Annotated in this window: 52 protein-coding genes, 1 tRNA gene and 5 pseudogenes (1 of these 58 only partly in view); 32 read left to right on the forward strand and 26 right to left on the reverse strand. The window is 60.9% G+C overall.

Annotation, left to right across the window (positions count from 1 at the left end):
- Positions 1-312 precede the first annotated feature (312 nt).
- Together ACIPSK_RS12090 and ACIPSK_RS12095 are read left to right on the forward strand one after the other, a co-directional pair.
- Entirely contained in the window at positions 313-786 is a 474-nt protein-coding gene (locus ACIPSK_RS12090; RefSeq protein WP_446532931.1) for a cytochrome c-type biogenesis protein, read from the forward strand.
- Between the two features lie 74 nt (positions 787-860).
- Positions 861-1,541: a CBS domain-containing protein gene (locus ACIPSK_RS12095; RefSeq protein ID WP_162116415.1), complete on the forward strand. Its 681-nt coding sequence runs from the start codon at positions 861-863 to the stop codon at positions 1,539-1,541.
- Positions 1,542-1,972: 431 nt separating this feature from the next.
- Here the strand turns inward: ACIPSK_RS12095 and ACIPSK_RS12100 are convergent, their stop codons facing one another.
- On the reverse strand, positions 1,973-2,242 hold the full coding sequence (locus ACIPSK_RS12100; protein ID WP_162116416.1) for a hypothetical protein: 270 nt from the start codon (positions 2,240-2,242) through the stop codon (positions 1,973-1,975).
- 71 nt (positions 2,243-2,313) lie between these two features.
- Between ACIPSK_RS12100 and hemA the strand changes: the two genes are divergently transcribed.
- The 3 genes from hemA to hemC all read left to right on the forward strand — a co-directional run bounded on the left by hemA (position 2,314) and on the right by hemC (position 6,525).
- The gene (hemA, locus tag ACIPSK_RS12105; RefSeq protein WP_162116417.1) at positions 2,314-3,528 is read left to right on the forward strand and encodes a 5-aminolevulinate synthase; all 1,215 of its coding nucleotides are present in this window, start codon (positions 2,314-2,316) and stop codon (positions 3,526-3,528) included.
- A gap of 316 nt (positions 3,529-3,844) precedes the next feature.
- Entirely contained in the window at positions 3,845-5,587 is a 1,743-nt protein-coding gene (locus ACIPSK_RS12110) for an ABC transporter transmembrane domain-containing protein (protein ID WP_246709697.1), read from the forward strand.
- Positions 5,587-6,525, forward strand: a complete 939-nt coding sequence (hemC, locus tag ACIPSK_RS12115) for a hydroxymethylbilane synthase (RefSeq protein ID WP_162116418.1) — start codon at positions 5,587-5,589, stop codon at positions 6,523-6,525. The genes ACIPSK_RS12110 and hemC overlap by 1 nt, the downstream gene beginning before the upstream one ends.
- A 435-nt stretch (positions 6,526-6,960) precedes the next feature.
- Here hemC and ACIPSK_RS12120 read toward each other — a convergent pair whose 3' ends face one another.
- Complete coding sequence (locus ACIPSK_RS12120; protein WP_162116419.1) at positions 6,961-7,794, reverse strand: universal stress protein; 834 nt, start codon at positions 7,792-7,794, stop codon at positions 6,961-6,963.
- Positions 7,795-7,887: 93 nt separating this feature from the next.
- Positions 7,888-8,757 (reverse strand): annotated as a pseudogene (locus tag ACIPSK_RS12125) (HAD-IC family P-type ATPase); the annotation flags it as partial.
- A gap of 237 nt (positions 8,758-8,994) precedes the next feature.
- Between ACIPSK_RS12125 and ACIPSK_RS12130 the strand changes: the two are divergent.
- The gene (locus ACIPSK_RS12130; protein ID WP_017965688.1) at positions 8,995-9,318 is read left to right on the forward strand and encodes a TraR/DksA family transcriptional regulator; all 324 of its coding nucleotides are present in this window, start codon (positions 8,995-8,997) and stop codon (positions 9,316-9,318) included.
- A gap of 28 nt (positions 9,319-9,346) precedes the next feature.
- The gene (locus ACIPSK_RS12135; RefSeq protein WP_162116420.1) at positions 9,347-11,209 is read left to right on the forward strand and encodes a heavy metal translocating P-type ATPase; all 1,863 of its coding nucleotides are present in this window, start codon (positions 9,347-9,349) and stop codon (positions 11,207-11,209) included.
- Here the strand turns inward: ACIPSK_RS12135 and ACIPSK_RS12140 are convergent.
- Positions 11,206-12,027 carry a universal stress protein gene (locus ACIPSK_RS12140; protein WP_162116421.1) on the reverse strand — a complete coding sequence of 274 codons (822 nt, stop codon included), beginning with the start codon at positions 12,025-12,027 and terminating at the stop codon, positions 11,206-11,208. The genes ACIPSK_RS12135 and ACIPSK_RS12140 overlap by 4 nt on opposite strands.
- Positions 12,028-12,156: 129 nt before the next feature.
- Here ACIPSK_RS12140 and ACIPSK_RS12145 point away from each other — a divergent pair, with 129 nt between their 5' ends.
- Both ACIPSK_RS12145 and ACIPSK_RS12150 read left to right on the forward strand, forming a co-directional pair.
- On the forward strand, positions 12,157-12,615 hold the full coding sequence (locus ACIPSK_RS12145) for a pyridoxamine 5'-phosphate oxidase family protein (RefSeq protein ID WP_162116422.1): 459 nt from the start codon (positions 12,157-12,159) through the stop codon (positions 12,613-12,615).
- Positions 12,616-12,660: 45 nt separating this feature from the next.
- Complete coding sequence (locus ACIPSK_RS12150) at positions 12,661-13,026, forward strand: hypothetical protein (protein ID WP_017965684.1); 366 nt, start codon at positions 12,661-12,663, stop codon at positions 13,024-13,026.
- 10 nt (positions 13,027-13,036) lie between these two features.
- Here the strand turns inward: ACIPSK_RS12150 and ACIPSK_RS12155 are convergent, their stop codons facing one another.
- Positions 13,037-13,399: a universal stress protein gene (locus ACIPSK_RS12155; protein WP_246709683.1), complete on the reverse strand. Its 363-nt coding sequence runs from the start codon at positions 13,397-13,399 to the stop codon at positions 13,037-13,039.
- Between the two features lie 49 nt (positions 13,400-13,448).
- Complete coding sequence (locus tag ACIPSK_RS12160; RefSeq protein ID WP_017965682.1) at positions 13,449-13,748, reverse strand: hypothetical protein; 300 nt, start codon at positions 13,746-13,748, stop codon at positions 13,449-13,451.
- A gap of 516 nt (positions 13,749-14,264) precedes the next feature.
- On the opposite strand from ACIPSK_RS12160, the pseudogene ACIPSK_RS12165 reads away from it, so the two are divergent.
- The 4 genes and pseudogenes from ACIPSK_RS12165 to ACIPSK_RS12180 all read left to right on the forward strand — a co-directional run bounded on the left by ACIPSK_RS12165 (position 14,265) and on the right by ACIPSK_RS12180 (position 18,440).
- Positions 14,265-15,901: pseudogene (locus ACIPSK_RS12165) on the forward strand (MBL fold metallo-hydrolase).
- Complete coding sequence (locus tag ACIPSK_RS12170) at positions 15,882-16,235, forward strand: hypothetical protein (RefSeq protein WP_017965680.1); 354 nt, start codon at positions 15,882-15,884, stop codon at positions 16,233-16,235. Before ACIPSK_RS12165 ends, ACIPSK_RS12170 begins: the two are co-directional and overlap by 20 nt.
- A complete protein-coding gene (locus ACIPSK_RS12175; protein WP_162116425.1) occupies positions 16,228-17,400 on the forward strand; it encodes an acetate/propionate family kinase in 1,173 nt (390 codons plus the stop codon). Before ACIPSK_RS12170 ends, ACIPSK_RS12175 begins: the two co-directional genes overlap by 8 nt.
- Positions 17,401-17,774: 374 nt before the next feature.
- Positions 17,775-18,440 carry a CBS domain-containing protein gene (locus ACIPSK_RS12180; protein ID WP_210254170.1) on the forward strand — a complete coding sequence of 222 codons (666 nt, stop codon included), beginning with the start codon at positions 17,775-17,777 and terminating at the stop codon, positions 18,438-18,440.
- Positions 18,441-18,445: 5 nt separating this feature from the next.
- Here the strand turns inward: ACIPSK_RS12180 and ACIPSK_RS12185 are convergent, their stop codons facing one another.
- On the reverse strand, positions 18,446-18,646 hold the full coding sequence (locus ACIPSK_RS12185; RefSeq protein WP_162116412.1) for a hypothetical protein: 201 nt from the start codon (positions 18,644-18,646) through the stop codon (positions 18,446-18,448).
- Positions 18,647-18,710: 64 nt separating this feature from the next.
- Here ACIPSK_RS12185 and ACIPSK_RS12190 point away from each other — a divergent pair, with 64 nt between their 5' ends.
- Positions 18,711-19,640 (forward strand): ABC transporter ATP-binding protein, encoded by a 930-nt coding sequence (locus ACIPSK_RS12190; RefSeq protein ID WP_246709685.1) that lies wholly within the window; start codon positions 18,711-18,713, stop codon positions 19,638-19,640.
- A 26-nt stretch (positions 19,641-19,666) separates the two neighbouring features.
- Here ACIPSK_RS12190 and ACIPSK_RS12195 read toward each other — a convergent pair whose 3' ends face one another.
- From ACIPSK_RS12195 to ACIPSK_RS12205, 3 genes and pseudogenes are all read right to left on the reverse strand, one after another.
- Entirely contained in the window at positions 19,667-21,388 is a 1,722-nt protein-coding gene (locus ACIPSK_RS12195) for an HAD-IC family P-type ATPase (protein WP_446532932.1), read from the reverse strand.
- 29 nt (positions 21,389-21,417) lie between these two features.
- Positions 21,418-22,305: a P-type ATPase gene (locus ACIPSK_RS12200; RefSeq protein WP_246709689.1), complete on the reverse strand. Its 888-nt coding sequence runs from the start codon at positions 22,303-22,305 to the stop codon at positions 21,418-21,420.
- Between the two features lie 180 nt (positions 22,306-22,485).
- Positions 22,486-22,665, reverse strand: a pseudogene (locus ACIPSK_RS12205) (universal stress protein); the annotation flags it as partial.
- A gap of 441 nt (positions 22,666-23,106) precedes the next feature.
- On the opposite strand from ACIPSK_RS12205, the pseudogene ACIPSK_RS12210 reads away from it, so the two are divergent.
- Positions 23,107-23,802, forward strand: a pseudogene (locus ACIPSK_RS12210) (VIT1/CCC1 transporter family protein).
- Positions 23,803-23,938: 136 nt separating this feature from the next.
- Here the strand turns inward: ACIPSK_RS12210 and ACIPSK_RS12215 are convergent.
- Both ACIPSK_RS12215 and ACIPSK_RS12220 read right to left on the reverse strand, forming a co-directional pair.
- Complete coding sequence (locus ACIPSK_RS12215; protein WP_162116427.1) at positions 23,939-24,328, reverse strand: DUF302 domain-containing protein; 390 nt, start codon at positions 24,326-24,328, stop codon at positions 23,939-23,941.
- A gap of 53 nt (positions 24,329-24,381) precedes the next feature.
- Positions 24,382-24,756: an EF-hand domain-containing protein gene (locus ACIPSK_RS12220; protein ID WP_026154294.1), complete on the reverse strand. Its 375-nt coding sequence runs from the start codon at positions 24,754-24,756 to the stop codon at positions 24,382-24,384.
- A gap of 531 nt (positions 24,757-25,287) precedes the next feature.
- Here ACIPSK_RS12220 and ACIPSK_RS12225 point away from each other — a divergent pair.
- Positions 25,288-25,401, forward strand: a complete 114-nt coding sequence (locus ACIPSK_RS12225) for a DUF982 domain-containing protein (protein ID WP_348642892.1) — start codon at positions 25,288-25,290, stop codon at positions 25,399-25,401.
- A gap of 97 nt (positions 25,402-25,498) precedes the next feature.
- Here ACIPSK_RS12225 and ACIPSK_RS12230 read toward each other — a convergent pair whose 3' ends face one another.
- Together ACIPSK_RS12230 and ACIPSK_RS12235 are read right to left on the reverse strand one after the other, a co-directional pair.
- Positions 25,499-26,062 (reverse strand): cytochrome b/b6 domain-containing protein, encoded by a 564-nt coding sequence (locus ACIPSK_RS12230; RefSeq protein WP_017965672.1) that lies wholly within the window; start codon positions 26,060-26,062, stop codon positions 25,499-25,501.
- Entirely contained in the window at positions 26,059-26,334 is a 276-nt protein-coding gene (locus tag ACIPSK_RS12235) for a PepSY domain-containing protein (protein WP_162116428.1), read from the reverse strand. Before ACIPSK_RS12235 ends, ACIPSK_RS12230 begins: the two co-directional genes overlap by 4 nt.
- A 130-nt stretch (positions 26,335-26,464) precedes the next feature.
- Between ACIPSK_RS12235 and ACIPSK_RS12240 the strand changes: the two genes are divergently transcribed.
- From ACIPSK_RS12240 to ACIPSK_RS12260, 5 genes and pseudogenes are all read left to right on the forward strand, one after another.
- Positions 26,465-26,812 carry a PepSY domain-containing protein gene (locus tag ACIPSK_RS12240; protein WP_162116429.1) on the forward strand — a complete coding sequence of 116 codons (348 nt, stop codon included), beginning with the start codon at positions 26,465-26,467 and terminating at the stop codon, positions 26,810-26,812.
- The gene (locus ACIPSK_RS12245; protein ID WP_017965669.1) at positions 26,809-27,480 is read left to right on the forward strand and encodes a response regulator transcription factor; all 672 of its coding nucleotides are present in this window, start codon (positions 26,809-26,811) and stop codon (positions 27,478-27,480) included. The genes ACIPSK_RS12240 and ACIPSK_RS12245 overlap by 4 nt, the downstream gene beginning before the upstream one ends.
- Positions 27,477-28,856 carry a sensor histidine kinase gene (locus ACIPSK_RS12250; protein WP_446532933.1) on the forward strand — a complete coding sequence of 460 codons (1,380 nt, stop codon included), beginning with the start codon at positions 27,477-27,479 and terminating at the stop codon, positions 28,854-28,856. The genes ACIPSK_RS12245 and ACIPSK_RS12250 overlap by 4 nt, the downstream gene beginning before the upstream one ends.
- A gap of 231 nt (positions 28,857-29,087) precedes the next feature.
- Complete coding sequence (locus tag ACIPSK_RS12255) at positions 29,088-29,549, forward strand: hypothetical protein (RefSeq protein WP_162116431.1); 462 nt, start codon at positions 29,088-29,090, stop codon at positions 29,547-29,549.
- An 80-nt stretch (positions 29,550-29,629) separates the two neighbouring features.
- Positions 29,630-29,938, forward strand: a pseudogene (locus ACIPSK_RS12260) (IS481 family transposase); the annotation flags it as partial.
- Between the two features lie 38 nt (positions 29,939-29,976).
- Here ACIPSK_RS12260 and ACIPSK_RS12265 read toward each other — a convergent pair.
- From ACIPSK_RS12265 to xylF, 4 genes are all read right to left on the reverse strand, one after another.
- Positions 29,977-30,053, reverse strand: a tRNA-Arg gene (locus tag ACIPSK_RS12265).
- 207 nt (positions 30,054-30,260) lie between these two features.
- Positions 30,261-31,043, reverse strand: coding sequence for an ATP-binding cassette domain-containing protein (locus ACIPSK_RS12270; RefSeq protein ID WP_131711977.1), 783 nt, complete (start codon positions 31,041-31,043; stop codon positions 30,261-30,263).
- A 14-nt stretch (positions 31,044-31,057) separates the two neighbouring features.
- Positions 31,058-32,371, reverse strand: a complete 1,314-nt coding sequence (locus ACIPSK_RS12275) for a sugar ABC transporter permease (protein ID WP_162116432.1) — start codon at positions 32,369-32,371, stop codon at positions 31,058-31,060.
- 267 nt (positions 32,372-32,638) lie between these two features.
- A complete protein-coding gene (xylF, locus tag ACIPSK_RS12280) occupies positions 32,639-33,679 on the reverse strand; it encodes a D-xylose ABC transporter substrate-binding protein (protein ID WP_162116433.1) in 1,041 nt (346 codons plus the stop codon).
- A gap of 227 nt (positions 33,680-33,906) precedes the next feature.
- Between xylF and ACIPSK_RS12285 the strand changes: the two genes are divergently transcribed.
- Positions 33,907-35,157, forward strand: a complete 1,251-nt coding sequence (locus ACIPSK_RS12285) for an ROK family transcriptional regulator (protein ID WP_162116434.1) — start codon at positions 33,907-33,909, stop codon at positions 35,155-35,157.
- A 362-nt stretch (positions 35,158-35,519) separates the two neighbouring features.
- Here the strand turns inward: ACIPSK_RS12285 and iolG are convergent, their stop codons facing one another.
- Positions 35,520-36,512, reverse strand: a complete 993-nt coding sequence (gene iolG / locus ACIPSK_RS12290; protein ID WP_162116435.1) for an inositol 2-dehydrogenase — start codon at positions 36,510-36,512, stop codon at positions 35,520-35,522.
- A 425-nt stretch (positions 36,513-36,937) separates the two neighbouring features.
- On the opposite strand from iolG, the gene ACIPSK_RS12295 reads away from it, so the two are divergent.
- A complete protein-coding gene (locus ACIPSK_RS12295; RefSeq protein ID WP_017965469.1) occupies positions 36,938-37,219 on the forward strand; it encodes a hypothetical protein in 282 nt (93 codons plus the stop codon).
- Here the strand turns inward: ACIPSK_RS12295 and ACIPSK_RS12300 are convergent, their stop codons facing one another.
- Both ACIPSK_RS12300 and ACIPSK_RS12305 read right to left on the reverse strand, forming a co-directional pair.
- Positions 37,220-37,681 carry a hypothetical protein gene (locus ACIPSK_RS12300; protein WP_162116436.1) on the reverse strand — a complete coding sequence of 154 codons (462 nt, stop codon included), beginning with the start codon at positions 37,679-37,681 and terminating at the stop codon, positions 37,220-37,222.
- Positions 37,682-37,842: 161 nt separating this feature from the next.
- A complete protein-coding gene (locus ACIPSK_RS12305) occupies positions 37,843-38,847 on the reverse strand; it encodes a LysR family transcriptional regulator (protein ID WP_162116437.1) in 1,005 nt (334 codons plus the stop codon).
- Positions 38,848-39,117: 270 nt separating this feature from the next.
- Here ACIPSK_RS12305 and chvE point away from each other — a divergent pair, with 270 nt between their 5' ends.
- From chvE to ACIPSK_RS12345, 8 genes are all read left to right on the forward strand, one after another.
- On the forward strand, positions 39,118-40,182 hold the full coding sequence (chvE, locus tag ACIPSK_RS12310; protein ID WP_162116438.1) for a multiple monosaccharide ABC transporter substrate-binding protein: 1,065 nt from the start codon (positions 39,118-39,120) through the stop codon (positions 40,180-40,182).
- A 92-nt stretch (positions 40,183-40,274) separates the two neighbouring features.
- Positions 40,275-41,813 carry a multiple monosaccharide ABC transporter ATP-binding protein gene (gene mmsA, locus ACIPSK_RS12315; protein ID WP_017965466.1) on the forward strand — a complete coding sequence of 513 codons (1,539 nt, stop codon included), beginning with the start codon at positions 40,275-40,277 and terminating at the stop codon, positions 41,811-41,813.
- Complete coding sequence (mmsB, locus tag ACIPSK_RS12320) at positions 41,810-43,021, forward strand: multiple monosaccharide ABC transporter permease (protein ID WP_017965465.1); 1,212 nt, start codon at positions 41,810-41,812, stop codon at positions 43,019-43,021. The genes mmsA and mmsB overlap by 4 nt, the downstream gene beginning before the upstream one ends.
- A 119-nt stretch (positions 43,022-43,140) precedes the next feature.
- A complete protein-coding gene (gene araD1 / locus ACIPSK_RS12325) occupies positions 43,141-44,136 on the forward strand; it encodes an AraD1 family protein (RefSeq protein ID WP_162116439.1) in 996 nt (331 codons plus the stop codon).
- A 68-nt stretch (positions 44,137-44,204) separates the two neighbouring features.
- Positions 44,205-45,638, forward strand: coding sequence for an aldehyde dehydrogenase family protein (locus ACIPSK_RS12330; RefSeq protein WP_162116440.1), 1,434 nt, complete (start codon positions 44,205-44,207; stop codon positions 45,636-45,638).
- A 61-nt stretch (positions 45,639-45,699) separates the two neighbouring features.
- On the forward strand, positions 45,700-47,439 hold the full coding sequence (gene araD, locus ACIPSK_RS12335) for an L-arabinonate dehydratase (protein WP_162116441.1): 1,740 nt from the start codon (positions 45,700-45,702) through the stop codon (positions 47,437-47,439).
- Positions 47,440-47,552: 113 nt separating this feature from the next.
- Positions 47,553-47,795: a type II toxin-antitoxin system Phd/YefM family antitoxin gene (locus ACIPSK_RS12340; protein ID WP_017965461.1), complete on the forward strand. Its 243-nt coding sequence runs from the start codon at positions 47,553-47,555 to the stop codon at positions 47,793-47,795.
- Complete coding sequence (locus tag ACIPSK_RS12345; RefSeq protein WP_162116442.1) at positions 47,792-48,202, forward strand: type II toxin-antitoxin system VapC family toxin; 411 nt, start codon at positions 47,792-47,794, stop codon at positions 48,200-48,202. The genes ACIPSK_RS12340 and ACIPSK_RS12345 overlap by 4 nt, the downstream gene beginning before the upstream one ends.
- Before the next feature lie 227 nt (positions 48,203-48,429).
- Here the strand turns inward: ACIPSK_RS12345 and ACIPSK_RS12350 are convergent, their stop codons facing one another.
- The 3 genes from ACIPSK_RS12350 to ACIPSK_RS12360 are packed head-to-tail and all read right to left on the reverse strand — an operon-like array spanning position 48,430 to position 51,617.
- Complete coding sequence (locus ACIPSK_RS12350; protein ID WP_162116443.1) at positions 48,430-49,254, reverse strand: transglutaminase family protein; 825 nt, start codon at positions 49,252-49,254, stop codon at positions 48,430-48,432.
- Between the two features lie 12 nt (positions 49,255-49,266).
- Positions 49,267-50,208 carry an alpha-E domain-containing protein gene (locus ACIPSK_RS12355; RefSeq protein ID WP_017965458.1) on the reverse strand — a complete coding sequence of 314 codons (942 nt, stop codon included), beginning with the start codon at positions 50,206-50,208 and terminating at the stop codon, positions 49,267-49,269.
- The gene (locus tag ACIPSK_RS12360) at positions 50,208-51,617 is read right to left on the reverse strand and encodes a circularly permuted type 2 ATP-grasp protein (protein WP_017965457.1); all 1,410 of its coding nucleotides are present in this window, start codon (positions 51,615-51,617) and stop codon (positions 50,208-50,210) included. Before ACIPSK_RS12360 ends, ACIPSK_RS12355 begins: the two co-directional genes overlap by 1 nt.
- Positions 51,618-52,003: 386 nt before the next feature.
- Here ACIPSK_RS12360 and ACIPSK_RS12365 point away from each other — a divergent pair, with 386 nt between their 5' ends.
- Positions 52,004-52,906, forward strand: coding sequence for a DMT family transporter (locus ACIPSK_RS12365; protein WP_162116444.1), 903 nt, complete (start codon positions 52,004-52,006; stop codon positions 52,904-52,906).
- Between the two features lie 54 nt (positions 52,907-52,960).
- Here the strand turns inward: ACIPSK_RS12365 and ACIPSK_RS12370 are convergent, their stop codons facing one another.
- Both ACIPSK_RS12370 and ACIPSK_RS12375 read right to left on the reverse strand, forming a co-directional pair.
- Positions 52,961-54,682: a DEAD/DEAH box helicase gene (locus ACIPSK_RS12370; protein WP_162116572.1), complete on the reverse strand. Its 1,722-nt coding sequence runs from the start codon at positions 54,680-54,682 to the stop codon at positions 52,961-52,963.
- 247 nt (positions 54,683-54,929) lie between these two features.
- Positions 54,930-55,377, reverse strand: partial view of a DNA alkylation repair protein gene (locus ACIPSK_RS12375; protein ID WP_162116445.1) — the final stretch only. 665 nt of this gene lie beyond the right edge of the window; 448 of the gene's 1,113 nt are visible here — the last part of the coding sequence; the start codon falls outside the window, past its right edge — the gene reads right to left on this strand; the stop codon is at positions 54,930-54,932.

Genomic DNA, 55,377 nt, shown 5'->3' on the forward strand with positions numbered 1-55,377 from the left:
GTTCGGACGATACCTTGCCTTGCATACGGGACCTGCTCCCCACTATCTGTTCAGGACAAACGCGAAGGACGGGCGGACCAGGCTCATCCCCGGTTCACGCCAAGGGGGTTACGGTCCCGCCCGTCCGACCCCTGGGGGATGGCCATCCCCCAGGGGTCGCACCCATCATCAACGGATGCAGTTTGAACATGCAAGGGGGCCGAGCGGCGGAGCTGCGAGGAGCTTGAGCGCAAGCGAAAGGTCGCCTGTGCTGCGAAGGGTGGCCCCCTTGTCCGCCCTGTCGGGCACCTTCTCCCCGAGGGGAGAAGGGGAATGCGGCTTCTCTCCCGGCTCCTCATCGTCCTTTTCGTCCTCTTCACGCCCGTCTCCGCCTTCGCCGTCAATCCCGACGAGGTGCTGGCCGATCCAGCTTTGGAAGCCCGCGCTCGCGCTCTCTCGGCCGAGCTGCGCTGCATGGTCTGCCAGAACCAGTCGATCGACGATTCCAACGCCGATCTGGCCAAGGACCTGCGCCTGCTGGTGCGCGAGCGCATCAGCGATGGCGACAGCGACGAGGCGGTGCTGACCTACATCGTCTCGCGCTACGGTGAATTCGTGCTTTTGAAACCGCGTATCAGCATGAAAACCGGGCTGCTCTGGGGCGCACCGCTGCTGCTGGTGCTTGTGGGCGGGCTGTCACTGCTGGTCTTTGCCCGCAACAGGGCCGGCAAACCGACCGGCAGCAAGCTGACGGCCGATGAACAAGCGAAGCTGAGCGAGATGCTTCACAGAAATCGCACTATTTGACGGAGATCAATGGCGGCTCGACGCGGTCGTCCTATCGTCGTCGCAGCAACAATTCCTATAAACGAGGCAGGACAATGCAGGCGAAGGACATAATGACCACGAAGGTGGTGTCGATCGGTCCAGCAGTCAGTATACGCCACGCTGTCGCTGTCATGATGCACAACAACGTCAGCGGCCTTCCTGTCATTGACGACGAAGGCCGCGTCTGCGGAATGCTTACGGAGGGCGACCTGCTGCTGCGAAGAGAGATCCGCTTCGCTCCCCGCGCCGCCCGCGCACCCGAAATCATATCCGAGATCGATCTTGAGCGATATATTTCCAGCAATGGCTGGTGTGTCGCCGATGTCATGTCTCAAGATGTGATCGTGGCGAGCCCCGACAGCGAGGTATCGGATATCGCCGAAAGCCTCCAGGCGCACCGGATCAAGCGGCTGCCGATCGTCGAGGACGGGCGCCTAGTCGGGATTGTCAGCCGCAGGGACATCCTCGGCCTGATCATCGACGCCCAGACGGCGCCGCTGCCAAAAGGAGATGAATCGATCAAGCTGGCGGTCCGAACGCGCCTGAGGTCGGACCTGGGGATAACGCCTCAGAAGATCCAGGTGACCGTCAAGGACGGCCAGGTGACACTCGATGGCAACGTCGAGTCGGAGCTGAAGCAAAAGGCTGTTCGCACCCTGGTCGAAAGCCTGGGTGTCGGCGCCTATCGTGACCGGCTCCAGATCGCTCGGCTGACCGGGACCGAGGTGGGTTGAGACAGCGCCTCTATGCTGTTTAAAGCGCCGACCAATATCCGCACATCCGCGGAGACCAATTTCTGGATGTCGGAGCATATGCGGCGATAAACCATCTTATGCTCGCCCGCTGGTGTTCAAGCCGAATCTCGCAAAGATTTAGTGAAATCGCCGCTTGCCTCAACCAGACAATCTCGCAGATTCTGGACACCCGAAATTCTCAAGCTTGCGGCACTGCCGCCCGCGCCTGGCGGCGCGGCTTCGGCTGGCGCTCGTTGGTGAGAGTGAATTTGACGCGAGGAGGCTCGCTCGGTGTTGCGCCCCAAAACCGAGCGAGCCTCTGTCAAGTTTCCCCCCTTGACACGGGAAAATCCCGACCCGCCAAATCGACATACTCAATAGGCGAGGCCGTTTCCTTGATGGAGGTCAAACATGGCTGGCAGAGGCAGCGTTCATTCGGCGGCAATGATCTCTTCCAAAATGGGCAGAAAATCAATCGTGAGGCTTTTCTCGTCGATCGGTCGGACATGTCTCAAGAGGATTCGTCCCGTGCGATCGATAATAAATGTTTCCGGGACGCCGTAGGCTCCCCAGTCGATCGAGCTTCTTCCCGTGGTGTCGATTCCGATCGCCGCGAACGGATTGCCGTTTTCCACAGCGATTGGAACGGGGGAATCTCGTGACTGGTCCGATGCGCTCGCCAGTCGGTGTTCAGCTTTCACCCAACTTGATCAGGATCAAATACGCCGCAACCACCGCAATGTACTGCTCGAATCGAACAGGGAGCGTGCACATGGATTTCGAAGCGTTTTTCAAAGACGAGCTGGACGGGCTTCATAGCGAAGGCCGTTACCGCGTTTTTGCCGATCTCGAACGTCACCGCGGCAATTTTCCCCGCGCGACGCGTCACACCGCGGATGGCCAAAAGGAAGTTACGGTCTGGTGCTCCAACGACTATCTCGGCATGGGCCAGCATCCGAAGGTGATCGAGGCGATGAAGAACGCCATCGACCACTGTGGCGCGGGTGCGGGAGGCACCCGGAATATTTCTGGCACCAACCACCATCACGTCATGCTCGAGCGTGAGCTTGCCGATCTGCACGGCAAGGAAGCCGCGCTGATCTTCACCTCAGGCTATGTCTCCAACTGGGCAGCGCTCGGCACGCTTGGCGCCAAGATCCCCGGCCTGATCATCTTCTCCGACGCGCTGAACCATGCCTCGATGATCGAGGGCATCCGCTATGCCAAGTGCGACAAGGTCATCTGGAAGCACAATGACGTGGCCGATCTCGAAGCCAAGCTCAAGGCCGCCGATCCGAAGGCGCTGAAGTTGATCGCCTTCGAGAGCGTCTATTCGATGGATGGCGATATCGCCCCGATCAAGGAAATCTGCGACCTCGCCGACAAATATGGGGCGATGACCTATCTCGACGAAGTGCATGGCGTCGGCATGTATGGCCCGCGCGGCGGCGGCATTGCCGAGCGCGAAGGGCTGATGGACCGGCTGACCGTGATCGAGGGCACGCTCGGCAAGGCGTTCGGGGTGATGGGCGGCTATATCGCCGCCTCGACGGCGCTTTGCGATTTCATCCGCTCGTTTGCCTCCGGCTTCATCTTCACCACGGCGCTGCCGCCGGCGCTCGCAGCCGGCGCCGTTGCCTCGATCCAGCACCTGAAGATCAGCCAGTTCGAGCGCGCCCGCCATCAGGACCGCGTCCGCAAGCTGAGGGCGCTGCTCGACCAGCGCGGCATTCCGCATATGCCCAATCCGAGCCATATCGTGCCGGTGCTGGTCGGCGATGCGGCCAAGTGCAAGTGGATCTCCGACCTGCTGCTCGACAATTGCGGCGTCTATGTCCAGCCGATCAACTATCCCACCGTGCCGAAGAAGACCGAGCGCCTGCGCATCACGCCGACGCCGCTGCATTCCGACGCCGATATCGCCCATCTGGTCGAGGCGCTGCATTCGCTTTGGTCACGCTGCGCGCTCGCAAGGCACGTTGCCTGATGCATTGAGGACACTTCCGTTCTCTAACGAAGGCATGACCCATCGTCTGCTTGCTAAATTCAGACGTCGTGCAGCCCTCTACGTTTTTTCAGGTCTCGGGTGCGGGATCGCGCCTCCGGCAGACGAGGATGTATCGCCATTATTATTGATCGCGATCAAAGACAGAGCCGCCTTCCCAGAAGAAGAGTGCCACGGAATGAAGTCGGAGACCAAGACATTGATGATTGCAAAGCACGACTGCCGTTCCGCCGGCCCGTTGGAAGGCGCCACGGATACATGCGGGGGAAATTCCGCGAAGCGGAGGATCGGCGGCCTGATGCGTTTGCGACCATTGCTTCGCAATCATCGGCCGCTGGTGGTGTGCGCGGGTGTTTCGCTGACCTGTGCGGCTCTGATATCGCTTGCGCTCCCGTTGGCGGTTCGCAGGATGATAGACAATGGCTTCAGCCAGGCTGATGGCGCGTTCGTCAACCGTTACTTCATGATGCTAATGATCCTCGCGATCGGACTCGCGGTAGCAAGCGCCTGCCGATACTACTTCGTCACGACGCTTGGGGAACGGATCGTTGGCGATCTCCGGATAATGGCCTTCCACAAGATCACCCGTCTCCCCGCGAGTTTCTTCGATGCAAACCGGTCGGGGGAAATCGCCTCGCGGCTGACCGCCGACGCTGCTCACATTAAGACAGCGACGAGTCTCGCCGCATCCGTAGCGTTGAGAAACTCCATCCTCTGCGTCGGCGCTCTTGCCATGATGTTCGTCACAAGCCCCGCTTTGTCCGCGATCACCATGGGCGCCATTCCCTTAGTCGTGGCCCCGCTGGTGGTATTCGGACGCTCGGTTCGGAAGCGGTCGAGGGCCGCTCAGGACGCCCTGGCCAATGCATCCGCTTACGCGGCCGAAATCATAGCCGGAAGCCGCACCGTCCAGGCATTCAACGGCGAGGAGATCGCCTGTCGCCGATACTCAAAGGATATAGAGGAGTCCTATCGAAGCGCAGTCGTCGCTTCGCGCTCGCGGGCAGTCCTTACGGCGGTGGCAATCGCTCTAATATTCGGAAGCGTCGTCGGAGTGCTATGGATTGGGGCGCACAGCCTGCTTAGCGGAACGCTTTCTGCCGGTAATCTCAGTCAGTTTCTAATCTATGCCGTGATCGCGGCGGGCTCGCTCGGGTCGCTCTCCGAGGTCTGGGGCGAAATGGCCCAGGCTGCCGGAGCGGCTGGACGGCTTTTCGAGCTATTGGACGAACAAGGGAGCGTCCGTCAGCGTGGTTCCGTCAGACCGATCGGTCAGGTACGGGGCGACGTTCAGATCGCGGATCTCCATTTCGCCTATCCTGGCTCGCTTGAACGAGAAGTCCTTAGAGGCCTCTCGCTGCAGGTCGTGGCCGGCGAGACGGTCGCGATCGTCGGCCCATCGGGATCGGGGAAGAGTACCGTTCTCTCGTTGTTGCTCGGTTTCTATGACGACTACTCGGGCAGCATCGCGATCGACGGGCGGGATATCAGATCGACCACGCCCGAAGATCTTCGGAAGGAGATTTCCGTCGTCCCGCAGGACGTGACGATCATCGGCGCCTCGATCGCTGAAAACATCGCATTCGGTCGTCCTGACGCCACGGAGGCGGAAATAGGGGCGGCTGCCGCCAAAGCGCGGGCGGACGCCTTTGTCGCCGCGCTTCCAAAGGCATATGAAACCGTCGTCGGCGAACGCGGTCTGACGCTCTCCGGAGGACAACGCCAGAGGATAGCGATTGCACGCGCGCTGCTCAAAGATGCTCCAATCCTCCTTCTCGACGAAGCGACCGCCTCGTTGGACGCCGAGAACGAGCAGCTCGTTCAACGGGGATTGGAAGGACTCATGAGCGGTCGGACGACGATCGTTATTGCGCACCGGCTCGCCACCGTTCTCAATGCCGACCGCATCCTGGTCATGGACAAGGGCAGGATCGTGGAGGAGGGTACACATGCGTCGCTAGTTCGACAGGGGGGACTTTACGCAAGACTCGCGGAGTTGCAGTTCAATGTCGCCACCCAGCCCGAACAGGATGCCGCCTGATGAAGTTGGGAGGAGCTGCACAGAACCAAATCAAGATCGGTACGCGAGCGAGCCCGCTTGGGCTTGCCCAGGCGAAGGAGGTGGCCGGCCGGCTCGCCGCCTACCACGGTCTTCCTGGTGACTGCTTCGAGATCGTGCCTCTGACGACCAGAGGCGATCGGATTGACGAACGGCCGTTGCCAGAGGTCGGAGTGAAAGGCCTTTTTACAATTGAACTGGAGGAAAGGCTCCTTTCGGGAGACCTCGATCTTGCGGTGCATTCGGCCAAGGACGTCGCCACGACCCTTCCGGACGGGCTGCACCTCAGCGCGTTCCTGCCGAGGGAGGACGTGCGCGATGTGTTGATCTCACGCAGCGGATATCGATTGTGGGAGCTGCCGCCTGGCGCCGTGGTCGGTACATCGTCGATCCGACGCGCAGCGCTTGTCGCAATGCACCGGCCAGATCTAGATATCGTCCCATTTCGGGGATTCGTCGGTACGCGGCTGCAGAAGCTCGAGAGTGGGGTTGTTGACGCGACGCTGCTTGCGATGGCGGGACTGAACCGACTGGGCATGTCCGACGCCGCGACGGAGATTTTGAACCCGCGCGATTTCCCACCTTCGCCCGCGCAGGGAGCCATCTGTATCGAGAATGTCGTCGCGAATGACCGAATAACTGAACTGGTATCAGCTCTAAACGATGCAAGCACGGCCGATGCCGTTCGCTGCGAGCGTGCCTTCCTTCGAACCCTCAACGGCTCGTGCCGAACGCCGATCGGAGCGCTCGCGGTCTGTCATGGAAGCGAGATTCTGCTTCGCGGTCTGAGCATTGATGCTGATGGGCGGAACCCTCGGCGCGTGACCGTGCGTGGCGCTCGGACAGTCCCGGCGGCGCTGGGCGAAGAGGCCGGTCGGATGGTCCTGGCCGGGGTGGGGATGGCGTCCGGATCCGTTTAGAGGGATCGGGTGGCGTCAAGTTCCCGTGGACGTGCATACGACGTTGGATCTTTCGAGGCCGGTAAACCGGTAAAATGCAAGCGATCTCAATGAGCCCGAGGTACCCGGCGAGGAACCGTTCCCCGATCAGGAACCTGTCAAGGGCGCCGCGCTATCAGCCAGACGTCGTCTCACTGCCCGACTAGGGAATGATCGGCGATGGGCTTTTGCGCCACGATCCTGTGCCCGTCCAATTGCATCGACCTGACTTGGTGATCGATGGCGTCATCTTCAATCACCGTCTTTAGCTGATGCCGATTGGGCGGTGGTGTCGGCGCCGTCGGAGCCTAACGCGGGTGACATCCGGACGGCCAACATCGATCGTGTTGAACGCGCCATGCCGCACCACTGGGCGGCCATGACCGCAAATGTTCCGCGGCCATGTTCCTCACTCAGTCAATGCGCCATGAAAATCGGCATGCTGCTTTGCTCGATCATGTTGCGCGTCACGCCTCCGAAGAGCGTCTGCTGCCAGCGAGGGTGATTGTATGCGCCCATGACGACCAGATCCGCGTTGACGTCCATCGCATGCCGCCTCAGGACCTCGTCGGCGGTGTTTCCGCCACTGGCCACGCGATCCACCTGAACCTTGACCCCGTGACGGGACAGGAAGCTCGCGATGTCGGCGCCTGGTTCTTCTCCATTCACCCGCTCTCGCGAGACCGGATCGACCATCGTCACGTAGACGCAGTCCGCCGTCTTCAGCAGGTCGAGGGCCTGCCTTGCAGCACGCGACGCCTCGTCGCTCGAATCCCACGCCAGTACGATCGATTTTGAAGTTGAAGAGAGCGGCCGCCGTCCGCGGTTGATGATGATTGGCGTCGGCGTATGGAACAGAGCGCCATCCATGACCCTTTTCTGGAGTTCCTCGTCCTTGCACGCTTGGCGGCCGACGAGAACGACGTCGGCGTAGAGCGCCCGTTCTGCAACGTCCTCCCGTGCAAAAGCATATTCCGTATAGACGTCCTGCACGTCGTAGGACAGGTCGGTGCGCGAGAGAGACGCCTTGATCTCTTCGGCTTTCTTGACGAGTTCCTCGATTTCGCGCTGGCGTTCTTCCAGCCAGACGGTCGACAGGGAGTTGTATTCTCCCATCATCGGCGACGCGCCCATGCAGATCACGACCGCGCTGAGATGCGCTCCTGAGGCTCCGCAAAACTCGACGGCGGCCTTCAGATCTTCATCGAAATATTTGGAACTCAGGATGCTCAATACCGTGCGAATGGACATTTCGATCACCTCTCTTGTTGGATATCGAAAGGATAACGGCACATGCGCTGACGTCTTTGATCTTCGTCAAGCAACACGGGATGAACGATCGCGGTCGTCCCGGCGGACGAGGGTTCCTTCGTTTGCAAGCAGTGCGCGCAGCAGCCTGCGCGCCCTCTCGCGGACCAGGCCGCCGTCCAGGCCGCTCGCCCTGATCTCGCACCTGTCGAGATCGGCATGGGCGTCCAGAGCGATGTCCGTGCCATCAGGCAGGCGAATTTCAGTCACCGTCTGCACGTTGCTGGTCAAGGTACCCGTCTTGTCCGTGGCGATCATCGTAATCGAACCCAGGGCCTCCACCGCCGGCATGCTTCGGACGATGACGTTGCGGGCGGCCATCCGCCGCATGCTCACGGCAAGCGCGACGGAGATGGCGATCGGAAGGCCTTCCGGAACAGCGCTCACCGCCAGACCTACCGACATCATGACCAGATCGTGCAGAGGGAGGCCCCGCATGAAGCCGGCGACGACCAGCACTAATGCCGCCAATCCTACGAAAAGAGCGAGCGCGTTCGTGAACTTCAGCAGACGGGCGACAAGCGGAGGCTGCGAGGAATCGGCTCTTCCCAACTCGGCGGCGATGACCCTGGCCGACGGCTGCTCGAGCTTGCGAAGGGCGGCGGCCGCCCGATCCGCAGAATACTCCTGATACGTGCCGATGGAGGCATTGATCAGAAGCACGACGAGAATGAACAGGGCGTCCTCGATCCTGCCGGTCGCAAACGAGAGTGCCGACGCCAGCAAAAGAATGTAAATGATCGGGTTGCGAAATTGGATGAGGAACACCTTCAGCGGCGATGGAGGCTCAGGCTCGGGCAGCGTGTTTGGCCCGAACTCGGCAAGGCGTTCCGCGGCCTCGACCTCGGTCAGACCGATCACCGTAGGTGTGGTGGGGGCGGGTGTCTGTGCCGTGAGATTCATCATGGGCTCCGGGCTTGTGGCAACGATTTCACTGAAAGCTCGCGCGACAGCCTATGTGCCCCTGCGCAGGCGGCATTGACCGGGATCAAGGAGCTCCGATCGCGTTGAGATATGCTGCAGACGACTTGTGACCGCGGCATATGCGGTCACGGCGTTTCGAAGGCGGTGCGTTTGGTTCGGTATTACGACGGCATCGCGTGTGGACCCAAATTGATCCGGCATGATTGAAAGGCGATTAAAATGAACAAAAGCTCGGTACAGACGGTGTTGCAGACGATGAAGGAGGATCTTGTCCGTCGTCTCGGAGCGATCGATGCGGACCTCTGCGTGGCGCTCGAGAAGGACAGCGAGGAGCGCGCGACCCAGGTTGAGAACGACGAAGTTCTCCGCGAGATGCAAGCCGAGGGGCGCGACCAGATTGCGGCCATCGACGCGGCTATCGACCGGCTGAACGATGGCACATATGGGCGATGCGTCAAATGCCATCATCCGATCGGCAAGGAGCGGCTAACTGCGGTTCCCTATACGCCGTTCTGCATCGATTGCGCAAAGTCGTTTCGCTGAGGCTTCCGGATTGATGGGAGGGTGAGAGGTGGTTACAGCGGCGGTTTGGAGGGCGGGCAGGTGGACGTACCCTCAAGCCAGGCTCTCGCGACTGAGGAACGGGAGCTCCCGGTCGGGCTTTCTGGTGCTGTCGTCGCTCCTTGCGCTTGCGGCTGCACTCGCTTTTCATCTCGCGGATTACGGCCTTGGATATCGATTAATCCTGGTAGGCTGCACCAGCTTGATCCTGCTGTCTCTTTGTACCGAGATGGCCAGGAAGCTGCGGAAAGAGGAATATGGCCTGGACCTGATTGCGGCCTTGGCCATGGGCTCCTCCTTATGGTTCGGCGAATATCTTGCTGGAGCGATCGTCGGTCTCATGTATTCCGGCGGTCAGTTTCTGGAGGCATACGCACATCGTCGCGCCGACGAGGGCATGTCGGCCTTGCTGGCGCAAGTGCCGCGGACGGCCCTGCGGCTTGCCGGAACCGGTTTCGACGAAATTCCGATCGAGACGGTCGCGGTCGGCGACGTGCTCCTGATACGCAAGGGTGACGTCATACCGGCCGACGGGACTCTCGTTGGCGAAGTCGCGACGATCGACCAGGCGGTGCTGACCGGAGAGCCTTTCCCGGTGCGCATCGCCAGGGATGGCAAAATTTCGAGCGGCGCCACGAACGAGGGGGACGCGATCGAAATTCGCGTTCTGAGCCGCGCCGAGGACAGCACCTATGCCGGCATAGTCAGGCTCGTGGAAGCATCGAGGCGCTCCAAGGCGAAGCTGATGCGCCTGGCCGACCGGTTCTCGGTCTGGTTCCTATTCGCCACGGTGGCGATTGCAGGAGGCTCGGCATTCATGTCCGGAGACCTTTCAAGGATCGTGGCCGTGCTGGTCGTCGCCACCCCCTGTCCGTTGATCCTTGCCGTACCCGTCGCGCTTGCGGCCGGCACTTCAAAAGCCGCCAAGGAGGGCGTTCTGGTGAAGGGCGCGGGACCTCTCGATGCTCTCGCCCAGGCCACCGTGGCGGTGTTCGACAAGACTGGGACGCTCACCGCGGGACAGCCGGAAGTTGGCCACATCGAGGGACCGCAACACCCCGACAGGATCCTGCGGCTCGCCGCCTCGCTGGACCAGGCGTCGGGGCATGTGGTCGGACGCGCGCTGGTGGACGAGGCGCATAAACGTGGGTTGGTACTGAGCCGCCCATCGGAGGTGACCGAGACCGCCGGATCCGGAATTTCCGGCATCGTCGATGGCGTGCATGTCGGCGTCGGAGGAGACACGTATTTCGGAGAAGCGCCGCCATCCGAGCCGAACGGGTCAATCAGCGCAATGCGTGTCAAGGTGATGTTTGACGGCACGCCGGCTGGCACGATCATGCTCGAAGACCGGCTTCGCGAAGATGCTGTCCAACTCGTCGCCCAGCTCAGGGCATCTGGAATCTCTCGAGTAGTCCTGGCTTCCGGTGACGAACTGGCTATCGCGACAGTCATAGCCCGCTCGCTTGGCTTGGACGACGTCGCGGCGAGGCTCGCTCCCGCAGACAAAGTCGCAGTCGTCGAACAGGAGCGCGTCCACGGGAAAGTGCTGATGGTCGGCGACGGCGTGAACGACGCGCCAGCGCTGGCGGCGGCCGACGTCGGAATCGCGGTCGGCGTCGAGAATCTTGCGGCGGCTGCGGAGGCTGCGGATATCGTGCTCGTCCGAGACGACCTCACGCAGATAGCGAAGGCTATCTGGATCGCGCGTCGTTCCCGCAAGATCGCGCTTCAAAGCATCTATGCCGGCATAGGTCTCTCGCTCCTCGCGATGGGGTTCGCGGGAGCGGGATACCTTCCGCCGGTCGGCGGCGCATTGCTTCAGGAGGTCATCGACGTTGCCGTCATCCTCAACGCCCTTCGCGCCCTTTAGTGGGCGAGAAGCACCGGCAGTTCGGCTTTGACGAGCAGTTCCCGAGTGACGCCGCCAAGGATGAATTCACGAAGCCGCGAATGGCCAAATCCGCCCGCGACCAGAAGGTCGGCCTTTCGTTCGAGCGCGGCCGATTGGATGGCGGCTGTCGCGGTCTCGCCGCCTGCCTGGATCGAAACGTTCTCTACGTCGAATCCCGAGTGTTTCAACGAGGCGATCAGGAGTGCGCGGTTCGCCTCGTCGACCTCCTTGTCGTCGGTGATCGAGATGACCTGCACCTTGGTCGCGCGCTCGATGAAGATGCGTGCGCAGGAAAGGGCGCGCGCCGCGGTGGCGCTGCCGTCCCAGGCAACGGCGATCGTGTCCACACGAGAGCAGACGCTGGTCGCAGGAAACAGCACGAGGGGTCGGCCGCTCCCGAACAGCAGCGTCTCGGAAAGCTGGCGGGACAGTTCCGAAGCCTCGACGATGGACAGGTCGTGGCACCTGGCGATTTCGGAAAAACGTTCGTAGACGAACGGTTCCCTGACCTCGAATCCGTGGATTCGCACGTCGAAGCCAGTTTCCGAAACAGCGTCGGCGACGTGTGCCCGCAGCGAAGTCCCGCTGTCCCGGCTATACCCCTCTGCTTGTTCCCGCCATGTGTCGACATCGATAAAAGTGGGAAAGGGCTGATGGACTTGGGGGATCCGGACTCGTGGGATGCTGGCGACGAGATCGGCGTCGTTGTGCCGAGCGAGGTCGATTGCGTTGTCGATGATGGTGAAGGAACTCGGGTCGGGGTAGGTCGACAACGGAAGATGGAACTGCGGCTTCATGCTGGCCTCCTGAGGTTAAACTGCCGTGATGGTGCATGCGGCAGAGCGAGTTCGCATTGCGCTTTGTCAAGGCCGCGGCGCGACGAAGCTCCTATGATCGTGCCTTGATTAAAGCTGGAGGAAAAGGCCATGACGATCAAGCTGACGGAGATCAATCCCGGTGAGTGCTACCGAATCTTTGAGAACGAACGCTTCGGTCATCTCGCCTGCTGCAAGGATGGGCAGCCTTACGTGGCGGCGATCTATTTCGCCTTTTCCGGCGGCGTCGCCTATAGCTTCACCATGCCCGGCAAGAAGCTCGACTGGATGCGGGGGAACGACAAGGTCTGTCTTCACGTCGAGCAGCGTTCGAGCAGTGGCGGGTGGACGAGCATCGTCGTCGAAGGCAGGTTCGAGGAGTTTCCGGACAGCGACTCGCGACGAAGCGAAAGGCTCTATGCGTGGTCGCTTCTCCAAAAGTATTCGGACTGGTGGGAGATCGGCTCTATGAAGCCCCAGGAGCTTCCTATGCCCGATGGCTCTCCTCACGTCTTCTACGGCATTGCCGTCACGGCCGTGTCGGGACGCAGCGCGGTCAGAACGGAATGACCGCGATGATCGAGCCGAACCCACATCCCACAAGCGGAGCACCACATGACATATCTCCCCAGTCCAAGCGCCACATTCAACTTCACCCTCGGACCCGCATTTTGCGCAGGGGCTCTGATCCAAGAGCAGATCTTCGTCACGTCGGCCACGATCACCACGGATTTGACGGCGTCCGCCGCTCGGCGAGGGCTTCGATGCTTTGAATTTCTGACAAGACTTGGCTGCAGCATCGACCACGGCGATGCGGTCGAGGTCCTTTCGGACTTCGTCGAGACCGAGCTGGAGGAATATCCTAAGGAGGTGTCGCGGCTTTGCGAGACCGGGTCGCGACTGTTGTCGCATACCGCCGAACTGTATCGTGACATCGCCGCCGGTCAGGTCAGGGAGGCTGAGGCGAAGAGGGTCGTGTGAAGCGCGCTGCTCACCGGGTCGTTCGCAAGACGAGCACGGAGCATGGTGCGCGCGGTACGACGTGATCCACGACCGAGCCAAAGACCCGGTCGAGCACGTCGTCCCGGTGAGAGGCAATCACGACGAGATCGGCGGCGGTCACCTTCGCGATGGCCACGATGATCTGAGACGGGTTCCCCGCCCTGACGTGTATAGAAGCAGGAGTGTCGGTCGACCGCAGGGCTTCCGAAAGTCTGGTCTCAGCGGCGGCCATCACCTCGATCGCCCAATCGTCCGGCGAGGCGGACGAGGGTAGGCCCTCCACTGCGTGAACGAGGTGGAGGCTTCCGTTGTGCGCGAGCTGCGCGCGGGCCGTTTCGATAAGCTGGAGCATGCGTTGCCGGGATCCTCGGCCGATGGCGCAGACGACTGTGGCGAACATCTCAGTATATGTCCTTTCCAGACAGGCTGACGAACTCGGTCGTCAGGCCCTCGCCATGCGCTTCCTTGAGAAGCCGATCGGCGCTCATGATGTCGAGACACATGCTGCCAGTGAAAGATTGCCGCAGCGCGCAGCAGAAATGGTCTCTCGCCCATGCCTGGCCCCGCGGCGTCGCCGCCGTCACCTCCCAGCGATCCTCGTCCCGACGTTCGAGAACAAGGTCTGCCGATGTTCGCTCGACCGGGGAAGCGGTCGTGGCTACGTCGGCTGCGGTGTTGCGTGTCTTTTCGTGTTCGCGCATGTCCGTCTCCTTTGGATGAGGTCGTGGCGCTGTGTCCAGGGAGGCTATCGGACCTCAGGCATTCCGTCTTTGACGAGCATCAATCCGGATGTTTGACCCGGATCAAGCGAAGGTCGGGAAGGCGATGAGATTCCGCTGACTATGAAGGGACACGTTAGGGCAATGGTGCTTGACGAGGGGCCGTACGATTCGCCTCGGGGGTTGGGCCACGCCCGCGGCACTGCGAATTTTGCCGCGGGTCGCGGATAATCTATGCGACGAGCCCGGCTTCACCGGCTACACGCGACGGCGGTTTCGCAACGCGATCGATCGCCAGGATCGGAGTATTCTCGATGGCGAAGGCGGCCGCATCCGATGCGTCACCAGCGTCCATGCTCTTGTGGATGCAACGAGGCCTTCCTGCAGCAACTCTTAGGCGCCCGACGGCTAAGCGTCCGTCGTCGAGCTTGTCTTTGACCTTCGTCAACGTACGATCGCCTGCGGCGGCGTAGGTTCGTGACAACAGTAGGAGTTGTCATGGCCAATCCCATTCTCCATTTCCACGGCGCCGCGGGGTCGGTCACCGGGTCGTGCTTCTTTTTAGAGGCTGGTGGCACGCGCATTCTGATCGACTGCGGAATGTTCCAGGGCTCGAAATCGGAGAAGGAGCTCAACTACAAGCCATTCCCCTTCGAACCATCGACGATCGACGCCGTGCTGCTCACGCACGCGCACATCGACCATTCGGGCCTGCTTCCGAAGCTTGCGAAGGCGGGATATGGCGGACCGATCTATGCAACGCCGGCAACGATCGACCTTTGCACGATCATGCTGCAGGATTCGGGTCACATCCAGGAGTCGGAGGTCCGACAGCTCAACCGAAGGAATCGCAGAAGGGCGCGAGATACGGTGGAGCCCATCTATACCGCCGACGACGCCCGAAGCATGCTGCCGCAGTTCATTGCGGTCGAGTACGGGGAGTGGCGGGAGACCGTCGGCGGCGTAAGGTTCCGCTACTGGAATGCCGGACACCTGATGGGCTCCGCATCGATTGAAGTCGAGGCGTCCGGCGCCGACGGGGCGACAAGAATTTTGTTCTCGGGCGACGTCGGGGCGAGCGACAAGCTGTTCGAAAATCTCCCGCGGGCGCCTTCCGGGGTCGATTACCTCGTTTGCGAAAGCACCTACGGAGATCGGGAACGGGAAGAGTACGCCTTGAAAGATCGACGGGACCGGCTGCGCGACGTGGTGGCGAGCTCGAACAGCCCCGGCGGGGTTCTTCTTATTCCCTCCTTCGCCGTCGAGAGGACGCAGGAGGTGCTGACCGATCTCGTCGCCCTCATGGACGAAGGAGAGGTGCCGCGCTGCCCAATCATGATTGACTCGCCGCTCGCGTCGCGAGCGACCGAGGCATTCAAGAGGCATGCGGCGGACCTCGGTCACGGCGGCAAGGCGTTCCTTCGCGCGCTCAACGCGCCGAACGTCCGCTTCACCGAGACGGCCGAGCAGTCGAAGGCCCTCGATCTCGTCCGTGGCTTTCACATCATCATCGCGGCAAGCGGGATGTGCGAGGCGGGGCGGATCCGCCACCGCCTGAAGAACTGGCTCTGGCGGCCGGAGTGCACCGTGCTGTTCGTCGGGTTCCAGGCGGCTGGGACGCTCGGCCGCATTCTGCAGGAGGGCGCGACCGACGTCCGCATCCAGGGCGAGGAGATTCACGTCGGCGCCAGGATGGCCACGCTCGACGCCTATAGCGGACATGCGGATGCAAGCGAATTGGATGCGTGGGTCGCCGAACGGGAACCGATCCGGAAGACGATCTTCTTGTCCATGGAGAGGAGAGCGCTCGTCGAGCGATGTCCACCCGGCTTCCGAAGCAACTTTCCGCAAAGGTCGTCTGCCCATCGCTGGACGACGCCTACGAGCTTTCACCGGCGGGTGCACGCCTCATCGAAGACAGGACGCCCGCACGTATCAAGCCGGTCGTGCCCGGCAGGCCCGACTGGAACAACGACTATCAGGGATTCGTTCTGGACCTGTCCGATCATCTGAAATCCGTCGCCGACGAGAAGGGCCGCGCGGTCGTGCTGCGCAGGCTTCGACGCGCACTGGACCCGGACGATGTTCCGGCAGTCGAAGGGAGGAGGGCCGGAAATGCTGATCATGGATCGTGACTGCAAGCGCGGCGGAGAACGCTTCGCGATACCGAGCCAGGGGGAAGTGCAAGGCAAGCTTATCGTCCTGGAGGTCGTCGCTATAACCTGCCTGCAGGAGGTTCTCGCTTCGAAGAATGCCTTTGCGGTCGCTGCGCTAAAGAAGAAGATCCTGCGGGCGATGAAGGAGCAGTGCGCGCCGTTCGGTCTGTCGTCGGAAGACGAGAAGGCCGCCCTGGAGTACGCATGCGAATTCTTCGCAGAGGCAAGCAAGGAGGCAGCCAGGCGGGCTGCAACGAAGGTGGCTGCGAGGTCTGCTGGGACGGCACGCCCCAGGACTCCGGGCCATGGATAGGGTTGCCGTCACTTTCAACGCCGGTTCCTCCAGCCTCAAGGTCGGCGTCTTCAGGTTGAAGGACGGCCGGGCACTCCGGCTGGGAGGCGGTATTGCCACGCTCGGGGACCCGCCAAGGTTCACCTTTCGATTTTCTGACGGGGACGAGGCTGTCGATCTTCCGTCCGGGACAGCAATCGATGCGCGGCTGGTTTCGCAGGCCGTCGATTGCATCGTCCGCAGAGGATTCGACCCCGTGGTGGCCGGCCATCGCATCGTCCACGGCGGACAGGTCTTCGATGGCCCCGTTCTGCTGGAGCCCGAAGTGGTCCTCGGAATGGAAGATCTGACGCATCTCGCGCCGGTGCATCTTCCTCTGGCGCTTGCGATCGTCCGCACAATCCGAAGCGCATATCCGGACATACCGCAAACAGCGTCATTCGATACCGCATTCCATTCGTCGCAGAGCAGTCTTGCCGCACGGCTCGCCATTCCAAGGGAGTTGCACGACGCCGGGATCCGCAGATACGGCTTCCACGGTCTTTCCTATAAGTACGTCGCCGGCGAACTCAGGAAACACGATCCAGATCTTGCCGCTGGCCGTGTCATCTGCGCGCACCTTGGAAGCGGTGCGAGCCTTTGCGGCATGGTCGACGGCGTGAGTATAGACACCAGCATGGGGTTCTCCCCGCTGGACGGAATTCCGATGTCGACCCGGCCGGGCTCGCTCGATCCGGGTGCCGTCGTCCACCTTCTGCGCAACAATTTTCACGACGCCGATCGTCTCGAGGATTTCCTCTATCACCGTTGCGGCCTGCTCGGCGTCTCCGGTAAAAGCGGCGACGTCCGTGTCCTGCTGCAGGACTTCCATCCGGCATCCAGGGAAGCCCTCGACCTCTTCTGCTTCAGGATTGCCGGCGAGATAGGAAGGCTCGCCGTCTCTCTGGGCGGCGTGGACGCCGTCGTCTTCACGGCCGGCATAGGCGAGCATCAGCCAGAGATACGCACTGGCGTCGCCCACCATCTGGCTTGGCTGGGTCTCTCGTTGAGCGAGCCCGCGAACAAGATGAACGCGACCGTGATCAGCGCAAGAGAAAGCGAAATCGTCGCCCTCGTCATTCCGACCGACGAGGAACAGGTGATCGCCGACGAAGCGATCGAAGTCATCAGCCGCCACAGGCTTTAAGGGGTCGAACATGTGTGCACGCTAAGTCGCGCGTTCAACGACATCTTCACGGAGTAAGCCGGTCATCTTCGCTTACTTCCACTCATTCATCGGTTGGCGTACCGTCGCACCGATCACGGCAGGTCCATGTGCGTGGAGCAATGCACGACGACCATGCCGTTCAACATCACCGTGATGAGGCTCGTCGAAGCGTCCATCGAAGAGGATGGCGAGGACGTGCCGGAGGTACTGAACTCGCACGGGAAAAGGCGTCTTAGGAGGAAACTGGTTTCCTCGACCTCCGCCGTGACACGATGCTCAGGTTTGATCTTCGTCAAGGCGGCGGATCGAATTTTCGCGTGTAATTGTCCTGCCAATCTAAAGGAGACGACACGATGCTTGCTAGAGACATCATGACTACCCCCGTTACGACGCTCGACGAGGGACACAACGTCAGGGAAGCCGTCGAGATCGTCAACGCCAGCAAAATTGGCGCGGTGCCCGTCGTCGATGGCGAAGGTCGGCTCACGGGCATCGTCACGGAGGGAGACCTGCTGCGCCGGGTGGCGTCGTCTTGGGCGAGACGGGCGGTCCCACATACGCGCGACCGCGAAGATGGACTGGCGGACTACGTGAAGGCCCGAAGCTGGCGCGTCAAGGACGTGATGTCGACGCCCGTCGTCAGCGCCACCCCGACCGCCACCGCCAGCCAACTCGCCGAGCTGCTGCAGGCCCACGACATCAAACACCTGCCGGTCGTCGAGAACGGTAGGCTCGCCGGAATGATCAGCCGTCGCGACTTGATGCGAGCGCTTCTCGATGTTCCTCGGCAGTGCACAGCTTCCGGCGACGAGGCGGTAGGGACCGCCGTTCGTAGCCGCCTGGAAGCCGAGCTCGAAATAACCGCCCCTACGGTCAAAGCGACCGTCTCCAACGGGATCGTCACCCTGAGGGGAGAGGTCGACACTGAGCTGGAACGCTCAGCGGCCAAGGTGGCGGCGGAAAGCGTCCGCCGCGTCGGCGGCGTGGTGAACAAGATCACCCTGGCCTACGCATGGTAAGTCCCTCAAACGATGAAATCGTCCCCGGTGTTTCCGTCATGTTTGTCAGGGTCATTGCAGACGCCATCATGTCGAGGCTTCTCCTCGTCATTCTTGTCCTCATGGTCGGGACGGTCGTGGGCGTCCTGCTGGTGAAACCATCCGACGACTCTCGAAGCGGGCGCGTCGAGCGGTCTCTCTCTGACCCGTGAGTGCGCGATGAACATTTGGCCCTCCAGGATTGGAATGCCGGGCCGCGTCTTGCAAAAGACCGGAAGCGCGACAGATTCGATGCCCTCCGACCTGTTCGGTTTTATCTGGCTGATGGGAAGGCGTCATCAGGCGTTGATCGCCGGGCTGTCCCTGGTTCTGTTTGTTATCGGCGCGGCGCCTCTCGAACTCCAGCGCCGGATCGTCAATGAGGCGACCCAGCAAGCATCATACGGGACGCTTCTTTTTCTCGTATCCCTCTATCTCGCGGTGGCAGTGTTGGAGGGCGTGATAAAATTCACCCTCAATCTCTACAGAAGCTGGGTGGGCGAGAAGGGCACGCTCTGGCTGCGGGCGCGCGTTCTGCATCGGGCCGAGACGCCGCCATCAGAATCCATGCTCGAGGGCGTCGAGCTATCGATCGTGCTTGCGGAAGCCGAGCCGGTCGGCGGTTTCGTCGGAACCAGCATCTCCGAGCCGCTGCTGCAGGTCGGCATCCTTGTCACCGTCTGCAGCTACCTGATCTATCTCCAACCGCTGATGATGCTGGCCGTCGCAGCAACCTTCGCCCCGCAGATTGCGTTCGTCCCGATGTTGCAGGCCGCGATCAACCGCCGGGTCGAGGCGAAGGTCGCCATCATGCGCGACGTCAGCGAAGGCATGGTGCATGCGATCGAAGGTGGCCAGGGAGAGGATCCTCAAACTTCGCGCATCGGAGCGATCTTCTCCGCCAACATGGAGATCTACCGCTACAAGTACGCCATGAACTTTCTCATGAATCTCATGGCGCAACTGGGCTATGTCGGCATTTTCGTCCTCGGGGGATATTATGTTGTCACCGGCAAGACCGAGATAGGCACCGTTGTCGCCTTCGTCTCGGGACTGGCAAAGATCGTCGACCCTTGGGGGGCGATCGTGGACTGGTATCGTGACCTCAGGGTGACCCAGGTGAAGTTCAGGCTCATCAGGGACGCCGCGAAGTTCGATGGCGCTGGCATTGGCAAGACGTGAGTGCCTTCCGCGCCCGGCGATCACGCCTATTTTGGAAGGCGCCTTGTACGAGCGCGAGGCCGACGACGCGACGCTCGCTGCAGTGAATGGTGCTGCGTTGACAACGTCGCAAAGTAAAAGATCTTCACGGTCTCGAGAGCTGATACGTAGATCAAGGTCACAGCCAAAAGCACTGCGAGAATTTCGAGGGGGATCGGAACGAAACCAAAAAGCCCGCCGATCGGGGTGTAGGGGATGGTCACTCCTGCCGCAGCGACGGCGATCGCCGTGCCGAATAGCAGCGGACTGGGCCGGTTCCTCCAGATCGGACCCGGCGTCCTGATGACGAGCATGGTCGCCAACTGTGTCATTAGCGATTCAACGAACCATGCGGAGCGGAACTCGTCCTGTCCGGCGGAAAACACTGCCAGCAGGACGACGAACGTCGCCAGATCAAAGAGAGAACTTAGCGGCCCGAACCAGAGCATGAACCTCTTGATGCGGGAGATGTCCCAACGCTGCGGACGCCGAAGGTCTGCCGGATCGACCTTGTCCGTGGCGATTGCCATCGCCGGCAGGTCCGACAGCAGATTGTTTAGCAGTATCTGCTTGGCAACGAGTGGCAGGAATGGCAGCACGAGCGACGCCGCTGCCATACTGATCATGTTGCCGAAGTTGGCGCTGGTCGCGATCGATATGTACTTCATCGTGTTAGTGAAGGTCCTGCGTCCGTCGTCCACGCCTTTGGAAAGGACGGCGAGGTCCTGCCGCATCAGGACGACGTCGGCAGCCTCGCGGGCGACGTCGGCCGCGCCCTCAACCGAAATCCCGACGTCCGCCTCGTGAAGGGCCGGCGCGTCATTTATCCCATCTCCAAGATATCCGACCACGTGTCCGGCCTTGCGGAGGGCCGCCACGATCCGTTCCTTCTGATTTGGGTCGATCTCGACGAACAGGTCGGTTTTCCCCGCACGGCTGAACAGTGCGTCGTTGCTCATGCGGCCGACCTCTTTTCCCGTGAGCATGCAGGAACCGTCGATTCCGATCGACGACGCGAGATGCTGAACGACATATCGGTTGTCTCCCGATATCACCTTGATCCGCACCCCTCGTTCCATGAGGCTTGCTACCACGGCTGAAATATCGGTCTTCGGGGGATCTGAGAAGAGCAGAAAACCTTGCAGGCAAAGCCCGCATTCGTCTTCCCTCGAGATTTCGGGAGCGGCTTTGGATATGGGCCGGGTGGCGACCGCGAGCGCGCGCATGCCTGCTTCTCCCCATTGCCGGCAGGCATCGTCTAATCGTTTGCGGACATTGTCGTCCAAGGCCACTTCGCGGCGCGCGGTCATGACGGCGGCGCAGACGTCGATCACGTTGGTGGCCGCTCCTTTGCAGATCAACAGCGGCGGCCGGTCCTTGCCGGCAACGATCACGGATAGGCGCTTGCGCGAGAAATCGTAGGGGATCTCGGCAAGCTTGCGGGCGTCGGGAGAAATCTCCCCCGCGGCGATCGTGGCCGTCACGGCGTCGTCGAGCGGATTTTTCATTCCCGATTGAAACGCCGAATTGAGAAGTGCCAGCCGCCGCACTTCCGGCGAGCCGACGCCCTGCGGGTCGACACAACTGTCAAGGCGGATGACGCCCTCGGTAAGCGTCCCCGTCTTGTCCGTGCAAAGCACGTCCATGCTGCCAAGGTTCTCCATTGCATCGAGGCGGCGAACGATCACGCCAGACTTCGACATCATCCGGGCGCCGCGCGCGAGCGTCACGCTGATGATCGCAGGCAGCAGCTCAGGCGTCAGGCCGACGGCAAGCGCGAGCGAGAAAAGCAGAGAGTCCATCTGTGAAGCAGGAGATTCGCCACCAGCACGACGACGACGATGCAGAGCATGATCCGCGTCATCAGAAATCCGAAATGCCGAACACCTCGAGCGAATTCCGTTTCCGGAATCTGACGCGCGACGGCGCTGGCGATCCGTGCGAATTCCGTGCGGGGGCCGGTCGCGATAGCAAGGGCCGTCGCCGTGCCGCTCCGAACCGAGGTTCCTGCGAACACGCAGTTGGAACGGTCCGCGAGACCGGCGTCCTCGGTTGAAAAGCCGGGCACCTTCGCAACGGGAAAAGTCTCTCCGGTAAGCGTCGCTTCGCTGACGTTTAAATCCTGCGCGACAACGATGACTGCATCGACAGGGACGAGGCTCCCCGCCAAGAGCAGGATCAGGTCGCCCGGCACGATGCCGGTTGCAGTCACGACCTTGTCGGCGCCGTCGCGGCGGACCCTTGAAGTGAGAGAAATTCGCTGTCGCAGCGCCTCGACCGCTCGTTGCGCGCCATGTTCCTGCAGAAAACCCAGGAAGCAGCTAGCGAGAATGATGATACCGATGATGAAGGCGTCGTGGACTTCGCCGACGCTACCCGCGACAAGCGCTGCGAACACAAGCACGAGCACGAGCGGACTTTTGAACTGGCGCGCGAAGTTCGCCAACATGCCTCCGCCGCTTTCCTCGGAAAGAGAGTTCGGCCCGAACCGTCGTAGCCGTTCTTCCGCTTCGCCGGACGTCAGCCCGTCCTGCAGGGAGCTGGCGAGGGCAGCGCCCAGCTCCGTGGGCGATCTCACCCAGTATGCAGAAGTCGCGACCTCTAAAGCGGACGAAGGGGGAGGAGAGGGAGGAACGGGGATATCCATGGCGAACTCCGTATGTGATTTCGCCGATTATCGTCTCCGCCAGGGGGACGTCATTGATGGTTGTCAAAGCTTCGCATCGAAGGTGCCTGGCTTGATCGATACCCACGTCCACGCCGTTCGAAGCCGGTGAGGTCCCGCCGCTCGATAGCAGCCGAAACCAGCCACGGCGGGCACAGTTCGTCAATGCGACATGAGGATGGGCAGAAGAGGCTCGTGCAAGACGCCATCGGTTGCTCCGCCCAGGACAGAATTGCGTAACCTCGAGCGTCCAAATCCTCCCATGACCAGGATATCGGCGTCCAGTTCCAGTGCTGCTTCCTGAATGCTCAAACCGATGGATGACGAGGTAAACCGAGCGGCAAATATTGTGCCGTCATGTCCTGCTCCATCTCTCGCGGACCGCCGCGATTGCAATCATCTATCTCCCATTCGTTTCGACTCGGCATTGATGTAACGCAATTGCCGGCGCTCCGGCTTCCTGGCCACGGCCGGCGCCGTGTGCCAGAATTCCGTCTCTCCTTCGCCGGGCGCCACGATAACCGGAAGTTCACATAGGCGCCTTTCCAACTGGAAGCCCGCGTAAGTTGATCGTGGTCAAATCCTTGATGGCTGAGCTCCGGTATTGAAGCCAGGAGGACGTGTCTGTGAACAATGGGAGCGCGAAGTGAATTCAACGACCGCCGAAACCACCGGGATGCGGCGGAGACTAGCACGTACGCTAACCCTGTCGCACGCCGTCCTGTACAGTCTAGGCGCGGGTATTTACGTGCTCGTCAGCGTCGCCGCCGGCGGGAGACGCGCATGAGCAGACTGCATTCGGAACATCACCTGGTCTCCCGCATCGGTTGGCTAAGGGCTGCCGTCCTCGGCGCAAATGATGGGATCGTCTCGACGGCGAGCTTGATCATGGGCGTCGCCACCGCGTCCGCCGGACCCTCGCAGATCCTGGTAGCAGGCGTCGCTGGTCTGGTCGCGGGCGCGATGTCCATGGCGGCCGGCGAATACGTGTCGGTAAGCTCTCAAGCGGACACCGAGGAAGCCGATCTTGCACGAGAACGAATCGAGTTGGATACGCAATCAGAAGTTTAGTGCGAGGAGCTGACGGAGATCTACGTCAAACGCGGCCTTACCGACGAGCTGGCCAGGCAAGTCGCGATCCAACTGACTGCAAATGATGCTCTCGACGCGCATTCACGCGACGAACTCGGTATCGTCGAACACATGGCGGCCCGGCCGGTTGAGGCGGCCTTGACGTCGGCCGTCACGTTTGCGGTGGGGGCCGCGTTGCCCCTGCTCATGGTCGTACTTTCGCCCGCCTCGGTGCTAATCTATACCGTTGCAACCGCGTCTTTGGCCTTCCTCGCGCTGCTGGGGGCTATCGGTGCGAAAGCGGGCGGCGCCAACGTCTGGAGAGCCACCACGCGCGTCACTTTCTGGGGCGCTTTCGCTATGACATTGACGGCGGGGATCGGTGCGCTGGTTGATACCGCAGTCTGACCAGTAACTTTCCGCCCCTTCCTGCACGCCCAGCTTGAGGACGGGGTGAGTTTGTAGGATGTTGCGGTTCTGGTCGCAACGAAAGGGGCGACGCAAGATCGACCCCTCAGAGCTCGGTGGCCGGAACTCCCAATCGTCAGATCTCGGCGACCGTCTCGGTGAGCATCGAGCGAACCCGGCCTGCCAGACTGGTCAGCATTTCGTTGTCGATAGCCTGCATGGATGCGACCGGATCGATGGCGCTCACCATGACATTGCCGCCACCGACCCCGCGCAGGATGACATTGCACGGCAGCATGGCCCCCACCTTCGGTTCCAGTTTCATCGCCTCGAACGCCATGCGCGGATTGCAGGCTCCGAGGATGAGGTAGTCGTCGATGTCGGCGTCGATCTTCTTTTTCATGGTTGCCTTGACGTCGATCTCCGTCAGAACACCGAACCCGCGCTTGATGAGAGCGGATTTGGTCCTGCCGACCGCATCGTCGAAACTGGTCGCCCAGAGAGTTCTATCGAGCGTATAGGTCATGAGAAGTCTCCTTTAGGCTCCCATGCAACGGCCGGCAAATGCGCGGCGTCCAATCACATGTCTTGCATGAATGCCTGCATTTCTTCAGGTGTAACCTTGCCGTCCTTGTTCGCGTCAACCGCGTTGAAGACGCGTTTGTGGATTGCGGTCAACTCTTCGAAAGAAATTGCACCGTCCCCATCGCTATCAGCGATGGCAAACATGATCTTCACCATATGACCGCGCATTGGCCCCATCATGCGCATTCCTGGGTACATGCCAGATGGCATCATGTTGCCGCCCATCATGCCTGGCATCATTTCCGATCCGTCGGCATCGGGCTTGTCCTCCGACTGGGCCGGGTCTGGACTTTTCGTCTGGGCAGAGGCGATGCCCACGGCACCGAGCAAGGCCAACATAGCGATCGTTGGCAGTTTGAACACGGACATCCTGAATCTCCTTTAAGTGTTGTCCTCCACGAGTTGGAGCTGCCTTTGAGAATAGGATGCCTACTCGCCTCACACATTGCGCTGGATCAACCACTTGTATGGTTCGAGTCATCGAGGTCGGACCGATCGCCTTCGCGCCGCGCCATGACTGCGACGTCAGCCAACTGCGTGCCGAGGAATGAGCGCGGCTGAAGCGACACGGAGGAGCGAGCCGGCTACGGCGAGAACAAGGTAATTTCAGAGTGCGATCGTGCCTGGCTTGATCGATATCAACGTCCATGCCGGTCGAACGCTGTATCCTGACGCCATCAGCCAGCGCCTGATCGTGGTCCGGCCCTCGTAATGATGCCCGCTCGCAAGGCGAAACGTTCAGGAGATCGAGGATGACGTCCCAGAAACAGATTGAAGGAACCTGGTCGCAACCTGTTTTCGTCCAGGTGGGATGAACGTCCCTGAGGCTGTCGGCGGAGCGAGCGAGCGCTCGACTTTCCCGCCAATCGATGGCGTAGAAAACACGCATTCGCGAGAGAGATCTGCGCCGCGGCCGTAAGCGGGAATGTCTCGCAGGAGCCAGCGCGCACGGCTTTCATTCAGGCCGCTGACGAAGCCAGGATGTCCACCTGCGCGGCCCCTGGTCGTTCGTAGACGCCGGGACGAGATCAGCTCGGCAAATGAGCAACAAGTCCTTAACCAGGTGTCTTCCATGGCTTCAGGTCCTACTCGGCCGCGACGCCGATCCAGGTCAATCGGCTCGCTTCCTGCCGGTTACCATCGCTCGGACAAGGTTTTCCCTGTGCTCGATGCTTGCCAGGAGGACGCCAGCGATATGAAGGACGACTAGGCCAAGCGTCACATTGACCAGCAGTTCATGCGCCACTTCCACCCATTCCACTCCCCAGTAGGCGTCCGTCGTCATCATGTACCCGGTTGTGGCAATGCCCGAGATCGCGAGGAGCAGCGCTAACACCATCGCGCCTCCGGCCGGATTGTGGCCGATGTAGCGCTTGGCGCGCATGGCCAGGCTGTCACGCATGAAGCCGAGGGTGGTGATCGGATCGTAGATGAAGTTGGAAAAGCGCGCGTGATGGCTGCCGACGAAGCCCCAGATGATCCGCACGAGCAGGAGACCTACGATGGCGTAGCCCGACAGAATATGCGCCTGTTTCCACTCGTCGCCCGTCAGAAAGGAAAACGCGAACAGGCCCACCAGACCCCAGTGGAACATCCGCACGACCGGGTCCCAGACCCTGATCTTTGGCGGCGAGCCAGCGCCCGCCGCATCCGTATCCATCCTGCGCATGGTCATTCGCTTTCGTTGCCGACCACTGCGCCGGTCTCGGGGTTGAACAGGGTTTCGACCTTCTTGCCCTTCATATCGACGGCGTAGACCTCGTAGCAACTGCCCTCCACCTTGACCCGGCGCACCTTGAGGCCCGCGGCCTTGGCCTTTTCCTTGATGCCGTCCTCGCTCAACCACCTGTCCTTGGAAGCCTGCGTGCAATTCTGACCTTCTTCGGCGCGGGCAACGCCGATCGACGCGGTGGCGAGCAGGAGGGTTGCGAACATGATTTTCTGCATTGGTCATTCTCCATCATCCCAGGAGCGATTTTGCTCATCTGGTCGGCCTCGAACCTATGGGGCGCGACCTGACGGCGACCTGATCGCGATTGTCAGGTTATTGTCATCTTCGATAGGATATTCTTCGACAATGTACCCGCCCCGCACGCTCGCGTTCGTCTGCCTAGTTCTTCTGTGGCCGTTGCTTCCGATATGGAGCGCACATGCCGACGATTTCCCTGCTCGTTCCCGCGAAGCGGATGACCTGCCGTCGCACGAGGACCTTCCTAAACGGGTGCACGAAGGGAAAATCCTGCCTCTGGCCGTACTGAAGGCGAAAGTCCTCGCCAAGTTGCCCGGCGAATTGATCGATATCAGTGTCGATCGGCATGACGATCGCATAATCTACGAGTTCCGGATTCTGAGGGGCGGCGGTCAGGTCACGGAGGTGGAACTGGACGCCGCGTCAGGCAGGATCGTCGAAATCGAGAACGAATGATGCGCCTATTGCTTGCCGAAGACGACCCGCTCATCGCCCGTGACGTGGCCGCCCAGCTCACCAAGGCCGGTTTCAACGTCGTCCACGAGACCGACGGAGAAGCCACCCTGTTCGCCGGCGAGCATGAAGACTTCGCCGCCGTCGTCCTTGATCTGGGTCTGCCGAAGATCGACGGCCTAACGATCCTCAAAAACTGGCGGGCGAACGGTCGTGACATGCCGGTCATCATCTTGACGGCGCGCGGCAACTGGGAGGAGCGCGTCGAGGGGATCAACGCTGGCGCCGACGACTACCTTGGCAAGCCATTCCGCATCGCGGAGCTTCTCGCCAGATTGCACGCAGTCCTGCGCAGATATTCTGGCCATGCCAGTGCGGTCCTGTCTTCAGGTCCCGTTTCCATCGACCCGCGCCGACGCGCGGTGATGGTCGACGGGATGCCTGTGGATGTCACGCCCATGGAGTACAAATGCCTGTCGGTGCTGATGCAGAACCGCGGTCGCGCGATCTCCCAGCTCGAGCTTACCGAGCAGCTTTACACCCAGGATTTTGAACGGGAGAGCAATTCGGTGGAGGTCCTGATCGGACGGCTGAGAAAGAAGCTTGGAAGGAACGCCATCGTCACGCGCCGAGGCTTCGGGTACCAGATAGCATCGGGCGAGGGGACATGAGGTCGCTTCACGGCCGCTTCATCATCACGTCGCTGATAGCTGTGTCGATCTGCCTTGCCGCTGCATCCGTCGCTCTCGTCCAGATCTTTGCGGACAGCTACAGCAAGCGCGTGCAGAACGAGTTGACCGGACACATAAACCGTCTGGCGGCCGTGATCCGCTTCTTGCCGGGAGGCAGGCTGCAGGTGCCCGAGAACCCTCCGGACAATCGTTTCCTGATACCCTATGGGGGGCTCTACTGGCAGATCGACGATCCTGTGGGGAAGACGGAGGTCCGATCTTCCTCGCTCTTCGACTACGTCCTGGCTCTGCCGCAGGATTCACATCCTGTCGGCATCATGCATCAATATCGTCTCTCCGGGCCGGAGGGGAAGGATGTCCTTGTTCAGGAACGCGTGCTGTCGTTGGTCGCACCGGAGGGCACGAGACCCATTCGCATTGCTGTGGCGGTGAATGCCGACGAGGTCGACAGCGCGCGCCTTGGATTTGCTCTCGACATCCTGCCCTATGTCGCCGTTCTTGCCGCGCTCCTCGTGTTGATGTCGATCGGGCAGCTTTGGATCGGATTGAGACCCCTCGACCGCATTGGCCGTGATCTTGAAGCGGTGCGCGACCGGAGGGCCAGCCGACTGGCGGGGGCCTATCCGCGCGAGGTCCAACCGCTCGTCAATCAACTGAACAAACTTCTGGAAAGCCAGGCCGCGGCGATGGAGAAGGCCAGGGGCAGGGCCAGTGATCTGGCTCACGGGCTGAAGACGCCTCTGACCGTTCTCACAAACAACGCGTACTCGCTTCGGGAGAAGGGCGAGGTGGAGATCGCCGATGAACTCGACCATCTTGCCGAGACTATGCTCTCGCACGTCGAGCACGAGCTCGCCCGTGCCCGTATCACCCCGAGCCCTGATCAACGGAGTGGCGATGCCGACGTCGAGAAGATCATCAACGAGACCGTTCGAATGCTCAGACACACTGATGCAGGCGAACGCCTCGCCTGGAAAATAGACGTTGCCAACGGCTTAAGAGTGCCGGTCGACCCGCACGACTTTCGCGAACTTGTGGGAAACCTGCTCGAGAACGCCTGCAAGTGGGCCAGGAGCAGGATAAATGTCAGCGCGGTTCGACAGAATGGCCATTCCCGCCTCGTAATCGAGGACGACGGCCTAGGCGTGTCGCCAGAGAGATTGCCCGATCTTCCGCATCGGGGTGTCCGTCTCGACCGTTTGAAACCCGGCTCTGGTCTGGGTCTTGCCATCGTGTCGGAGATCGCAGCGGTGTACGATCTTGCGCTCAGCCTGGAAAACCGCGTCGAAGGTGGCTTCCGTGCGGAAGTCGTCTTCCCCGACGTCATCGCCCCCGAAAACTCCATTCCAGAGTAGCGGCGACAACATAACATCTTCCGAGGGGATCGACGCCGTATGTCCGCGTTTGCCGACGCGCGAGTATCCTTCATTAAATTGTGCCGTAACTGCGGCCGCGTGGAAACCAATAGGGAGGGGACAATTACCGAATTCGGTAGCAAATGCATGCACGCAATTAGGTAGCAACTGCCACCAGACTTCGGTCTGCTGAACCCCTAGGATCGGTGTGATCCTAGGGGGTAATTGTGCATGGTCCTTGTTGCAGACGAATTGAAGCGGAAACAGGCCGAGATCCGCTTGAGGATTGAGGAGCTGCGGTTGGAGCTCGCCGCGCTGGAGCAGCAGCAGGCCGCTTTCGTCGTCGTCATCCGGACATACGAGCCGGAATATGATCCTGGCACGGAGCCAAGGGTGTTCCGCCGCCGTAGCAAGCGGGACGGATCGAATACCGACGGCGTTTCCGACCTCTTCAGGGACTTCGACCGCAGGGGCTTCGCTCTGCGCACTCTCCGTGAGGCCGGACGGCCGATAACGACGGCGGAGTGCGCCACGGCCTTCGCGCGCGAAACTGGGCTGGGGGATAACCTTTCGCAGGTTCTCGACCAGCTCGCCAGTGTCCTTCCCGAGAGAAGGGTGACAGTTCATACCGGAGACATGGGTTACACTTTTGGCCTTTGCGAGGAGAGCGAAGGTGCCTTGGCAGGAGTGTAACCTTATGGACGAGCGTCTCAAATTCGTTGCACGGGTTCTGGATGGCGAGAAGATAGCGGCGCTGTGCCGTGAGTTCGGCACTGGCTTGCCCGGCAGAGCGCTACCACGCTTCGTCACGCCCCTATCAGGGCCTGCCGGAGATCGACTATCCGTTCCACGACCAGACGGTTACCGTCACAACATGCGGCTGCATCTGCTACAAGCGAAAGAAGATCAATCTCAGCCTGGTCTTCGCCGGGCAGGCCGTTGGAATCAAGCAGGTCGAAGACCATATCTGGCTTGCAAGCTTCATGGATTACGATCTGGGATACTTCGATGACGAGACATGCAGGCTCGAACCACTGCCGAACCCTTTCGGCTCAAAAGTGTTACCTATGTCTCAGGAATAAACCGTAACCCATGTGTCCAGAACGGACCCCCATGTTTGTGGCGCACCCGACAGGATTCGAACCTGTGACCTTTGGAATCGGAATCCAACACTCTATCCAGCTGAGCTACGGGTGCATGCTTGAGGCGGTTTGAATCGCCCGTCCGATGGGTGGTTCTTAGCCTAGCTTGCGGCTGGCTTCAATCGCGAAATTCTCAGAAATACCGGTGCTTGCGCTTTGATGGGTGTTTTTATCCGTCAGCCCCGAGAAAGGTTGCATAAAAACTCCGCCGGCCTTGCGGGCGGCGGAGCTGATTGTCGCGGACTGGTGCCTTGGCGCGCGATCAGATCTGCATGGCGCCGGGGCCGGGGATGGCCTTTGTCGGCACCTTGCCGAGGATGATCATGCCGAGAACTTCGTCCTTGGTCACGTCCTCGGTGCGAGCGTGGCCGACGACCTGGCCGTTCTTCATCACCGAGACGCGGTCGGCGAGGTCGAAGACGTCGTGGATGTCGTGGCTGATGAGGAAGATGCCGATGCCTTCCTTCTTCAGCTGTTTGATCAGCTCGCCGACCTGCGCCGTCTCCTGGGGGCCGAGCGCTGCCGTCGGCTCGTCCATGATCAGGATGCGGGCGTTGAAGAGGATCGCACGCGCGATCGCCACCGATTGCCGCTGGCCGCCCGAGAGCGCCTTCACCGGCTCCTTGAAGCGCTTGAAGTTGGGGTTCAGCCGCCCCATCACTTCGCGAGCCGAGGCTTCCATCGCGACGTCGTCGAGCGTGCCCCAGCGGGTTTTCAGCTCGCGGCCGAGATAGAGGTTGGCGGCGGCGTCGACATTGTCGGCGACGGCGAGCGTCTGGTAGATCGTCTCGATGCCGTATTTCTTGGCATCGCGCGGATTGCGGATGTCGGCCGGCTCGCCGTTGATCAGGATCTCGCCGCCATCGCGCTTGTAGGCGCCGGAGAGGATCTTGATGAGCGTCGATTTGCCGGCGCCGTTGTGGCCGAGCAATGCCACGACTTCGCCGGGGTAGAGATCGACCGAGGCATTGTCCACGGCGTGAATGCCGCCGAAGGAGATCGAGATGTTTTTCAGTTCCACGAGGGGAGTGCGTTGATCAGCCATGTCTGGGGCTCCTCTCACTTGGCACGGGCGCGGTAGACGGTGTCGAGCCAGACCGCCACGACAAGGACGGTACCGACGACGACGCTCTGCAGCGGCGTGTCGACATGCGCAAGCACCATGCCGGATTGCAGCGACTGCATGACGAGCGCGCCGAGCATGGCGCCGGCGATCGTGCCGGTGCCGCCTGCCAGCGACGTTCCGCCGATGACGGCGGCGGCGATGGTGTAAAGCTCGTCGAGCGTGCCCTGCGAGTTCGTAGCGGCATTGAGGCGGGCGGTGGAAATCGCCGCTGCTATGGCCGCGAGAATGCCCATCAGCGCGAAGATGCGCACGGTGACCCAGCGGGTCTTGATACCGGCGAGCTCGGCCGCTTCGGGGTTGCCGCCGATCGCGAAGACATAGCGGCCGAAGCGCAGCCGTGTGGCGATGAAGGTCATGATGATGCCAACGACGATGGCGATCAGCACCGGCACGGCGATGCCGTAGGGGATATCCAGGCCGGTTTCGGGCCAGGGGACATTGTTGGCTTCCGCATAGCGCTTGGCGATGTTGATCGGCCAGTAATAGCTGTTGGCGATTGAGACAGCGCCGAGGATCAACACGCAGCTCAGAATGGCGAGGAAATATTCCGCCCAGATCGGCCGGCGCGGAAAGCCGAAGCGGCGGCGCTGATGGCGCGAGCCGATGATGCTGGCAATGACGAAGAGGCAGGCGGCGATACCGACGATCCAGCTCCAGGTGGCGCCGATCGAGCCTTCCGCGCCGCCGCCCATGATGCGGAAGGTCTGGTCCATCGGGGCAACCGTCTGGCCGCTTGTGACGAGCCAGGTTGCGCCGCGCCAGACGAGCAGGCCGCCGAGCGTGACGATGAAGGAGGGAACGTTGAGGAAGGCGATGATGATGCCCTGGAAGGCGCCGATCAGGCAGCCTGCCGCCAATCCGACCAGCAGCGTGATCGCCCAGGTGAAGGGGCTGTCGAAGCCGATATATTCCGGCAGGATCTTGGCCTGCGTCACGCCCATGATCATGCCGCAGAGGCCGAGCACGGAACCGACCGACAGGTCGATATTGCGGGTGACGATGATCAGCACCATGCCCGTCGTCATGACCGCGATGTCGGTCGTCTGGACCGAGAGGTTCCAGAGATTGCGCGGGGTCAGGAAGAGGCCGCCGGTGATGATGTGGAAACCGATCCAGATGATGATGAGCGCGCCGATCATGCCGAGCAGACGCGTGTCGATCTCGGTGGCGCGGAAGAAGCGGGTCACCGGACTGGCTTCCGCCGCTCGCGGTCCGCTTGATGTTGTGGATTTTACCATTTCGGCCATGGGTTTGCCGTTCCCCCATTTTTGTTTGGACGGACGCGCCGGAGTGCTAGAGGCTGCCATCGGCGTCATGCGTCTGTTCTTCAACTCACCATCGTGATGCTTCCGGAAACCGATCGCGTGGCGTCGCGACACCCTTCCGGCAGGGAATGAAAACCCGCGATGGTGCGGCGAGGCGGAGAAAACTTCGTCGTTGGAATTCTCATCCGCATCCGGCGCCGCAACGGTGTTCCGTTGCGGCGCCGGCAATTCCAGTTTACAAGCCTGAGCTTACTTGCAGGCAGCGACGCTGTCGGCCTTGACGCCCTGGCACGCTTCCGCCTTGGAGATCCAGCCGGCGTCGATGACGACGTTCAGGTTTTCCTTAGTGATAGCAAGCGGTTTCAGGAAGACAGACTGCATTTCGACGCCCTTGGGGCCGCCCTTGAAAGCTTGGGCGCCGTCGATCTTGCCCATGTCCTTGCCGCCGGCGAGGTCGAGAGCGACTTCAGCGGCGCGCTTGCCGAGTTCGCGGCTGTCCTTCCAGACGGAAACCGTCTGCGTGCCGAGAGCGATGCGGTTGAGGGCTGCCTTGTCACCGTCCTGGCCGGAAACCGGAACGGAGCCGGCGAGGCCCTGTGCGTCGAGAGCAGCGATCGCGCCACCGGCGGTGCCGTCATTCGAGGCGACGACGGCGTCAACCTTGTTGTTGTTGGCGGTCAGGAACTGCTCCATGTTGCGCTGAGCGTTCTCCGGCAGCCAGCCGTCGGTATAGGCCTCGCCGACATTCTTGATCTTGCCGGCGTCGATGGCGGCCTTCAGGACTTCCTGTTGGCCCGAGAACAGGAAGTCGGCGTTCGGATCGGAAGACGAACCCTTGATGAAGACGTAATTGCCTTCCGGCTTGGCCTTGAAAACGCCCTCAGCCTGCAGGCGGCCGACTTCCTTGTTGTCGAAGGTGATATAGAAAGCAGCCGGGTTTTCGATCAGGCGGTCGTAGCCGACGACGGGGATGCCTTCAGCGGCGGCCTTTTCGATCGCTGGGCCGATGGCGTCGGAGTCCTGGGCGAGAATGATCAGCGCGTTGGCGCCCTGCGAGATCAGCGATTCGACGTCGGTAAGCTGCTTTGCGGCAGAAGACTGCGCGTCAGCGGAAATATACTTGGCGCCCTTGGCTTCGAGAGCCTTCTTGATGGCGGCTTCGTCCGTCTTCCAGCGTTCTTCCTGGAAATTCGACCAGGAAACACCGACGACGAGGTCGGCAGCCATGGCAGCGGTATGCACGGAAACGAGGATGGCAGCACCTGCCATCAATTTCAAAATAGACTTCATAATGTCCTCCCGAGTGGATTGCGACCGGCCCAGCCCATGCTTCCTCCGGCCACCGCGAATAGCTGTTGAGAAAGGTTCAGATTTTTTTCTCGACAGTCGAGAAATTTAGTGTCAGAGATTTTTTCAACTGTCAACACTGCACTGCCAGCTTAATTTCCTTGCGAAACATCGGCTGGAGATGCAGTGGAAACCAAGGGAAGAGCAAGCAGGAGGAGAGGGCGGCATTCATGCTGACCAAGTCGAGCACGGAGCTGGTCCGGCAGAGAAACAGCGTGCTCGTGCTGTCCGTGCTGCGTCGCCACGGTGCGCTCGCGCATACCGAAATATCCGATTCCACCGGGCTGTCATCGGCCACCATTTCGGCGATCACCACTGAGCTGGAAAAAGCCCAGATCATCGAAAAATCAGAACAGCAGCCGGCAAGCGGCCGCGGCCGGCCGCGCGTGCTGCTGCGCCAGCGGCGCGATTGCGGCTATCTCATCGTCGTCATCATCTCCTCGGATGCGGTGCAATATTCGCTGGTCGATTATGCCGGCAAGCTGATCGATCGCTTCAGCGAGGAACGTTCGCATGATCCGGCGGGTGCCGTGCGCTTCGTCGCGGCAGTGCGGGCCGGGCTTTTGCGCATTCTCGATCGTTCGAAGATCAGCCAAGAAAAGGTGCTGCTGATCTCGATCAGCAGCAAGGGGCTGGTCAATTCCACCGAGCCGGTTCTCGTCTGGTCGCCGATCTTCGGCAGCGACCAGATCGATTTCGAATCGGCACTCCGGCCGGAATGGCAGGCCAAGGTGATCCTCGACAACGAGACGCTGCTGGTCGCAGCCGCGCTCGGCGCGCGTGAGGAGATGGTAAAGGGTGCTGATTTCCGCTCGCTCGCAGCCCTTTCGCTTGGCCACAGCGTCGGTCTCGGCATCGTCAGGCGCGGGAACCAGACAGGCCAGGAGATATCGGCGCCCAATTTCGGGCACATGCTGCACATGGCCAATGGTGGGCTCTGCCGCTGCGGCACGCGCGGTTGCATCGAGGCCTATGCCGGTTTCTACGCGATCCTACGCAGCGCCTTCGAGGTGCCGCTCGATACGATTCCGGCAAAGTTCGTGCCGGTGGCGGAACTCGACAAGATCGCCGCAAAGGCGCGCCAGGGCCACCGCGTCTCCGCCTTCGCCTTTCGCCAGGCGGGGCTGGCGCTCGGCAACGGCCTGTCGCGCATGCTGAGCCTAACGGAGCGCATGCCGATCGCCATCACCGGGCCGGGCACGCGTTATTACGACCTGCTTCGGCAAGGGATAGAAGAGGGGCTGGGGCAGTCGCATATTGTGCGCATGGAAGGCATGCCCGAGATCAGGGTAGTGGCCGACGAGCAGATCCTCGTCTTCGAAGGACATTTGAACCGGGCGCTGTCGGTGATCGACGAGGATATCGTTGTTTCGGGCGTTCAGGGAGCCCAGGTATCCGCGATTATTCAGGAATCGGGTTGAGGGTCTCTTTCAACCGACGTGCGGTGATTGCAGCAGCAACGGGCTCGTCGGTAGTATCTGGTAGTATGCGACTTTGAGGGGCGTGCCGTGTGGCACCCCCCTCGGGCCTGCCGGCCATCTCCCCCACAGGTGGGGAGATCACAAGTGGCTTGAACTTCGTGCCCATCTATTGTTTCGCCGTGCTGGATGCTGATTGTAGGGGAAGCCGATGCGTCCAGCCAATCTCCCGCCTGTGGGGAAGATGGCCGGTAGGGCAGAGGGGCGCGCAACACGCACGTCGCCCTTTGAATATCTGCAAAACGCGAAATGGCCGGGCGTGCGCCCGGCCATCTCATGCATGGCGTCCGGCCGGGAGAGGGCCGTCAGCCGATCTTGATGAGCTTGCCTTCCTTGACGGACTGAACCGCGGCATCGGCGAGTGCCAGCGCTGCGAGACCGTCGGCGCCGGAAGGCGAGATCTTCGAACCCTTCTCGATCGCGGCGATGAAGCTGGCGATCTCGTTGGCATAGGCTTCGGTATAGCGGGTCATGAAGAAATCGTGCAGCGGCGGGCGGGTATAGCCGTCGCCGTTTGCGACTTCGATGGAGACCGGGCGCTGGTTTTCGGCCGAGACCAGGCCCTTGGAGCCATGTGCTTCGATGCGCTGGTCGTAGCCATAGGTGGCGCGGCGGGAGTTGGATATGACGGCCTGCTTGCCGGATTTCGTCTGCAGGATCACCGAGACGCTGTCATAGTCACCGGCTTCGCCGATCGCCTTGTCGACGAGAACTGCAGCGGTCGCGAAAACCGACACCGGTTCTTCGCCGAGCAGGAAGCGAGCCATGTCGAAATCGTGGATCGTCATGTCGCGGAAGATACCGCCGGAGCGCTTGATATAGTCGACCGGCGGGGCGCCGGGGTCGCGCGAGGTGATCGTCACCATCTCGACATCGCCGATCTTGCCTTCGTCGATGACTTTGCGCACCGCCATGAAATGTGGGTCGAAACGGCGGTTGAAGCCGACCATCAGCTTGGCGCCGGTCTCTTCCACTACCTTGATGCAGGCCTTGACGCGGGCAACGTCGAGATCGATCGGCTTTTCGCAGAAGATCGCCTTCCCGGCGCGGGCGAAACGCTCGATCAGGTCGGCATGTGTATCCGTCGGCGTGCAGATGACGACGGCATCTATATCCTTGGCTGCCTCGATCGCGTCGATGGTGCGGACCTCGCAGCCATAGGCGGAGGCGATTGCTTCGGCAGCCTGCGGAACGGCGTCTGCGACCGCGACGAGCGTCGCATTGGCGCCGCCGCTGACGGCTTTTGCATGGACCTTGCCAATGCGGCCGGCGCCGAGAAGACCAAATCTCACTGTCATTTTAACCTCCCTTGAATTCGGAACAAATAAACCGAATTGTCAAAATTCTGGAATTTTCATTCCATCTTCTGTGAACCACGTCAAGCCCGCGGATCTTTCACATTTGCAAGATTCGAACCAGAGCCTGCCCCAGTCGGATTGAAGTGTTCTGCCAGAGCAGATTTTGGTCAGTGCGGAGCCGGTCGCCTCTGATCCTGGCGGAAAGATGCCCGGCCCTTCAGCCAAGAGAATACTTTAATCTGACCAGGAAAGGCCCTAGAACAGAATGATTTTAGGCCGGTCGGCCTAAAATCTGAATCCTGTCCTGCATTATATAGTTAAGCATGACGTCGTCCGAAAACCGCTTACACTTTTCGGCATCATGCTCTAGAGACAATCGCGGCACGGGCCGACGGCCGTGCGACAAATGCGACCGCGGGGCAGGAATGAAACTCATCGATCCGAATCATCCGGCATATCGGCGCCTCTGGGTGCGGATTGCCATCGTTGCCGTCTGCTTCGGTTGGGCCGTGGTCGAACTTGTCACCGGCGATCCGTTCTGGGCGGTGCTGGCCGGCGGGGCGGGCGCCTATTCCTTCTATATGCTGTTCTGGACCTTCAACCCGCAGCCTCCTGCCATCGAGCCGCCCGTGCAGCCTGACGCCGAGGACGAAGGCGAACCCGTGGCGGCCGCTGAAAAACTTTCGAAGGACGGGCAGGCGGAATAGTCAGCGGCTCAATCGCCGCAGCGCTTCGTCGATCAGCAGATTGGCCAGCATCATGCGCTTCGTCGCGTTGTCACGGAAGGGCAATTCTACGCCATCGGGATGATTGGCGCGCGCGAAGGCGCGGCGCTTCTCGCGGAGTGTCAGCAGCGTATCGGCGGCGGAAATCGCCAGTTCTTCAGCAACCTCCTGCGGAGTCGTGCGCACGAGATGATCCGGCATGATGGGCTCGGGTGGAGGCGCAGGCGCCGGTTTCTCCACGACCCCAGCGACAGCATCGAGTTCCAGATTGTCGAAATAGGCCTGGCCAACGCGCTGCGAGGCGACTGAGACGCCCGCCATCACATCGAAGGCAAGCCCGGTGCCGAGACCGGAGACACGATGGGCCGCCGGGGCTTCGGTCGTCTCATCCTCCGCCATCAGCCGCTCGAGGACTGATTGAAATACCGACTGTCCGAACAGCATCCCGCCTTCCTTGAGAGCATCTCCGTTTTTTCTTCGAATCACGGAAATGCTCTATCTTTTTGTTCGCGCAATTCCGGACGTTAAAATCGCTGCACAGTTTTGCTGGAATTGCTCCAGGCGCATTAAAGAAGAGCAAGATGGCGCAGGGCTTGCGGCTGTCGTCAGCCGGCCTGCTTGTGGCTCTCCTCGATGATGATGTCGTAGAGCAGCCGTGCACTCGGCGGCAGCGCCCGTTCCCTGGCCGTGATCATGCTGTAGGGTTTGACGTTGATGTCGAAATCGATCGGCAGCATGCGCACATCAGAGGCATTCGAGCCCTGGCTGGCAAGGAACTGGGCGACGTCGACGGCAACGGGAGCGATCGCATCGGTTTCGCAGATGATGGCGCAGGTCAGAAGCAGCGAGGAGGTGTTGACGATGTTTTCGGGCAGCGCCACGCCACGCGACAGGAAAACGTCCTCGATCGTGCGGCGCAGCAGCGTGCCCGGCGGCTGGAACACCCAGTCGTAGTCCCTGACGTCGGAGAGGCTGCTCGTCTTCTGCTTCATGAGCGGATGGCGGCTGCGCACGATCAGGCAGGCGCGCTCGATACCGATCTCCGTCACCTCGAACAGGCGCGGGTTGAGATCATCGGGAATGCGACCGATGATGAAGTCGTGGCGGGCGGCGAGCAGCTCGCGGGCAAGCACGTTGCTCGTCTCCACCTGGATGTTGATCTCAATGCCGGGATAGGCTTTGCGCACCTTGTTGATTGCCGGCACGACGAGGCTCATGGCCGGTGCGGTCACTGCGCCGATGAAGACCGACCCGCCCTTGCCGCTTTTCAATTCCCCGATCTCGCGGCTCGCCTCGCGCAGCTCCAGAAGGATCTTCCGAGCCCTTCGGGCAAGCGCTGCGCCGAAGGTCGTCAGCACGACGCCGCGGGCCACGCGCTCATAGAGCGACGTCTTGGTGATCGATTCCATTTCGGACAACATGCGCGACGCGGCAGGCTGCGAAATGTTCAGGACTTCCGCAGCTGCGGAAATCTGTCCACTATCTTCGATTGCGATGATCATGCGCAGGTGATTCAGCTTAAGTCCTGCACGCAAAAGGCCGTCATCGCCGAAATTATCGCTGTGGATATCGACGTGATCCATCAAAAATGGCTCAGAAATAGCCGTCATGGTTGCAGCCTCCTCGCTGCGCTCCATCAAAAGTAATACTTTTTAACGATATACCAAAATTGTTATGCACGTTAGCACTTATTCTATTTGACAGTTATAGGAATCCATACCAGTTTGCCGCCGTGTGCTGGTTGGCACTCAACACGTGTGAGATCGTGGAGGAGACCTACTTCGTTTCTCACCATCTGAAGTAACTATCCAATACGGAACCTGCCACAGTTTCGGGGCGGGCGATTTTTCGTCCGCTGCTTATTAACAAGGGAGAGAGAAATGAAATCCATTATCTCATTGATGGCTGCGGCTGCCTTCGGCGTCGCTTCGTTCGTTGCACCGGCTCTGGCCGCGGATAAGGGCACCGTCGGTATTGCGATGCCGACCAAGGCTTCTGCCCGCTGGATCGATGACGGCAACAACATCGTCAAGCAGCTGCAGGCTGCCGGTTACGGCACTGACCTGCAGTATGGCGACGACGACATTCCGAACCAGCTTTCGCAGATCGAAAACATGGTCACCAAGGGTGCCAAGGTTCTCGTCATTGCTTCGATCGACGGCACGACGCTTTCCGACGTTCTCCAGAAGGCACATGACGCCGGCATCAAGGTCATCGCTTACGACCGCCTGATCCGCGATTCGGGCAACGTCGACTACTACGCCACTTTCGACAACTTCCAGGTCGGCGTTCTGCAGGCCGGCTCCATCGTTGACGGCCTCGGCCTCAAGGATGGCAAGGGCCCGTTCAACATCGAACTGTTCGGCGGCTCGCCTGACGACAACAACGCCTTCTTCTTCTATGATGGCGCAATGTCCGTCCTGCAGCCCTACATCGACAGCGGCAAGCTCATCGTGAAGTCCGGCCAGACCGGCATGGACAAGGTCGGCACGCTGCGTTGGGATCCGGCAACGGCCCAGGCCCGCATGGACAACCTGCTCTCGGCCAACTACACCGACGCCAAGGTCGATGCCGTTCTGTCGCCTTACGACGGTCTGTCCATCGGTATCATCTCCTCGCTGAAGGGCGTTGGTTACGGTACTGCGGCTCAGCCGCTCCCGATCGTCACCGGTCAGGACGCTGAAATCCCGTCGGTCAAGTCGATCATCGCTGGCGAACAGCACTCGACGATCTTCAAGGACACCCGCGAACTCGCCAAGGTCACTGTTGCCATGGTCGACGCCGTCATGTCCGGCAAGGAGCCTGAGGTCAACGACACGAAGACCTACGACAACGGCGTCAAGGTCGTCCCGTCCTATCTGCTGAAGCCGGTTGCCGTCGACAAGACCAACTACAAGCAGATCCTCGTCGACAGCGGTTACTACTCTGAAGACAAGCTGAAGTAATGAGAAGGACCGGAACCCGCGCTTGCGGGTTCCGGTCTTCGATTTTATGATCGCCCAGCCGCTTGACGGCTGTCGGCGCTGGAACTTTGACTATGGACAATACCATCCTCGAAATGCGGAGCATCACCAAGACGTTCCCGGGCGTCAAGGCGCTGGAGAATGTGAACCTCAAGGTTCGCCAGGGTGAAATCCACGCATTGGTGGGCGAAAACGGGGCCGGCAAATCGACCCTGATGAAAGTGCTATCAGGCGTCTATCCCACAGGAAGCTATGAAGGCGACATCGTCTACGAAGGCGAGACGCGCAACTTCAAGGTCCTGAAGGACTCAGAAGAAATCGGCATCGTCATCATTCACCAGGAACTGGCGCTCGTGCCGTTGCTGTCGATCGGCGAAAACATCTTCCTCGGCAACGAGAATGCCAAGAGCGGCGTCATCAGCTGGGACGAGACATTCAACCGCACGAAGCAGCTGCTGAAGAAAGTAGGCCTGTCCGAATCTCCGAACACGCTGGTGACCGACATCGGCGTCGGCAAGCAGCAGCTCGTCGAGATCGCCAAGGCGCTGTCGAAGAGCGTCAAGCTGCTCATCCTGGACGAGCCGACCGCTTCGCTCAATGAACGCGATTCCGACGCGCTGCTCACTCTGCTCATGGAGTTCCGCAAGCAGGGCATCACTTCGATCATCATTTCCCATAAGCTGAACGAGATCCGCAAGGTGGCCGACCAGATCACGGTCCTGCGCGACGGCATGACGGTCAAGACGCTCGACTGTCACGCGGACGAGATCAGCGAAGACATCATCATTCGCAACATGGTCGGTCGCGATCTCGAGGACCGCTACCCTCCGCGTTCGGTGCCGATCGGCGAAACCATTCTCGAAGTCAAGAACTGGAACGCCTATCACCAGCAGCACCGCGACCGTCAGGTCCTGCACAATATCAACATCACAGTCCGCAAGGGCGAAGTCGTTGGTATTGCCGGTCTGATGGGGGCGGGGCGCACCGAATTCGCCATGAGCCTGTTCGGCAAGGCCTATGGCCACAAGGTTTCGGGCGAGGCGCTGATGCACGGCAAGCCGGTCGACGTCAGCACCGTGCGCAGGGCGATCGACGCGGGTCTCGCCTACGTTACCGAAGACCGCAAGCAGCTTGGCCTCGTTCTCAATGATACGATCCTGCACAACACGACGCTCGTCAATTTGAAGGCGGTGTCGAATGCGTCCGTTATCGACAGCGTCAAGGAATCCAGGGTTGCGACCGACTATCGGTCGAAGTTGCGCATCCGTTCCTCCAGCATCTTCCAGGAGGCGGTCAATCTTTCCGGCGGCAACCAGCAGAAGGTGGTGCTGTCGAAGTGGCTGTTCTCCGATCCGGATATTTTGATCCTCGACGAGCCGACGCGCGGCATCGATGTTGGCGCAAAATATGAAATTTATACTATCATCAACCAGCTTGCCGCCGATGGAAAGGGCGTTCTGATGATCTCGTCGGAAATGCCCGAGCTGCTCGGAACGTGTGACCGCATCTACGTGATGAACGAAGGACGCATCGTCGCAGAACTGCCGAAGGGAGAAGCAAGCCAGGAAACCATCATGCGCGCTATCATGCGCTCAGGGGAGAAGAAACAATGACGCCGATCAATCAACCCATCGCTGAGCAGGGGCGTGTCGTCTCGGTCGGAGACTACGTTCGCGGCAACATCCGCGAATACGGCATGTTTATCGCCCTCATCGCGATCATGGTGTTCTTCCAGTTCTCGACCGGTGGCGTTCTCTTCAGGCCGCTCAACCTGACAAACATCATTCTGCAGAACTCGTTCATCGTCATCATGGCGCTCGGCATGCTGCTGGTGATCGTCGCTGGCCATATCGATCTTTCCGTCGGCTCGGTGGTCGGCTTCATCGGCGCCATCGCCGGCGTGATGACGGTGCAATGGCACACCAATTATGTCCTGGCGGGTATCATCTGCCTTGCCATGGGCGCGCTTGTCGGCGGCGTCCAGGGCTATTTCGTCGCTTATCACAAGATCCCGTCCTTCATCGTCACACTGGCCGGCATGCTCGTCTTCCGCGGCCTGACGCTGTTCGTGATGACGGCATCGGGGACCGGCACCAGCATCGGTCCTTTCCCGCCGGCTTTCCAGCTGATCAGCATCGGCTTCCTGCCGAACGCTTTCGATATGGGCGGCATCAACTCGACCTCGATCATTCTGACCGTTGTCGGCGCCGTAACCCTCTTCTACCTGGCATGGCGCAAACGCCTATCGAATGAAAAGCATGGCAATGACGTCGAGCCGCTGGGCTTTTTCCTCGTCCAGAACGCCCTCGTCACCTTCGCCATTCTGGTGCTCGGTTACCAGCTGTCGATCTATCGCGGCTTCCCGAATGTGCTGATGGTCATGCTTGTTCTGGTGGCTGCCTATGCCTTCATTACCCGCCGCACGACGATCGGCCGCCGCATCTACGCCATGGGCGGCAATGAGAAGGCGACGAAGCTTTCCGGTATCAACACCGAGCGGCTGACCTTCCTGACGTTTGCAAACATGGGCCTGCTTGCCGGACTGGCCGGACTGATCGTTGCCCTGCGTCTCAACTCGGCAACGGCCAAGGGCGGCTTCGGTCTTGAACTCGACGTGATCGCGGCCTGCTTCATCGGCGGCGCATCCGCCCAGGGCGGCGTCGGCAAGGTGACCGGCGCTGTTATCGGCGCTCTGATCATGGGCATCATGAACAACGGCATGTCGATCCACGGTCTCGGCACCGATTCGCAGCAGATGGTCAAAGGCGCGGTGCTCCTCGCCGCCGTATTCTTCGACGTCTACAATAAGAACAAGGGCTGAGCGCTTCCTAAGCGCCAGCCAGGCATTCGCAGTCCTATGAATGATGGATTCCGGCTCCTGATGGAGCCGGGCAGGCGGAGCTTTTTCCTGTCTTCGCCGAAACGAGAAGGATCGAAGACGTGCTTATTTCACAGATCAAGGGTGCAAACGGAGAGATCGTCGTTGCCGTTCGCGAGCCGGGCGGCGCTGCCAAGTCGGTGAAGAACGCCGTCAGCGTCTATGCGCTGGCGATGGAGGCCGCAGACGGCGGCAAGTCTCTTGCCTCCGTCATCGAAGCGCATGGCTATGGCGACGCCGTCGATCTTGAAAAGGCCTATGCGGAAGGCCGCTTCTTGCCGCCGATCACCCATCCCGACGCCGCCCATCTGCATCTGACCGGCACCGGCCTGACGCATTTGGGATCGGCGGCAACGCGCGATTCCATGCACAAGAAGACCGCGGAAGCCGCCGAGGAAACCCTGACGGACTCGATGAAGATGTTCAAGATGGGCCTTGAGAACGGCAAGCCGAAGGCCGGCGAAAAGGGCGTCCAGCCCGAATGGTTCTACAAGGGTAACGGCTACGGAGCCGCAGCCCCCGGCGCGCCGCTGGTTTCGCCTTCCTTCGCGCTCGACGGCGGCGAAGAGCCTGAGATGGCCGGCATCTACGTGATCGCCAAGGACGGCTCGCCGTTCCGCGTCGGCTTTGCACTGTCGAACGAATTTTCCGACCACGTTACCGAGCGGATCAACTATCTCTATCTCGCCCATTCGAAGCTGCGCCCGGCAAGCTTTGGCCCGGAAATCCGCGTCGGCGCAGCGCCTGAGGATATTCGCGGCACCTCGCGCATCAAGCGCGGTGACAAGGTGATTTTCGAAAAGCCGTTCCTGTCCGGTGAGGCGAACATGTCGCACACCTTCGCCAATCTGGAATACCACCATTTTAAATATGGCCTCTTCCGTGTTCCGGGTGATGTTCACGTCCATATGTTTGGTACGGCGACCCTTTCCTTTGCCGACGGCGTCAAGACCGAAGAGGGCGATGTGTTCGAGATCGAAGTCGCCGAATTCGGCTTGGCGCTCCGCAATCCGCTTGAGGTGGCCGCCGAGGAAGAGATCGCCGTCAGGCAGCTCTGATTTGAAGACCCGGCCGCATTCGGCGGTCGGATCATGCTCGTAAACGGTAGAGGAGGCTTGTTGAGCCCATGACCATTTATCAAAACCTGATCGCCGGCGAATGGGTCGGCTCGAACGCGACGAAGAACATCAACCCGTCGGATACGAACGAGATCGTCGGCCTCTATGCCGACGGCAGCGCTGATGACACGAGAAACGCCATTGCCGCCGCCAAGGCCGCCTTCCCGGCCTGGTCGCGCTCCGGCATCTGGGAGCGCCACGTCATCCTGAAGAAGGCTGGCGACGAGATCATGGCGCGCAAAGACGAGCTCGGTGCGTTGCTTGCCCGCGAAGAAGGCAAGACGCTGCCGGAGGCGACGGGCGAGGTGATCCGCGCTTCGCAGATCTTCGAATTCTTTGCCGGCGAGGCACTGCGGCTGGCCGGTGAGGTCCTTCCGTCGGTTCGTCCGAATATCGGCGTCGAGATCACCCGCGAGGCGCTCGGCGTCATCGGCATCATCACACCGTGGAATTTCCCGATCGCCATTCCCGCCTGGAAAATCGCGCCGGCGCTCTGCTACGGCAACACCGTCGTCTTCAAGCCGGCCGAACTGGTGCCCGCCTGTTCCTGGGCGATCGTCGATATCCTCAACCGCGCCGGCCTGCCGAAGGGCGTGCTGAACCTCGTCATGGGCAAGGGCTCGGTGGTCGGTCAGGCCATGCTCGAAAGCCCCGACGTTCACGGCATCACCTTCACCGGTTCCACCGGCACCGGCAGACGTGTCGCCGCCGCCTCCATCGAGCATAACCGCAAGTTCCAGCTGGAAATGGGCGGCAAGAACCCGATGGTCGTGCTCGACGATGCCGATCTCAACGTCGCCGTCGAGGCGGCCGCCAATTCCGGCTTCTTCTCGACCGGCCAACGCTGCACCGCCTCCTCGCGGCTGATCGTCACCGAAGGCATTCACGACACGTTCGTCGCAGCACTCACCGACAAGCTGAAGACGCTGGTCGTCGACAACGCCCTGAAGGCCGGCACTCATATCGGCCCTGTCGTCGATGAGCGGCAGTTGAAGACCGATACCGACTATATCGATATCGGCAAGTCGGAAGGCGCCAAACTCGCTTTCGGCGGCGAGGTTATCTCGCGCGACACGCCCGGCTTCTACCTGCAGCCGACGCTGTTTACCGAGGCGACCAACCAGATGCGGATTTCGCGCGAGGAGATCTTCGGGCCTGTGGTCTCGGTGATCCGGGCGAAGGATTACGACGAGGCGCTTGCCATCGCCAACGACACGCCGTTCGGGCTCTCCGCCGGCATCGCCACGACCAGCCTGAAACATGCGACGCACTTCAAGCGCAATTCCGAGGCCGGCATGGTGATGGTCAACCTGCCGACGGCAGGCGTCGATTTCCACGTGCCGTTCGGCGGCCGCAAGGGTTCGTCCTACGGCCCGCGCGAGCAGGGCAAGTACGCCGCCGAATTCTACACAACCGTCAAGACCGCCTACACGCTGGCTTGAGACAAATGCGATGACCTAGACCGTGCGAGGCGGTCCGGTGACATCCTGAAGGATAGAGAGCATGAAAAAGAAAGCGGAATGGCCGCGCAGGCTGAGGTCGCAGGAATGGTACGGCGGTACGAGCCGCGACGTGATCTATCACCGCGGCTGGCTTAAGAACCAGGGTTATCCGCACGACCTGTTCGACGGCCGGCCGGTGATCGGCATCCTCAACACCTGGTCGGATATGACCCCGTGCAACGGTCATCTCAGAGAACTCGCCGAGAAGGTGAAGGCGGGCGTATGGGAGGCCGGCGGCTTCCCGCTTGAGGTGCCGGTGTTCTCGGCATCCGAAAACACTTTCCGCCCGACGGCGATGATGTATCGCAATCTTGCGGCGCTCGCGGTAGAAGAGGCGATCCGCGGCCAGCCGATGGATGGCTGCGTATTGTTGGTCGGCTGCGACAAGACCACGCCGTCACTTATCATGGGGGCCGCTTCCTGCGACCTGCCGTCGATCGTCGTCACTGGCGGACCGATGCTGAACGGCTATTTCCGTGGTGAGCGCGTCGGCTCGGGCACGCATCTGTGGAAGTTTTCCGAAATGGTGAAGGCCGGCGAGATGACGCAGGCCGAATTCCTCGAGGCCGAGGCCTCGATGAGCCGCTCGTCGGGCACCTGCAACACCATGGGTACCGCCTCCACCATGGCTTCCATGGCCGAGGCGCTCGGCATGGCGCTTTCCGGCAACGCCGCGATCCCGGGCGTCGATTCCCGCCGCAAGGTCATGGCGCAGCTGACCGGCCGGCGTATCGTGCAAATGGTCAAGGATGACCTGAAGCCCTCCGAGATCATGACGAAGCATGCCTTCGAGAATGCCATCCGCACCAACGCGGCCATCGGCGGATCGACCAACGCAGTCATCCATCTGCTCGCCATCGCCGGCCGTGTCGGCATCGATCTTTCGCTTGACGACTGGGACCGCTGTGGCCGTGACGTGCCCACCATCGTCAACCTGATGCCGTCGGGCAAGTATCTTATGGAGGAGTTCTTCTATGCCGGCGGCCTGCCGGTGGTGCTGAAGCGCCTCGGCGAGGCGGGCCTTCTGCACAAGGATGCGCTGACGGTATCCGGCGAAACCGTGTGGGACGAGGTGAAGGACGTCGTCAACTGGAACGAAGACGTTATCCTGCCGGCCGAAAAGGCGTTGACAGCTTCGGGCGGTATCGTCGTGCTGCGCGGCAATCTCGCGCCGAAGGGCGCGGTGTTGAAGCCTTCGGCGGCTTCGCCGCATCTGCTGGTGCACCGGGGCAGGGCTGTCGTGTTCGAGGACATCGACGACTACAAGGCCAAGATCAACGACGATAACCTCGATATCGACGAAACCTGCATCATGGTCATGAAGAACTGTGGGCCGAAGGGCTATCCCGGGATGGCCGAGGTCGGCAATATGGGGCTGCCGCCGAAGGTGCTGAAGAAGGGCATCCTCGATATGGTGCGCATTTCCGACGCCCGCATGTCGGGAACGGCCTACGGCACCGTCGTGCTGCACACATCGCCGGAAGCGGCGGTCGGCGGGCCGCTCGCGGTCGTGAAAAACGGCGACATGATCGAGCTGGATGTGCCGAACCGTCGTCTGCATCTCGACGTTTCCGAGGAGGAACTGGCACGGCGGCTCGCCGAATGGCAGCCGAACCATGATCTGCCTACATCCGGCTATGCCTTCCTGCATCAGCAGCATGTCGAAGGGGCCGATACCGGCGCCGACCTCGACTTCCTCAAGGGGTGTCGCGGAAATGCGGTCGGCAAGGACAGCCACTAGCGCGGTTCAATCCATAACGAGAAAAAGGCGGGGCACCACCCCGCCTTTTTCTTTGCACTTGTTCAATGCGGAAATGGCCCTATATTCCGTAAAGATGTACAGGAGATATAGTCATGTCCAAGACAGTCGGCGCGGCCGAGTTCAAGGCGAAGTGCCTAAACCTTATCGACCAGATGGGGAAGGACGACGAATCTATCGTCATCACCAAGCGCGGCAGGCCGGTTGCCGTGCTTTCGCCGGCACGTGACACCAGCGGACGCAGAAGTATCATCGGCGCGATGAAGGGCAGCGTATTGCGCTATGACGATCCGCTATCTCCGGCTGCTGAAGCAGAAGATTGGGACGCCGTTCGTTGATCGTCATCGACACGCATATCCTCGTCTGGGCAATGCAGGACGATGCGCGCCTCGGATCACAAGCCCGGCGCATCATCGAGGAGATGACGGAGAAAAGCCGGATTCTGGTTTCGGCGATTACACCTTGGGAAATCGCCTTGCTTGTTCAGAAGGGACGCCTGGCGCTCGGCGACGATGTCGGTCGATGGATCGATAGCGCATTGTCTCTGCCCGGTATCCAGCTCGCACCGATTGAGCCTTCCATCGCGATAGACAGTGTTCGGCTGCCTGGCGAGTTTCATGCCGATCCCGCCGACCGCATCATCGCTGCAACAGCCCGTTTTTATCGCGTCCCGTTACTTACGGCCGACCAGGCGATCCTCAGCTACGGCGCGCGCGGGCACCTCCAGGTTCTTGCAGCGGGATAGGCTTTGGGTGGAGCCGTCAGTTGCTGTCTTGGGACGGGGCCATGGTATCCGGCGGCCCAAAACATTCCCGCTCTCGCCCTTTTGAGACCGCCAGCGCCACACGCCGGAAGCAAGCGGAATTTCGGGACCGTCCGTCTCTATATTCAAGTACAACATGTTGGTTTCGCAGCGAGCTCGGCAGCTATTCTATCGGCCCTTCGCAGGGTGCGGTAAAGCTATCTGTACGCTCAGCTCTGGCTCTGGCTTTGCATCTGTCCGCCGTCCTCGACCTTCACGGTGACCGACAGCGTTTCGCCCGGCGTGCCGATGCGCATGCCTGAAATCGGCGCGGCGTCGCGATAGCAGAGACCGGAGGCGACACGAATGTAGCGCGCATCCGGGCAGATCTCATTGGCGGGATCGAAGCCGACCCAGCCAAGGCCGGGAATATGGGCCTCGGCCCAAGCATGGGTCGCAGCCTGTTCGATCTTTTCTTCCATCATCAAATAACCGGAGATGTAGCGCGCCGGCACCAGCAGGGCGCGGGCGGCGGCAATGAAAATATGCGCGTGGTCCTGGCAGACACCGCTCTTCTTCTCCAGCGCCTGTTCGGCCGTCGTCTCGGTGTTGCTGGTGCCGGGTTTATAATCGACCGTCTCGTGGATTGCGGCCATCAGCGCGTGCATACGGGCGAGCTCGTTATCGCCACCGACGTCCTTGATCAGTTCCTTGACCAGCTTGCCGCCCTTGGTCAATGGCGTGTCGCGCAGGAAGAGCCAAAGCGGGCAGAAGCCGGTATGCGGGCCGGTGACGCCGTTGTTGTCCTCCGTCTCGACCTCGCCTTCGGCGAGGATGCGCGTCACATCCTGCTCGCCTTCCAGCGAGACCAGATTGACGTGATTGCCGTACTGGTCGTCATATTCGACTTCTGGCGTGGCGCCCTCGACGTTCAGCGCCCAGCCGAGCACTTTCTGAGCCGGGCTGGTCGGCGGCGTCAGCCGCAGCCTTTGCAGCGAGAACTGCGTCGGTCCGTCGTAGCGGTATTCGGTGAGGTGGCTGATCTTCAATCTCATGTTGTTATCCGCTTATGCATAGAACCGGTAGCCGTCGGAAATTTCCGCGCCGAGCTTGTTATTGCGCGAGACGAAATCCTCCAGGAACTCGTGCAAGCCCTGATCCATGATATCCCGGATCGCCCTTGTCTGCAGTGTCTTGCGGATTGAATCCGCGGTATCGTGGGCGGGAAGCCGCTCCTCGTAATCCTGGGCGAGATAGCCGAGATTGCTGACGATCTTCTCGTAGCAATAGGCAAGCGAGCGCGGCATCTGGACATTGAGGGTCAGGAAGTCGGCGATGTTCATCGCCCGGTATTCGCCGTCATAGGCCCAGCTATAGGCGCGGTGCGCCGAGACCGAGCGCAGGATCGATTCCCACTGGACGTTGTCGAGAGAGGAACCGACTGATGAAACCGAGGGCAGCAGCACGTAATATTTCACGTCGAGAATGCGGCTGGTATTGTCGGCTCGCTCGATGAAAGTGCCTATGCGGGCAAAATTATAGAGCTCGTTGCGCAGCGTCGAACCATGGAAGGCGCCGCGGATGAGGCCGGCGCGGCGCTTGATGACATCAATCACCTCTGGCATTTCAGCCGCCTTGACGCGCTTTTCGAGCAGCGACTTCAAGTCGATCCAGCATTCGTTGGTCGCTTCCCAGGTCTCCCGCGTCAGCGCCGTGCGCACCATACGGGCATTGTTGCGGCCGGAATCGATGCAAGACATGACGCTCGACGGATTGGTGCGATCGCGCAGGAGATAGTCGATCGCGTCGGCGTTGGTCAGCTTGTTGTGGCCTTCGTCATAAGCCTCGCGCACGCCCGCACTTTGTAGAACGCCATCCCAATTGTCATCGCCGGTGCTGCTGCGGGTCAACGACATGCGCAACCCCGCATCGATCAGGCGGGCTATATTTTCGGCGCGCTCGATGTAGCGAAACATCCAGTAGAGGCCGTTTGCTGTTCTTCCGAGCATCAGTCCTCCAATACCCAAGTGTCTTTGGTGCCGCCGCCCTGGCTGGAATTGACCACCAGCGAGCCTTGCTTCAGCGCTACACGGGTGAGCCCGCCCGGAATGATCTGTACCCTGTCGGATACAAGCACATAGGGGCGAAGGTCGACGTGGCGCGGAGCAATGCCTTTGTTGACGAGGATCGGCACGGTGGAGAGCGACAGCGTCGGCTGAGCGATGTAATTGTTCGGCTTGGCCTTCAGCTTCTCGGCGAAATCGGCGCGCTCCTTCTTCGATGCGGTCGGGCCGACCAGCATGCCGTAGCCGCCGGAGCCGTGTACCTCCTTGACGACGAGGTCTTCCAGGTGTTCCAGCACATATTTCAGGCTGTCGGCTTCCGAACAGCGCCAAGTCGGCACGTTTTCGAGCAGCGCCTTGCGGCCGGTATAGAATTCGACGATCTCGGGCATATAGGAGTAGATCGCCTTATCGTCGCAAATGCCGGTGCCTGGCGCATTGGCGATGGTGATGTTGCCGGAGCGGTAGACATCCATGATGCCGGGAATGCCGAGCGCGGAATCGGAGCGGAAGGTCAGGGGATCGAGGAAGTCGTCGTCGACGCGGCGGTAGAGCACATCGATCGCCTCGTAACCGCGTGTCGTCCTCATCTTCACCTTGCCGTCGATGACGCGCAGATCCGCGCCCTCAACCAGTTCGACGCCCATCATGTCGGCGAGGAAGGAATGCTCGTAATAGGCGGAATTGTAGATGCCCGGCGTCAGCACGGCGACGCGCGGCTTGCCCTTGCAGCCGGGAGGGGCGAGCGAGGCGAGGCTCTGACGCAGCAGATAGGGATAATCCTCGACACGCTGCACCTTGTTCTCATGAAAGAGCTCAGGGAACATCTGCATCATGGTTTCCCGGTTTTCCAGCATGTAACTGACACCGGAGGGCGTGCGGGCATTATCCTCCAGCACGTAAAACTGGTCCTCTCCGGTGCGCACGATGTCGGTGCCGACGATGTGGGTGTAGACGCCGCCGGGCGGTCGGAAACCGATCATTTCGGGGATGAAGGTGACGTTGTTCTCGATCAGCTCACGCGGAATGCGCCCGGCGCGGATGATCTCCTGCTTATGGTAGATATCGTCGAGAAAGGCGTTCAGCGCGATCACCCGCTGCTCGATGCCTTGCGCGAGCCTGCGCCATTCGCGGGCGGAGATGATGCGGGGAATGATGTCGAAGGGGATGAGCTTTTCGGAACTGTCGGCATGGCCGTAGACCGCGAAGGTGATGCCTGTCTTCCGGAAGATGTTTTCCGCATCGCGGGACTTGGCAATCAGATGCGCCCGGTCTTGGCTGTTGTACCACTCGAAGTATTTGTCGTAAGGCGGGCGAGGACTTTCGTCCCCGGTAATCATTTCATCAAATGCCAAAAGCGCGGCTCCCCTTTTTGTTCATTTGAATACAACGCAAATGGCAATGCAAGAACCATGCGCAGTTCGAGGAAAAGATTTTGCGCTGCGAGAAACGGGTGAAAATCTGGGCATTTTAAGTGATGCAGTGCGGCATGATGGATGGGTGATCCCGAGGCTTGCGCAAAATCTGAGCATGTGATCGCTTTTCGTTCGGGCAAGACGGTCGAATATGGTCACGCGCGTGGGCGCCCCGCCGCCCTCCCTCCTTGGTAAACGCCGGCTGGCGCGACCGCCCTGGGTCTCTGCCATCAGCGAAATTTCAAATAAACATCAACGCTTCGCCTTTGACGGCAGCCGCCGGGTGGGGCTATCAGCACGGCGACCCTTCTCTCCCGAGCCGCCCCATGTCCTTCGATCGCCTTGCCCCCGCCGTTTTCGTCCTACTCTGGTCCACGGGCTGGGTAGTGGCGAAATATGCCTCGCTGCATTCCGAGCCCTTCACTTTTCTTTCGATACGTTACGCGCTGTCGGCGGCGGCATTCCTGGCGCTCTGCCTGGTGGTGCGGGCGCAATGGCCGAAAAGTCGGACGACGGCGCTGCGCGCCATCTATTCCGGTTTCTTCCTGCATGGCTTCTATCTCGCCGGTCTCTGGTGGGCCATCGCCAATGGCGTGCCGGCCGGCATATCGGGCATCATCGCGGCGTTGCAGCCGCTGCTGACGGCAATGGCAGCTCCCATCCTCATCGGCGAGCGGCTGCAGCAGGCGCAGAAACTTGGCCTTGCCCTTGGCTTTATCGGCATTGCCATTGCCATTTCGCCGAAGCTGCTCGGTCCGGCGACCGCCGATCTGACACATGCAGCCCTGCCGCTGGCGATCAACCTCGTCGCCATGGCGTCCGTCACCTACGGCACGCTCTACCAGAAGAAACATCTGCAATCCGGCGACCTCAGAACCATCGCGACCTTGCAATATATCGGCGCGCTGATCCTCACCCTGCCGCTTTCGCTGATGTTCGAACATCAGCACTTCGACGGCACCGAGCAGGCCTATGGCGCGCTCGCCTGGTCGGTCTTCGGTCTGTCGATGGGCGGCGTCGGGCTGCTGCTTCATCTGATCCGCCGGGGTCAGGTGTCGCGCGCCGCCTCGCTGATCTACCTGATGCCGCCAACGGTCGCTCTCGAAGCCTTCATCGCCTTTGGGGAGCCGCTGACCCTGCCGTTGATCGTCGGCACCGTGGTGGTGGTGACCGGCGTCTATCTCACGAACCGCAAGGCGTTCAGCCAAGATCGGCCCGCGGCGGCGTAGATAACAAAAAGGCCGGAAGATCCCCGGCCTTTCCGCTTTTCAGTCGTTTAACGATCAGGCGCGTTCGCGGCGCTGGCCGCCGCCGTTGCGGGAGCCGGAGCCACCGCGACGATTGCCGCCGTTGCCGTCCCGGCGCGGTTCGCCGGCCTGGGCCTGCTGCGGGCCGCGGTCTTCGCCATGCTTGCGGGCCGGACGGCCATGGGCGTGGCGGCTGTTGCCGCGGTGATGGCCGCTCGGTTCGCCATTGGCGTGGGCAGGACGCTGCGGCTTTGCCGAGGGGCGGAAGTCGGAGGTCGAGGCCAGATCGTTGTCAGGACCGAGATTCGGGGCCGCTTCGCCGCGGCGCTGGCCACGGAAATCCTCGTTGCGGCTGGTTGGACGCTCCGGACGCGGACGACGCTCTTCGCCGCCGGCGCGGACTTCGCTGCCTTCACCTTCGCGGCGCGGGCGGCGTTCCTGACGGCTGCCGCGATGCTCCGAACGGTTCTGGTCGCCGCGGCCTTCGCCGCGACCCTGACCTTCGCGACCCTGGCCGCCATTGCGATTGCGGTTATTGCCGTTGCCATTGGCGCGACGGGGCGCGCCGTTCATGTTTGCCGGAGCTTCACCGCTGGCGACAGTGATGTCGATGCCCATCAGGCGCTCGATATCACGCAGCAGCCTGGCTTCATCGGGAGCGCAGAAGGCGATGGCGATACCGTCGCGGCCGGCGCGCGCGGTGCGGCCGATGCGATGGACATAGGCGTCAGGCACTTCAGGCAGATCGTAATTATAGACGTGGCTGACAGCCGGGATGTCGATGCCACGGGCGGCAACGTCGGTGGCGATCAGCGTCTTGATGCTGCCGTCGCGGAAGGCCTTCAGTGCCCGCTCGCGCTGACCCTGGCTCTTGTTGCCGTGGATCGAGGCGACGGAATAGCCGATGTTTTCGAGATGCTTCATCAGCTTCTCGGCACCATGCTTGGTGCGCAGGAAGACCATGGCGCGGCCATCAGGGTTTTCGGTAAGCGACTTGCGGAGCAGTTCCGTCTTGTCGTTCTTGCCGGCGACGAAATGCACGTACTGCTCGACCTTGTCGGCAGCCTTGCCCGGAGGCGTGACTTCGACCTTGACGGGATCGACGAGATATTCGCCGGCAAGATCGGCAATCGCCTTCGGCATGGTGGCCGAGAAGAGCATGGTCTGGCGCTTTTTCGGCACCATCTTGGCGATCTTGCGCAGATCGTGCACGAAGCCGAGGTCGAGCATCTGGTCGGCTTCGTCCAGCACAAGATAACGAACCGCGGTCAGCGTGATCGCGCGGCGATTGACGAGGTCGAGCAGGCGGCCCGGCGTGGCGACGAGGATGTCGGTGCCCTTTTCGAGCTGAAGCTGCTGCTTGTTGATCGAGACGCCGCCGACGACGACATTGATGCGCAGCGGCGACTTGCGGATGAACTTCTTCAGGCTCTCGGCGATCTGGTTCACCAGTTCGCGTGTCGGGGCGAGAATCAGTGTGCGTGTCGTGCGATTGTCGGGACGCCGTTCGTCGGCAAGCAGCTTTTCGATCAGCGGCAGGCCGAAAGCGGCGGTCTTGCCAGTGCCGGTCTGGGCGAGGCCGATGAGATCGCGGCCTTCGAGGAGGAGAGGAATTGAATGTTCCTGGATCGGCGTCGGCGTTTCGATGCCGAGCTGGAACAAAGTAGCGACGATCGGCTTGGAGACACCAAGCGATTCAAAATTAGTCAAGGTATAACCTTTCGGGGCGCCACAATGACTATCGCCGGAACGCACCATGCGATCCGGTTTCATTCTGGCGTCAAGAACCCCGCGTGAAGTGGGAACTTGTGAGTTGGAAAAAGCTTTCCAGCGCTTCTGGCCGCTCATGGGGAGTGCGGCGCTCTATCGAAATGCGCTTTTGTCCCTTCTTCCTGCGTCTGTATTTTTCAGCAGGGGCACGCTCACGCGGCGGCCGGAAGGGTGAAAGCTGACCCGCATTTGGGCTAGTTCGCGTGGAAAGTCAAGTGCAGTGCACAAGAAAGCCTCAGCCCGGGTCTGAGGGCATGACGAGAACGAAGCTTTGCGATGCTGTCTCTGCGCCGTTGACGATGATGGTAATGCGATGCTTGCCGGGATAATAGCGCCGCGTGGTGATCGGCCGCATGGCGTGGCGACGCTCAATCGTATGGCTTTGCCCCGGAGCGAGCAAGATCGCCTTGCACTTGAAGACCTTGGGTGAGAGCAAACCGTCGCCCTTCATATGGTGGATGGCATAGTCGATCATCAGCGATTGGGGGATCTCGCCGGCATTCGTCACGCGGATTTCGAAATCCAGCCCTTCGCCGAACGTTACCTCTGCATTGCGGATCCGCAGTTCGCATTCGAGCGAAGCGGCCGCGGCGAAGCCGAAATTGGCGAGCGCCTGCGCGTGGCCTTTCTTCAGCAGCGTGCGCGAGGCATGTTTCAGCAGCCAGCGGCGTTCGGATGAAGCG

It is taken from the genome of Rhizobium sp. LARHSG275 (assembly GCF_052871115.1).

Excerpts from the sequence above, each read along its gene's own strand:
- ACIPSK_RS12365 (WP_162116444.1), top strand. The coding sequence starts at position 52,004 with ATGTCCTTCGATCGCCTTGCCCCCGCCGTTTTCGTCCTACTCTGGTCC.
- ACIPSK_RS12175 (WP_162116425.1), top strand. The coding sequence starts at position 16,228 with ATGGATAGGGTTGCCGTCACTTTCAACGCCGGTTCCTCCAGCCTCAAG.
- ACIPSK_RS12090 (WP_446532931.1), top strand. The coding sequence starts at position 313 with ATGCGGCTTCTCTCCCGGCTCCTCATCGTCCTTTTCGTCCTCTTCACG.
- ACIPSK_RS12200 (WP_246709689.1), bottom strand. The coding sequence starts at position 22,305 with ATGGATATCCCCGTTCCTCCCTCTCCTCCCCCTTCGTCCGCTTTAGAG.
- ACIPSK_RS12235 (WP_162116428.1), bottom strand. The coding sequence starts at position 26,334 with ATGCAGAAAATCATGTTCGCAACCCTCCTGCTCGCCACCGCGTCGATC.
- ACIPSK_RS12275 (WP_162116432.1), bottom strand. The coding sequence starts at position 32,371 with ATGGCCGAAATGGTAAAATCCACAACATCAAGCGGACCGCGAGCGGCG.
- ACIPSK_RS12190 (WP_246709685.1), top strand. The coding sequence starts at position 18,711 with ATGCCCTCCGACCTGTTCGGTTTTATCTGGCTGATGGGAAGGCGTCAT.
- ACIPSK_RS12150 (WP_017965684.1), top strand. The coding sequence starts at position 12,661 with ATGACATATCTCCCCAGTCCAAGCGCCACATTCAACTTCACCCTCGGA.
- ACIPSK_RS12270 (WP_131711977.1), bottom strand. The coding sequence starts at position 31,043 with ATGGCTGATCAACGCACTCCCCTCGTGGAACTGAAAAACATCTCGATC.
- mmsA (WP_017965466.1), top strand. The coding sequence starts at position 40,275 with ATGGACAATACCATCCTCGAAATGCGGAGCATCACCAAGACGTTCCCG.
- ACIPSK_RS12160 (WP_017965682.1), bottom strand. The coding sequence starts at position 13,748 with ATGCGCGAACACGAAAAGACACGCAACACCGCAGCCGACGTAGCCACG.
- ACIPSK_RS12155 (WP_246709683.1), bottom strand. The coding sequence starts at position 13,399 with ATGCTCCAGCTTATCGAAACGGCCCGCGCGCAGCTCGCGCACAACGGA.
- ACIPSK_RS12240 (WP_162116429.1), top strand. The coding sequence starts at position 26,465 with ATGTACCCGCCCCGCACGCTCGCGTTCGTCTGCCTAGTTCTTCTGTGG.
- ACIPSK_RS12340 (WP_017965461.1), top strand. The coding sequence starts at position 47,553 with ATGTCCAAGACAGTCGGCGCGGCCGAGTTCAAGGCGAAGTGCCTAAAC.
- ACIPSK_RS12305 (WP_162116437.1), bottom strand. The coding sequence starts at position 38,847 with ATGACGGCTATTTCTGAGCCATTTTTGATGGATCACGTCGATATCCAC.
- ACIPSK_RS12180 (WP_210254170.1), top strand. The coding sequence starts at position 17,775 with ATGCTTGCTAGAGACATCATGACTACCCCCGTTACGACGCTCGACGAG.
- ACIPSK_RS12255 (WP_162116431.1), top strand. The coding sequence starts at position 29,088 with ATGGTCCTTGTTGCAGACGAATTGAAGCGGAAACAGGCCGAGATCCGC.
- ACIPSK_RS12140 (WP_162116421.1), bottom strand. The coding sequence starts at position 12,027 with ATGAAGCCGCAGTTCCATCTTCCGTTGTCGACCTACCCCGACCCGAGT.
- ACIPSK_RS12330 (WP_162116440.1), top strand. The coding sequence starts at position 44,205 with ATGACCATTTATCAAAACCTGATCGCCGGCGAATGGGTCGGCTCGAAC.
- hemA (WP_162116417.1), top strand. The coding sequence starts at position 2,314 with ATGGATTTCGAAGCGTTTTTCAAAGACGAGCTGGACGGGCTTCATAGC.
- ACIPSK_RS12145 (WP_162116422.1), top strand. The coding sequence starts at position 12,157 with ATGACGATCAAGCTGACGGAGATCAATCCCGGTGAGTGCTACCGAATC.
- araD (WP_162116441.1), top strand. The coding sequence starts at position 45,700 with ATGAAAAAGAAAGCGGAATGGCCGCGCAGGCTGAGGTCGCAGGAATGG.
- ACIPSK_RS12215 (WP_162116427.1), bottom strand. The coding sequence starts at position 24,328 with ATGACCTATACGCTCGATAGAACTCTCTGGGCGACCAGTTTCGACGAT.
- ACIPSK_RS12120 (WP_162116419.1), bottom strand. The coding sequence starts at position 7,794 with ATGTCCATTCGCACGGTATTGAGCATCCTGAGTTCCAAATATTTCGAT.
- ACIPSK_RS12370 (WP_162116572.1), bottom strand. The coding sequence starts at position 54,682 with ATGGTGCGTTCCGGCGATAGTCATTGTGGCGCCCCGAAAGGTTATACC.
- ACIPSK_RS12245 (WP_017965669.1), top strand. The coding sequence starts at position 26,809 with ATGATGCGCCTATTGCTTGCCGAAGACGACCCGCTCATCGCCCGTGAC.
- ACIPSK_RS12295 (WP_017965469.1), top strand. The coding sequence starts at position 36,938 with ATGAAACTCATCGATCCGAATCATCCGGCATATCGGCGCCTCTGGGTG.
- chvE (WP_162116438.1), top strand. The coding sequence starts at position 39,118 with ATGAAATCCATTATCTCATTGATGGCTGCGGCTGCCTTCGGCGTCGCT.
- ACIPSK_RS12355 (WP_017965458.1), bottom strand. The coding sequence starts at position 50,208 with ATGCTCGGAAGAACAGCAAACGGCCTCTACTGGATGTTTCGCTACATC.
- iolG (WP_162116435.1), bottom strand. The coding sequence starts at position 36,512 with ATGACAGTGAGATTTGGTCTTCTCGGCGCCGGCCGCATTGGCAAGGTC.
- ACIPSK_RS12095 (WP_162116415.1), top strand. The coding sequence starts at position 861 with ATGCAGGCGAAGGACATAATGACCACGAAGGTGGTGTCGATCGGTCCA.
- ACIPSK_RS12185 (WP_162116412.1), bottom strand. The coding sequence starts at position 18,646 with ATGTTCATCGCGCACTCACGGGTCAGAGAGAGACCGCTCGACGCGCCC.
- mmsB (WP_017965465.1), top strand. The coding sequence starts at position 41,810 with ATGACGCCGATCAATCAACCCATCGCTGAGCAGGGGCGTGTCGTCTCG.
- xylF (WP_162116433.1), bottom strand. The coding sequence starts at position 33,679 with ATGAAGTCTATTTTGAAATTGATGGCAGGTGCTGCCATCCTCGTTTCC.
- ACIPSK_RS12170 (WP_017965680.1), top strand. The coding sequence starts at position 15,882 with ATGCTGATCATGGATCGTGACTGCAAGCGCGGCGGAGAACGCTTCGCG.
- ACIPSK_RS12130 (WP_017965688.1), top strand. The coding sequence starts at position 8,995 with ATGAACAAAAGCTCGGTACAGACGGTGTTGCAGACGATGAAGGAGGAT.
- ACIPSK_RS12300 (WP_162116436.1), bottom strand. The coding sequence starts at position 37,681 with ATGCTGTTCGGACAGTCGGTATTTCAATCAGTCCTCGAGCGGCTGATG.
- ACIPSK_RS12110 (WP_246709697.1), top strand. The coding sequence starts at position 3,845 with ATGCGTTTGCGACCATTGCTTCGCAATCATCGGCCGCTGGTGGTGTGC.
- ACIPSK_RS12230 (WP_017965672.1), bottom strand. The coding sequence starts at position 26,062 with ATGACCATGCGCAGGATGGATACGGATGCGGCGGGCGCTGGCTCGCCG.
- ACIPSK_RS12250 (WP_446532933.1), top strand. The coding sequence starts at position 27,477 with ATGAGGTCGCTTCACGGCCGCTTCATCATCACGTCGCTGATAGCTGTG.
- hemC (WP_162116418.1), top strand. The coding sequence starts at position 5,587 with ATGAAGTTGGGAGGAGCTGCACAGAACCAAATCAAGATCGGTACGCGA.
- ACIPSK_RS12350 (WP_162116443.1), bottom strand. The coding sequence starts at position 49,254 with ATGAGATTGAAGATCAGCCACCTCACCGAATACCGCTACGACGGACCG.
- ACIPSK_RS12220 (WP_026154294.1), bottom strand. The coding sequence starts at position 24,756 with ATGTCCGTGTTCAAACTGCCAACGATCGCTATGTTGGCCTTGCTCGGT.
- ACIPSK_RS12285 (WP_162116434.1), top strand. The coding sequence starts at position 33,907 with ATGCTGACCAAGTCGAGCACGGAGCTGGTCCGGCAGAGAAACAGCGTG.